The following is a 56,788-nucleotide window of genomic DNA, read 5'->3' on the forward strand; positions in this document are numbered from 1 at the left end:
GGCAGGGGCACACGCTGGCCACGCCCACTAGTGGGATAGCCGCTGTAGCCCGCTGCTAGGCAGCGCAGCATTAAAGGGAGAGGGATAGTCCCTCTCCCTTTATTCTTTGTGCACCCAGTCGGCTGCTAGGAGGCTACGCGGCGGTTGCGGTTGCGAGAAGTGGGGCGCAGGATAGCGTCGCGCTCGGACTCGCTGAGGCCGCCCCAGATGCCGTAGGGCTCGCCCACGCTGAGTGCGTGGTTGCGGCACTGCTCAATCACCGGGCACTCACGGCAGATGGCCTTGGCGCGGTGCTCGCGCATGGCACGGGCACGGCCACGCTCGCCATCCGGGTGGAAGAAGACAGAAGAATCAGCCCCGCGGCATGCGCCATGGAGTTGCCATTCCCAAGTCGAAGAAGCAGGTCCCGGAAGCTGGCTGGGCTGTGGCATTAGGTGGTTACTCCTCGTGAAAAGTCAGATGCTCACTTGTAGTGACGTCTGAGAGGTTCCAATCCTTAAATGAACTCTAAGTAAAGAACGAGTGCCTTTTGGGTATCCAAAACCTGTTCCGACATACCTATTTCACACAGCGGTAGCCGCCTACCTGCGGGAATGCGGCTAGTTGAACAATGGATTAACTTGTTTCTACGCCACGCCTAGATTCCCCCAAAGGGGGTTAAAAAATTCGCTGCTTGCTGCCATCTTCCCGTGATCTTGCTGGGGGATTGCCAAATAAGGCTGCCAGGAAGGTTGAGGTTAGCTGAAAAACCAGAGCAAAAATGGGAACATGTTTCAGGTTTGTTCCATTGCATCCGCGTGAGGAGTAATCGAACAGTCCCCTTTTTAGTCGATCTGGGGCTGTCGGCGCGGTGTGATAGTTTCAATCCACATTGATAAAGACGTTCGAGCATTTGACGGAGTAGAGGCGATGGCTGCAGACCAGGAAACCGACGAGGAGATTCGAGATCTCCTCCCGGCGGCCATTGATCAAGACCGTCGTGCAGTTAATCGTCTTATTCAGCTGATCCACCCAAAGGTGGTTCTCTTCTGTCGCGGCAAGCTGAGCATGAATGGCTACCCCACGCCCGATGACGTTGCACAGGATGTCTGCATTGCGGTTGCTAAGGCTCTACCCGGGTATGAGGATCGTGGGGCACCGTTTATGGCCTTCGTCTACCAGGTGGCGCGAAACAAGATTACTGACGCCTACCGTTTCCAACAGCGGGACGTATCCGATCCGACGGAGGAGCTGCCAGAGGAAGAGAGTTTCCAGGATTTACCTGAAGAGGTGTACTTAAGCCAAGATTCATGTAACGATTTGGCTAGGAAGCTCGATATTCTTAGTGAGAAATCACGAGAAATCCTTCTTCTTCGAGTTATTCACGGCTACTCCGCAGAGGAGACTGCGGAGATCGTGGGTTCGAAGCCAACGGCCGTTCGCGTAGCTCAGCACCGCGCGGTTATGAAGCTAAAGAAACACGGAATTATTCAACAGTAGGCAGCTACCTTCGGGTAGTTCAGGAAAGAAAAGAGCTCAACAGCCATGGCGCAGAATGACGGCTTCCGGGAGGGCGAGGAAAACTTCGCTTCCATCCTGGATGTAGATCGCATCCTTGATGCGATCGGCCGCGGCGAGGCGATTCCGGAAACGGAAAACTTTGACTCCAATGACCCTGTTTTTGCGGACCTGGTTGCGCACCGTGAGGAGTTCTACCGGGATATTCCGCCCGCGCCGGACGTAAGCTTCCTGTTTGCGGAAGACGGTGGCGAAGAATCCGAAGCTGAACCGGCGGAAGCGGCTGGGGGTGCCGGCAACAGTTCGCGCCTGCTGCGGACTAGCGCCAAGGCGGCTGCTGCCGGAGGTATTTCTCTGACCAGCATGCTGATCGCCGGCGGAGTGGCTGCCGCTATTGCTGTGGGAGGTCTGGGATACGCTGCCTACTCCAGCTCGCAGGGCGCGCACGTGAAGCGCGAGACAGTGGCTGAAGAGGACGCTGTCGAGGTGGAGGGCTCCAGCAGTCTTGCTGAGAGCTCCGCGGGCGGACAAAGTAGCGTCCTCAATGAAGAGAGCGTCGCAGACAAGCAGAGCCGCGGCGAACAGGGCGACCGTAAGCCCAAGGGCGAGCAGCGCCAGGAGGAAAAGGGTAAGCCGAGTAAGCCCGCTACGAAGAGCTCCAAGGCTCCTGAGGCGCCGGCTGGGGAGGCAATCCCAACGACCACCATCCTGCTCGGTGGAACGGAAACCCCTGGAGGGGCGGAAGCCCCCGGGCAGCTGGGACCGGCGATGCCGATGGGCGTCCCGGCGCCGGCTAACCCCACTGATACGACGTCGAAAACGACGACCTCGAAGACCCAGAAGCCACGCGAGCCTGCGTCGCCCCGTCAGGATCGACCGACCCCGACCACGGGCGGGGCGCGTAACCCAGAGCCGCTGCCGGTGCTTACCGACTACAACTCCCCGCGCGCGGAAGGTAGCTAACTACTTCCCCCAGAGGAACGGCGGACGCAGTCCGTGGAACGCGAAATCGATCGCGTCCGCATAGCCCAGGCAATAATCCCAAGTCACATAATCATTCGGGTTTGGCTGCGCTGACGGCTCGTGCACTGGCACCAGCTCGTTGTTCAGCATCGTGCGAATATTCGACTCGATGATGTCCCAGTCGTAGAAATGACTGTCCTCGCAATCCTCACACAGCATGGTGATCCCGCGAACCCCGCGCGGTTCCAACAGCTTGCGGAAATCCCGGACGTTCTGCAGATCCTCCCGCAGAGCCTGAACCTCATCGGGAGACAACGGCGGAACGGCCTCATCAAACTCGTCGGGATCCAGGAACGACGCAGGGTCGTTCGGATCATCGGCGAAAGGGTCCGGCGGCATCTGATCGTGGTTAAAGCTCACACCAACACCGTACCCTGTAGCCGGTAATGCAAGGCAAAAGCATCGCCTCACTCCAAACTGGGGAATGAAACGCGCCCAAACTGGGGAATAGATCGTCTACAAACTGGTGGATGAATCGCTGATAAAGTGGGGAATGAAACGGCAGTAAACTGATGGATCAAGTGAAAATGGCTGGTGAGGTTAGCTGTGGAATACCTTCCTAGAGTTGAAGATAGACGACTACAGAGCGCCTTAGAACGTGCCGGCGGAGTGCTCATCGAAGGGCCGAAAGGCTGCGGAAAGTCTGCGACGGCGCGCCAAATAGCGGGCAGCCTCGTGCAGGTGGATACGGATCTTAATCTAGAGACACAGCTCAACACCATGCCAGACCTGGCGCTGAGCGGCGCCACTCCCCGCGTATTCGACGAATGGCAGGAGGAGCCCCGACTGTGGAACCTAGTGCGGCATGAGATTGACCGGCGCCAAGCACCGGGGCAATTCATCCTTACAGGCTCAACTGCGCCGGGGGAGGAGCAGTCCCGCCACTCCGGGGCGGGAAGAATAGCCCGGTTGCGAATGCACACCTTCGGTTTCTACGAGTCTGGCCATTCCAACGGTGCTGTGTCCCTTTCGAAGCTGGTGGAAGAAGGCGAACTGACGCACAACAGTGAAACTGTGTTGGATATCCGAGGAGTCATCGACCGTATGGCCCACGGAGGTTGGCCTGGAAACCGACATTTTTCTACAGCTGCGGCTCAGGAAAACCTGCGTAGCTACGCAGAGACCGTGGCGCACGTAGACATTAATGTCACCGACGGCAGGCGTCGGGATCCCGTGAAGGTTCAGGCGCTCTTGCGCTCGTTGGCGCGAGGGGTGGCGACAGAGCAGTCCATTAGCGCGATCGCTGCCGATATTGATATTGATCGAGCGACTACTAGGGAGTACCTCACTGCGCTACAGCGGATCTTTATTGCCGAGGAGCAACGCGCCTGGTCTTCTCATCTGCGTTCGCGTGCCAGCCTCCGCAAGGTGCCGAAACGGCACCTTGCGGACCCTGCGCTGGCTGCAGCTGTGTTGGAGGCATCCCCGGAAAAGCTACTGCAGAACCTTGAATACTCAGGTCAGATGTTTGAATCCCAGGTGGTGCACGACCTGCGTGTGCTCACGGGGCGGCAGATCTTTCACGCCCGTGATGCATCCGGGCTAGAGGTAGATGCGGTCTTTGAATTGGCAGGCAGGACGGTGCTTGTGGAGGTTAAGTTGGGACAGAGCTCCCAGGTACTGGATAGGGCTGCTCAAAACCTCCAGGCTTTCGCAGATAGGTTTGGCTGGGACACGCCTCCGCTGTTGTTGATCGTTACGGGAGGTAACTTGAGTGTTCGGCTTCCCAGTGGCGTATTTGTCACCTCGTTGACCCACCTGGCGCCGTAGTGCGCACCCCGTCTTCCGCTACCTAACCCCGGCACACAAAAACGCGCTGCAAAGGGTTATTCTGTAGTACATCGGCGAAAAGACGGCGAGAACTCCCAGGCACCCAAGCCCTGGCAGGGGAGCGCCGCAGAATTTTCTAGAGGAAGGTCGGGCAACCCGTGACGAACCCAGAGATGAACGCGAAGATGTACCCAGTTTCCACCGGCGGCGACGACCCCAACAAGGTTGCACTGGTTGGACTGACTTTCGATGACGTCCTGCTGCTGCCCGCCGCCTCCGAGGTGATCCCCTCCGGCGTGGACACCTCCACGAAGTTCACTCGCAACATCGATCTGAACATCCCGGTGGCCTCCGCCGCCATGGATACCGTCACCGAGGCCCGCATGGCCGTCGCCATGGCCCGCCACGGCGGCATCGGCGTGCTGCACCGCAACCTGTCCATCGAGGACCAGGCGCAGCAAGTAGAGATCGTCAAGCGCTCCGAAGCCGGAATGATCACCGACCCGGTTACTGCTTCCCCGGATATGACCATCCAGGAAGTAGATGATCTATGCGCCCGCTACCGCATCTCCGGCCTGCCGGTTGTGGATGACGAGGGCGTGTTGGTCGGCATCCTCACTAACCGCGACATGCGCTTCGAAAGTGACTTCAGCCGCAAGGTTTCCGAGACCATGACCCCCATGCCGCTGGTCGTCGCCCAGGAAGGCGTGTCCGCCGAAGCTGCCCTGAGCCTGCTTTCCGAGAACAAGGTAGAGAAGCTGCCGATCGTCGACGGCGCTGGCAAGCTGACCGGCCTGATCACCGTCAAGGATTTCGCCAAGCGCGAGCAGTACCCGCTGGCTGCTAAGGATTCCTCCGGTCGCCTGCTGGCCGCCGCCGGCATCGGCACCGGTGAGGATGCCTGGACCCGCGCGGGCAGCCTGGTGGATGCCGGCGTGGACGTGCTGATCGTCGATACCGCCCACGCTCACAACCGCGGCGTGCTGGACATGGTCTCCCGTGTGAAGAAGGAGTTTGGCGACCGCGTGGACGTCGTCGGCGGCAACCTCGCCACCCGCGAGGCAGCGCAGGCCATGATCGAGGCCGGCGCGGATGCCATCAAGGTCGGCATCGGCCCGGGCTCCATCTGCACCACCCGCGTCGTCGCGGGTGTTGGTGCCCCGCAGATCACCGCCATCATGGAAGCAGCCGTCCCGGCTAAGAAGGCGGGCGTGCCGATCATCGCCGACGGAGGCATGCAGTTCTCCGGCGACATCGCCAAGGCGCTGGCGGCTGGGGCGTCCACAGTAATGCTGGGCTCCATGCTCGCCGGATCGGCCGAGACCCCCGGTGAGATCGTGACCATCAGCGGCAAGCAGTACAAGCGCTACCGCGGCATGGGCTCCATGGGTGCCATGCAGGGCCGTGGCCTGACCGGCGAGAAGCGCTCCTACTCCAAGGACCGCTACTTCCAGGCCGACGTGCAGTCCGAGGAGAAGCTGGTGCCGGAAGGTATCGAGGGCCGTGTGCCGTTCCGCGGCTCGATCGGCTCGATCCTGCACCAGCAGGTCGGTGGCCTGCGCGCTGCCATGGGCTACACCGGCGCGGCGACGATCCCCGAGCTGCACAACGCACGCTTCGTGCGCATCACTGGCGCGGGCCTGCGCGAATCGCACCCGCACGATGTGCAGGGCATCATGGAAGCGCCGAACTACAACCCGAACCGCTAGAGCACGCCTTTAAGGAGCAATCCAGCCATGCAGGAATACGTTGACATCGGACGTGGGCGCGCTGCCCGTCGGGTGTATGGCCTGAACCAAATCGACATCGTGCCGTCCCGGCGCACCCGCAGCTCGCACGATGTGGATACGTCGTGGAAGATCGACGCTTATTCCTTCGACATCCCGGTGATGACGCACCCGACCGATTCGATCGTCACGCCCGAGTTCGCTATCGAGTTTGGTCAGCTGGGCGGCCTTCCGGTGATCAATGCCGAAGGCCTCTGGGGTCGCGTGGATGACCTGGATGTCGCCCTGCGCGGGGTTGTTGAAGCTGCTCGCAAGGCAGAGTCCGCACTGTTCGAGGAGGATGACGCCACCTCGGACTCAGAGATCTTCGGCGCCAACGCGGAGCTGCAGCGCCTCCACTCCCTGGATCTGAACGTGGACCTGCTGCAGGAGCGGCTGAACCAGGTGCGGGAATCCGGCGTGCGCTTCGCCGTTCGTGTGTCTCCGCAGAACGCCCGCGAGCTTGCGCCGGCACTGATCAAGTCCGGCATGGACCTGCTGGTGGTCCAGGGCACCCTGGTCTCTGCGGAGCACGTGCACCGCGACGGCGAGCCGCTGAACTTGAAGGAGTTCATCGGCAGCCTGGACATCCCGGTGATTGCCGGTGGCGTGGTGGACTACACCACTGCCATGCACCTGATGCGCACAGGCGCGGCGGGTGTGATCATCGGCTCTGGCCACACCACCAACAACGACTCGCTGGGTATCGACGTGCCGATGGCCACCGCCATCGCCGATGCGGCCGCTGCGCGCCGCGACTACCTGGACGAGACGGGTGGCCGCTACGTTCACATCATCGCTGACTCCTCGCTGCGCAATTCCGGTGACGTAGCTAAGGCCATCGCCTGTGGCGCAGATGCCGTTTCGCTGGGGTTGCCCCTGGCCACTGCTGCCTCCGCGGGTGCTCCTAACTGGTACTGGCCGTCCACGGCGGGGCACCCGAAGCTGCCGCGCGGCCTGGTGGAAGAGGTAGGTCTGGGGAACGAGCCGCTGCCGCTGAAGGAGCTGCTGTTCGGCCCGACTGCCAATCCGGTTGGTGGAGAGAACATTATCGGCGCCCTGCGCCGGTCGATGGCCAAGTGTGGATACACGGACATCAAGAGCTTCCAGAAGGTCGACCTAGTCGTTCGTTAGTCGTCCGTTAATACAGAAAGACACAACTGATCTGAATGAAGATTTCCCAGTGGTGGCAGCGCACAACTGACCGGTTGCCGATGCAGCTAGCGGTGCTGTCGTGGGCGTCAATAATAATCGGCGTGATTGGCATCATCGCCACGACCGTGCTCTACCTGGGCTACCAGCCACAGCATGGCGACGAGACCGTGAAGATGAACGTCGGTGCCACCGGCGTGATGGTGGGGCTGTACTTCTTTGCCTTCGCGCTGTTCGGAGCGATGATTATCCAGGGACGTACGTGGGGTTTGTCGGGACTGGTGCTCACGCATGTCACGCTGGTGTTCATCACGATCACGGTGATTAAGGCGAGTGTGTTCTGGCTCGCGACGATCTTCGGCGTGATTGCGGCGGTATCTCTTGGGCTGATTTTCTCCCCACCGTCGATGGAGTGGTACAAGCAGCGCTTCGTGGACGGACGGAGCTAGTAAGCGACCGGTGTGCCCCGTAGCGCGCAGGTGCGTTAGAGTTAGGGACGTGACTCAACAAGACCCAGCTGCCGCCGCTCCACGGCCCGTACTTGTCGTGGATTTCGGCGCGCAATACGCACAGCTCATTGCCCGCCGGGTGCGCGAGGTGAACCTGTACTCCGAGGTCATCCCGCACACCATGCCCGCCGACGAGGTCGCCGCGAAGAACCCCGCGGCCCTGATCCTTTCCGGTGGCCCTTCTTCTGTTTATGCAGATGACGCCCCCTCGCTTCACCCCGAACTGCTGGAGCTAGGGGTGCCGGTATTCGGCATCTGCTACGGCTTCCAAGCAATGACCCAGGCCATGGGTGGAACCGTAGCGAAGACCGGCCTGCGCGAGTACGGCCGTACCGAGCTGCAGATCCAGTCGGAGGCTGGCGTGCTGCACGAGGGCATGGGGGAGAGCCAGCAGGTGTGGATGAGCCACGGCGACTCCGTCTCTGAGGCGCCGGAGGGCTTCACCGTGACGGCCCGCACCGAGGGTGCGCCGGTGGCTGCCTTTGAGTGCCCGGAAAAGCGCATGGCGGGCGTGCAGTACCACCCTGAGGTGCTGCACTCCCCGAAGGGGCAGGAGGTGCTACGCCGCTTCCTGCTGGAAACCGCCGGGTTGGAGCCGACCTGGACCGCGGGCAACATTGCCGAGCAGCTGATTGAGCAGGTGCGCGAGCAGATCGGCGACGAAGGGCGCGCTATCTGCGGCCTGTCCGGTGGCGTGGATTCCGCCGTGGCCGCCGCGCTGGTGCAGCGCGCGATCGGTGACCGTCTGACCTGTGTGTTCGTCGACCACGGTCTGCTGCGCGCCGGTGAGCGCGAGCAGGTGGAGAAGGACTTTGTGGCCGCCACCGGCGCGAAGCTGGTGACGGTGGACGAGCGCGAGGCGTTCCTGCAGAAGCTGGCCGGCGTGACTGAGCCGGAGGCTAAGCGCAAGGCTATCGGCGCGGAGTTCATCCGCTCCTTCGAACGTGCCGTTGCGGGCGTGCTGGCCGATGCCCCGGAGGGATCCAGCGTGGACTTCCTGGTGCAGGGCACCCTGTACCCGGACGTGGTGGAATCCGGCGGCGGCACCGGCACCGCGAATATCAAGAGCCACCACAACGTCGGCGGCCTGCCGGACGACGTGGAGTTCGAACTGGTGGAGCCCCTGCGCCTGCTGTTCAAGGACGAGGTTCGCGCGGTTGGTCGCGAGCTGGGCCTGCCGGAGGAAATCGTGGCACGCCAGCCGTTCCCGGGGCCGGGTCTGGGCATCCGCATCATCGGCGAAGTGACGGAGGATCGCCTGGAGACTCTGCGTGCCGCTGACGCGATTGCCCGTGCTGAGCTGACCGCCGCGGGCTTGGACGACGTGATCTGGCAGTGCCCGGTGGTTCTGCTGGCGGACGTGCGCTCCGTGGGCGTGCAGGGCGATGGCCGCACCTATGGTCACCCGATCGTGCTGCGCCCGGTATCCAGTGAGGACGCGATGACGGCCGACTGGACCCGCATTCCTTTCGACGTGTTGGAGAAGATCTCCACGCGCATCACCAATGAGGTGGAGGAAGTAAACCGCGTGGTGCTGGATGTCACCAGCAAGCCGCCGGGAACCATCGAGTGGGAGTAAGTGTTGCATCCGCCGCGCCGGCTGGTTCCCTGGGTGGCCTGACTGGCTCCCTGGGTGGCAAGAAGGACCTGGATACCCCGGAGGGGGACAAGGTCAAGCTGGGTAACGTCGGTGGTCCGGCCTGGAATGTTGACGTGTACAAGCAGGTTCACGGCGCAGCCACCGTTGCTCCGGGCGCTACCGTGAAGACCCGTGTTGAGATTCAGGGTGTGAAGGGCGATACCCGCATCGACGAGGTCCTTGAGTGGATGCCGAAGGGCTTCAAGCTGGTGAAGGTTGAGCGCATTAAGGGTGGTCTGCTGGGTGATAGTGTCCACGAGCTGGGGCAGTCCGAGTACGCAGTGAAGCAGACCGATGACCGGACCGAGGTTCGCGTTTCCTGGACGGAGGGACTGCTGATTAAGCAGAAGCCCAAGGTTAATACCGCCACTCCGCTGCTGCTGGACTTCACCTGGAAGGCTCCGGAGAAGGAGGGTACCTACAAGAATGGTGCCGGCGTAAAAGTCGGCGCTGTTGTGAACAACAACAAGACCTTCGACAATGGGGCGCCGATCGTTGTGAAGAAGGGTGCAGCTCCGGCCGGCTCCGGTGCTTCCGGCAGCCTGTCCGGAAGCCTCTCCGGCTCCTAATAAAAGCTGAAATAGCTTTTCGGCCCGCCCTCCCCGGTGTTTGGGGAGTGCGGGCCGTTTTGCTTTAGCGCAGTGCTCTTTGAGCGCTACTTCTTCTTGGTTTTGTCGATCGGCTTGATGTGCGCGGTGCCGTCGATGTGCGGGTAGATAAACCAGGTGTACGCGCTGGCGATGACCCACGCGATGGCCATGAGAACCCACGAGCGTGTATTCAGTAGCGGGAGCGCCATCAGTGCGATCCATAGCGGGAATAGGGGTGCGACCTGTGCTGCGCTGGTGCGGTAGCGCTCGCCACGCTTTTCCACCTCTGCGCGTACCTGTCGGCGGTAGGGGTGGCTAAACGTCAGAAGTAGCGCCGCGCCGACATTGAGGATCAGCACGATAGCTTGAAAGCCGGGCGCGAGCGGCGCAACCATAATGCCCACTGCCAGGCCGAAGAGTACCGAGGCGGCGGCACGCACGGGCGTAGGTGGGGCGATGACGGGCTCGTTGCGGTTTGTTGGGCTCATGGTTGCCCATTTTAGGTGACGCCACCTTTTCCGCCCCCTTCAACCTGCGCCTTTGTTTCTGCGCTTGACGCTGCTGCGCGGGGAGGGATATATTCGACCCCATCAAGTTAGAACAGGTGTTCTAATATGTGTTGTGTGCGGGGTAGCCCTGTACGAGGGCGCTGATAGAACATGCGGTGTCGGAAAAAGGGAAGGGAGGTGGCAACCATGGCGCAGTCTGCAGGGGAATCTGCGGCGCAGGCGACGATTGCCAGCTTGCGGCGCAAGATGCAGCAGATCGAATCCGGGGGAGCTCCGATGGCCAGCGTTTCGAGCGCGGCGGTGCTGGAATCGGCACCGGCGGGGAAGGTGGCGTCACAAAGAAAAGAACTGCACAGAGAAAACAGTGTGCGCGTCGCACCGGTCCCGGCGTGGCTGGCCGAGCACCTGCCGGGTGGCGGGGTGGCGCGTGGGCAGGCAACGCAGATTTCGGATTGCCCGGCGGTGCTGGTGGATGTGCTGGCGCACCTGACGGCGCAGGGGATGTGCGTGGCGGTGGTCGATTATCCGCGGCTGGCGATCGCGGCGGTGGCGGCCGCTGGCGGTGACGTGGAGCGACTGGTGCTGGTGCCGGATTCCACCCCGCACACGGCGGCAGTGCTGGGCACGCTGGTGGAAGGGATGGATGTGGTGCTGTTTGCGGCGGGTGGGCAGCTCGGCAAGCAGGGCGGTGGCGGGGCCGTGAGCTCGACCGTAGCGCCGACCTTCGCGCGACCCGTGGAGGCGCGGCTGCGGAAGAGCGAATGTGCCTTGCTGGTGTGTGGGAAGGCGTGGCCGCAGGCCAGGATGCACGTGGAGCTGCAGGTATGCGGTGTGCTGGGGCTGAGCCGCGGGAGTGGGCGCATCCGTGCCGTGGAGGTCGCGGGGCGCGTGTGGGGTAAGGCCCAGCCGCCGAGTGCGGTGCGGGCGACGATTGGTGCAGAGAGCACAGCGGGCATAGCGGGCACCGTGGACACAGCGGATACATGGGGTACAGAGGACACGGCACATGCGTACTCCGGATAGCGCGGTGCGGGAGGCGCCTGCAGCCCACAACAGGCGGGTGGCAGTGCTGTGGTTCCCGGATTGGCCGGTGTACGTCCAGGCGCAGTCGCGCGGGTGGGACGTGCTGGCGCCCGCTGCGGTGATCGCCGATTACCGGATGCTGGCCTGCAATGCGGCCGCGCGCGCCCAGGGAATCCGGATCGGAATGAAACAGCGGCATGCCCTGGCGGCGTACCCGCAGCTGAACATCGCGGCGGACGATCCCACCCGGCAGGCCTCCGTGCACGAGGACGTGCTGGCCGCGCTGCAGGACGTCAGCGCAGTCGTGGAGACCCTCCGCCCCGGACTGCTGGCCTTCCCGGTGGACTCGCTAGCCAGGTACTACGGCAACGAGGCCAGCGCGGTGGAGAAGCTGCTGGATGCCGCCGCGCGGATACACGCCGACTGCTTGGCCGGCGTGGCCGATGACTTGGTCTCGGCGGTATGGGCGGCCCGGCTGGGCAAGAGCATCCCCGTGGGCGGCAGTGCGGAGTTCATCGCGGGGTTGCCGATCAGCGTGCTGAGCATCGAGCCGGAGCTGCGCGCCCCCGCACACCTCAGCGCCACCTTGCAGCAGCTGGGGCTACGCACGATGCGCGACTTTGCCGGGTTGCCGCGCGCGGACGTGGCCGCGCGCTTCGGGCAGGAGGCCGTGGAGTGGCACCGCATCGCCAGCGGGCACGTCGACCGGGATGTGGCGCCCCGACGGCACCGGGAAGATCTAGAGCTGCGCTACGAGGCCGATGAACCCATCGCGCGGACCGAAACCGCCGCGTTTATTGCTCGACATGTAGCCACTGCGCTGCACAACAAGCTCTTCGCAGCTGGCGAGGCCTGCCTGCGTCTGGCCGTGCGAGCCTACCTGGAACCCCCGGTGGGATACACCGGGCCGACCGTCATCGAGAGACTGTGGCGCTGCCGTGAACCACTGTCGGAACAGGACACCGCCCAGCGGGTGCGCTGGCAGCTCGACGGCTGGCTCACCCGGCTGCGCGCCGGGGCGGGGAATGCTGGCGGAGCCGACGGAGGGGTCATCGAGGCCGACTGGGCGGACAACACCGTCGGGGTGACGTGCATCGAACTCGTTCCCGTGGAGACCGTCCCGGCGGGCAGCCTGGCAGCGCCACTGTGGGGCGGGCCAGATGAAGGCATCCGCGCCGCCCGTGCCGCCGCCGGGCGGGCGCAAGCACTGATCGGCATGAACCGCGTGCTCCGTCCCATCCACCACGGAGGCCGTGCCGTAGCCCGCCGTATCGCCACCGTGCCCTACGGGGAGGACGACCCGGAGGAGGTAACCGCCCTGCCGACCCGCCAATGGGAAGGGCAACTGTTGCCCCCTTTGCCAGGGCTGATCGGCTCGCCAACCAGTGATGATGGCACCCCCGGTGCCAGCGGTCGCAACTCCGGCGGCCGTGGCCCCAGTGAACGTAATCCCAGCGCCGCGCACCCCGCAGCGCGGCTGGCGCTGCTGGACCGCCAGGGTGATGCCGTGTACGTTACCGGCCGCGGGCTGATGAGCTCCCCGCCGGAAACTCTGCACTGGGGCGCCCGGCGGCTCCGCATCACCGGATGGGCCGGCCCCTGGCCGGTCGACGAGCACTGGTGGGCCGAGGGGAAGCGCTACGCCCGGCTGCAGGTCGCAGCCCGCGAGGAAACCCGCGAAGAAACCCATAGTGGGCCCCACAGCGGACACCGCAAGGATGCTCCGAAAGACCACGCATTTCTGCTGGTATGCAAAGGGAAGCAGTGGCGGATCGAAGCGACTTACTAGCCCGCCTGCAGCTTCCAACTTGGTACTGTTGTAGGCATGCCTACAACTAGAAACGCGCAGGCCGGACAGCCCGAAACCGGGAAGCCCGCCACTCAGACCTCCGGCGGAATCCACGCGGACATGTGCTCCCAGCGAACCGATGAGGCTCTCCCCGGCACCGCCAAGCCGGGCAAGATCATCCTCGCCCTCGAGTTCGTCACCAACTGGGGCCACGACATCCTCGACGGCACCGCGCTAGGGGAGGAGCTCACCGAAAAGGTCGAGAAGTTCCTCAAGGACAACGGCGCCCAACTGCAGTTCATTCGCCGCCCCGGCCGCGAAGGTCAGCAGCGCGCAGCCAGCGCCACCCGGCAGCTCTATATCAGCTGGGCCGAAGGTTACGGCGACGACCCCACGCCCATCCTCGAAAGCCTGCAGGTCTCCGGACCCGAGGCGCTGCTGGATCTCGACCTCAGCGCCCCCGGCGCCGCCGGCGGCCAGCGCATCGACGGCCCGCTGCTGCTGGTATGCACCCACGGCAAGCGCGACAAGTGCTGCGCGGTCTTCGGCCGCCCGGTAGCCGACGAGCTCACCGCCAAGTACGGCCAGATGGTCTGGGAATCCTCCCACACCAAGGGCCACCGCTTCGCCCCCTCCATGATCCTGCTGCCCCACAACTACTCCTACGGCCAGCTCGGTACCACGGGCGCCAGCAGCATGCTGGAGCGCGCCAAGCAAGGCGAGCTGTGGCTGGAGGGCTGCCGCGGCCGCGGAGTCTGGGACCCGGTCGGCCAGGCCGCGGAACTGGCCGTGGCGGAGAAGCTGGCCAGCGAAGGCCGCCACGTCAAGCTCGCCAGCATGCGCGTGACCAAGCCGGAAGCGGCCGGAGACGCAGACGGCGCCACCGAGGTGCGCGTCGTGACCGTTGCGGCGGATGCGACCCCAGAAGCGGGCACGGATGCGAACCCAGATGCGGGCCCAGAAACGGGCGCAGAACAGGCAATCACGGTCCGCCTGAGCGCGCACCCAGGCGGAACCTCCGTTCCCTCCTGCGGTAAGAAGCCCAAGCAGACCGTGACGTGGGTCGCGGAATTCTAAACGCACGACAAAACCCCGGGGCAGTTCACTTGTGTGTGAACTAGCACCCGGGTTTCGTGCTCTCTAGCAGCGCGTGCTCGCTAGCGGCGCATGATCTTTTTCGACAGCCAGTTTCCGCCCAGCTGCGCGATCTGCACGATCACGATGATCACTGCGACGGTCGTCCACGTAACGGCGTCATTAAACGAGCGGTAACCGTAGACAATCGCGAAGTCACCCAGACCACCTGCACCGATGTAACCGGCCATGGCGGACATATCCACGATGGCGATGAACATGAAGGTGAAGCCAAGGATCAGCGGGCCCAGCGCCTCGGGGATGATCACCGTGAAGATGATCTTCAGCGGCGAGGCACCCATCGCCTTGGCAGCCTCGATTACGCCCGGGTCGATCGCCACCAGGTTCTGCTCGAAAATACGCGCAGCGCCGAAGGTGGCGGCGACGACCATGCCGACGATGGCCGCTTCCGTACCGATACGGCTCTGCACCACCAGATCTGTCAGCGGGCCGATAGCCGTCAGCAAGATGATGAACGGAATCGGGCGGATGAAGTTCACCAGGAAGTTCGTGATCCAGTAGACCACCCGGTTCTGCAGAATGCCGCCCTTGCGGGTGGTGTACAGCAGCAGGCCGATGATCAGGCCTAGTACCGAGGAGATCAGCAGCGTGATCGAGACCATGTACAGCGTCTCGAAAATCGCCTTCTGGAACGTGTTGCCGTAGCGGTCCCAATCCATTTGCGCGAGGGTCATCGTGTTCATCGGATCTCCTCAATCTCGGTGGAATCCTGCATGTGGCTGTGGAACTCCTCGATCGCCTTCTCGCCGTCGGTATTGTGGGCCGTCAGGCGCAGAGTAAGGCGGCCGAAACTGTGGTTCTGGAGGGTGGTGACGCCACCGTGGACGATGTTTACCGTCACCCCTGCAGCGGACAGCTTCGAGATGGCATCGAAAAACCCGATTCCCTCGGCCATGGTCACAGTGAAGAGTCGACCGTTTTCGGACTGCAGCGCCTCCGCCTCGACCATGTCGGGAGTGTTGCGCAGCGAGGTGGCCACGAAGTTGGCGGCAGTCTTCGTCTGCGGGTTGGAAAATACCTCGTAGACGCTGCCCTGCTCCACGATGCGGCCGTTTTCCATCACGATCACGGAGTCGGCGATGGAACGCACAACCTCCATCTCGTGGGTGATCACCACGATGGTGATGCCGAGCTCGCGGTTCACCTTACGCAGCAGCTCCAGCACGTCGCGGGTGGTGGAGGGGTCCAGCGCGCTGGTGGCCTCGTCGGCCAGCAGCAGGCTGGGGTTGGTGGCCAGCGCGCGGGCGATGCCGACGCGCTGCTTCTGGCCACCGGACAGCTGCTCCGGGTAGGCATTGCCCTTGTCGGACAGGCCGACGAACTCCAGCAGCTCCTTGACGCGCTCTTCCCGCTGCTGCTTGGGCATACCCTGCAGGCGCAGTGGGTAGGCGACGTTGCCTGCCACGTTGCGGGAGGAGAACAGGTTGAACTGCTGGAAGATCATGCCGATGTCGCTGCGCAGCTTGCGCATTTGCGATTCCGGCAGGGGAACGATGTCCTGGCCATCCAGCAGGATCTGCCCGCTGGTGGGGCGGTCCAGGCCGTTGATCTGCCGGACAAGGGTGGACTTGCCGGCGCCGGAGTAGCCGATGATGCCGACGATGGAGCCCGCCGCGATCTGCGTGTTGATGTCCTGCAGGGCGTGAATTTCCTTCTTGCCCTGCTTGAAGACCTTCGTCACGTCGCGGAAGACGATCTCCGTGCCGGTACTGCCGGTATTGCCGGCGCTGGGCTGGTCGACGCCAGGTTGTGCGTCTGTAGCCATAGGGAACCTCTTTTAAGAGTTGGGGTTAGTAGTGCCGATTGGGCCTACTTCTTGATCTGGTCCTCAGTGTCCTTCAGAACCTTAGCCAGCTCCTCCGGGCCCATCTGAACCTGGACGGAGGTGCCCTTGGACTGCTCGTTCAGTGCATCCTGAACGTCCTTGGAGTGCCAGACCTCAACGAGCTTCTTCAGATCCTCGTCGTCCTTCTTCTCCTCGGTGGTGACGAAGGCGTTGATGAACGGCTTGGCGGCCTCTGCCTTCGGGTCGTCCTCGACGATGGCGGACTTCGGGTCGATGTTGCCGCGCTCCAGGAAGGAGTTGTTGATGACGGCCGGGGTGCCATCCTTGTAGGCGGTCACGGTCTGGGCAGCGTCCACCGGGGTGACCTTGACCTTGGACTTGCCCTCGTCGACGTCGGCCGGGGTCGGGGAGAGGATCTTGTCGTCCTTCAGCTTCACCAGGCCAGCGGATGCCAGCACGTGCAGGGCGCGGCCCTGGTTGGTCGGGTCGTTCGGGATGGCAACCTCACCGGCTTCCTCGATGTCCTTGACCTCGCTGTGGTCCTGGTAGTACACGCCCAGCGGGATGATCTCGGTAGCGCCGATCGGCACCAGGTTGGAGTCGTTGTTGACGTTGTAGTCAGCCAGGAACATCAGGTGCTGGAAGTTGTTGACGTCGATCTCGCCGTCGGCCAGCGCGCGGTTCGGCAGGCTGTAGTCGCCGAACGGAACCAGCTCAACGTTCAGGCCTTCTTCCTTGGCCTTTTCCTCAAACACCTGCCACTGCTTCTGGCCCTGGTCGGTGGTGCCGACCTTGATCGTGTCGTCGTCACCGCCGCAGGCGGTCAAGCTGAAGGCCATAACTGCTGCAGCTACACCGGCTGCTACTTTACGGCGAAGGGACATGGGATCCTCCTGGATAGTCATGGAGCCCGGTGCTCTATCGAATGTCCGGGCTGAACTGTGCGATTAAAGTAGCACTCTAAACCAGAATGAACAACTTAGTCTAGTCTTAGTTTCCACTAGTTTTAAAGGGATTTGCTCCCGCTGGTAGTTAATAGAATGTCTGTTCTATAATCGCTCTGTGTCTGTTGAACCCCGCGACCCCACCGATGAGCCAAACCTGGCATCTCGCCGCACGCTACGCAAGCCACAATCCAGGAGCTTTTCCCAGGGTCGGCCGCTGAGCTGGGCGCAGCTCGAAAGCGTGCTCTCCGGCAGAGGGCCGGGGCTGCGGAACCTCCGCGCGGTCGGAGTAGGGGAAGGCCAGCAGCGCACCACGTCTCTCGACCTTGCGGAGGCGGATGGCGCTGGGGCCGAGGGGGCGTCACAAAAAGAAGCAACAACCCCCTTCGCGGAGCTCCACGCCTGCAGCGCCTACAACTTCCTGCGTGGCGCGAGCCAGCCCGAGCAGATGGTTACGGCGGCCCGTGAACTGGGGCTAAGCGCGCTTGCGTGCGTGGACCGCGACGGCTTCTACGGTGCGGCGCGCTTCGCTACGGCGGTGGCGGAGAGTAAAGCGGACCTCGCCACGGTATTCGGCGCGGAGCTGAGCCTCGACGTGCCACTCACGGTGCTGTGCAAGGGGCGCGAAGGCTACACGCGGCTCAGCCGGGTTATTGCTGACGCCCGCATGGCCGACCCGGACAAAGATTCCGTCCGGTATCCCAGCTTGCCCCGGCTGGCGGAGGTGGCGGGCGGCCACTGGCTAATACTGCTGGATTGGCGCTGGGCGGACGCGCGGCTCGTGGACATCTTCGGTGCGGACAACGTCGTGGTGGAGCTGCAACACACGATGAACCCCGCCGACGCCGACCGCAACGAGCGTCTCCACGCCCTGGCGGTGCGCCACGGCCTACGCGAGATCGTCAGCAGCGCCCCGACGTGCGCCACCCCTAAGCACTCCCGGCTGGCTGGGGCGAAGGCCGCGCTGCGCGAGCGGAAAGACATAGCGGCCGCGGAGCCGACCACCCACCCGGTCGGCGGCTCGTGGCTGCGCTCGGGCGAGGAGATGCTGCAGCTCGCGGGCGATTGTGAGTGGCTGGCGCGCGCCGTGGAGACCTCCGTGCAGGTTGCCGAAGAATGCGCCTTCACACTGGACCTTGTCGCGCCAAACCTGCCGCACTTCTCCGTACCGGAGGGCTACACGGAAATGACCTGGCTGCGCGCCATCACCGAACGCGGCGGGGCACAGCGCTACGGCCCGCGCGGTTCCTCCGCCGCCGCCAACCAGGCCTGGGCCACCATCGACCGCGAGCTGGAAGCCATCGAGCAGCTGGGATTCCCCGGCTACTTCCTGATCGTCCACGACATCGTCTCCTTCTGCCACGAGAACAACATCTTCTGCCAGGGGCGAGGGTCCGCGGCGAACTCCGCGGTGTGCTTTGCACTGGGGATCACGACGGTGGACGCTGTGGCCTCCGGCCTGCTCTTCGAGCGCTTCCTTTCCCCGGAACGCGACGGGCCGCCCGACATCGACCTCGACATTGAATCCGGGCGGCGCGAGGAGGCTATCCAGTACGTGTACTCCCGCTATGGCCGCGAGAACGCCGCGCAGGTGGCGAACGTGATCACCTACCGCCGCCGCGGCGCCACCCGCGATGCCGGGCGTGCCCTCGGCTACGCGCCGGGCCAGATCGATGCCTGGACCCGCCACCCGGAACAGACTCCCGACGCAGTACAGCACTTAGCCGAGCAGATGCTGGACCACCCCCGCCACCTGGGCATTCACTCCGGCGGCATGGTGATCTGCGACCGCCCGATCGCGCAGGTCGTGCCGACGGAATGGGCGCGGATGGAAGGCCGCTCGGTGGTGCAGTGGGACAAGGACGACTGCGCGGCCGTGGGGCTGGTGAAGTTCGACCTGCTGGGGCTCGGCATGCTGGAGGCGCTGCACCACGCGGTGGATCAGGTGCGTGCCCACCGGGGCCGGGAGGTTGAGCTGTGGCGGCTGGACCCCACGGAGCCGGAGGTCTACGCGATGCTCTCCCGCGCGGACGCGGTGGGGGTGTTCCAGGTGGAATCCCGCGCGCAGATGTCCACCCTGCCGCGCCTAAAGCCTCGCACCTTCTATGACCTGGTGGTGGAGGTCGCTCTGATCCGCCCCGGCCCCATCCAGGGCGGCTCCGTGCACCCCTATATTCGCCGTCGCAATGGTCTGGAGCCCGTGACCTTCGACCACCCGTGCTTGGAGCTCGCGCTGACGAAGACCCTGGGTATTCCGCTGTTCCAGGAGCAGCTGATGCAGATGGCCGTGGATGCAGCGGGCTTTAGCGGCGCCGAGGCCGATACCCTGCGCCGGGCGATGGGGTCGAAGCGCTCGCCGCAGAAGATGGAGCGGCTGAAAAAGCGCTTCTACCAGGGGGTGGAGGCGAAGAACGGGATCCGCGGGGTAGTGGCTGACCGGTTGTGGGACAAGATCGTGGCCTTCGCTAGCTACGGCTTCCCGGAATCACACTCGCAGTCTTTCGCCTCCCTGGTCTACTACTCCGCGTGGTTCAAGTACCACTATCCGGCGGAGTTCTGCGTGGCCCTGCTGCGCGCCCAGCCGATGGGGTTCTACTCGCCGCAGTCCCTGCTGGCCGACGCGCGCCGCCACGGCGTAGAGGTCCTTCCCGTGGACGTGAACGCTTCGGACGTGCAGGTGGATGCGGTTGTTTCCTTAATGACGCCCCCACGCACCAACCGGCCCACGGGAGTTCACGGGTTAGGCCGGGGGACCGGCGAGCCGGTGGGGCAGATCCGGCTCGGGCTCAGTGGGGCGGGCGGGGTGAAGGGGATTTCCGCCGAGGTGGCGGAGCGTATCGTGGAGGCGCGCGAACGGATCGGCCGCTTCACCAGCGTGGAAGACCTATCCCGCGAAGCCGGGCTGACCGTGGCTCATGTGGAGAAGCTGGCGCGGGCGGGGGCTTTGGGGAGCCTCGGGCTAACCCGCCGCCAGGCCGTGTGGGCCGCCGGGGTGGCAGCGACCGAGCGGCCGGGAATGCTGCCGGGGACGTCCGGTGTGCAGGCGCCGGCGTTGCCTGGGATGAGTGCTTTTGAGATGGTGGCGTCCGAACTAGCGACAACGGGCGTGACGACGGCCGAGCATCCGGTGCAGCTCCTGCGCGAATACCTGGACGAGTGGCACCTGCGCCCTGCCCTGCGCGGTGTGCACTCCGGTGATGCCGCCCCGCGCGGCGGCGCGGCGGTGGTGACAGCCGATAGCCTGCTGCGCGTCCTCGATGGCACGCGGGTGCGCGTCGCCGGTGTGGTGACCCATCGGCAGCGCCCCGCAACCGCAGGTGGGGTGGTGTTTTTCGGCTTGGAAGACGAGACCGGGCTGGCGAATATTGTGGTCTCGCAGGGGCTGTGGGCACGGCAGCGGGCAGTCGCGCTAAATGCAAAGATCCTGGTCGTGCGGGGGATTGTCCACAACGCGGAGGGGGCGGCCACCGTGACGGCGGATTTGCTGGAACAGGTGGAGACACAACTGCGGCCGGCGGGTGAGATCGCGGGGGCGCACGCGGGCTCGCGGGACTTCCGCTGAGGTGACGCTCGAGTGGCACTGGGGCGGCTCTAGGGTGACACTGAACACGAGGGCCGGTGATTGACACAGGCGGATGAGCAAAGAACAATCGTCCCCGTGACTCGTAAGCCTTTCGACCCCGATGCCCCGCGCGCGCCACGCCACGCGCGGGAAAACTCGGCTCGGAAGGAGCGCCACCACCTAGCGGTACCTCCGCAGGTCAGCGACCAGGATTCCGCGAGCTTCGGGGAGGATTCCTGGCGGGGGAGCCGGCGGCGTCATCAACAAAGCTCCCAGGGGAAAAGCCCTCAGGGACAAAGCGCCGAAAACCGCGCGAAGGGCGGGCGGCACCGCGCGGACCGCCGCAACAATGGCTACGCGCCGGAGCGTCCCACCGGCAGCCGCCCCACGGAACAACAGTTCCGCCGCAGGCGCATCGCGGCAACCGTTTTCGCGGCGTTTCTGCTGCTCTGCGCAGCCGGAATGGGCGTGGCAATTCAGAAGATCACCCACGCCACCCGTGACGATCCGCAGGCGCATAACACAGTGAAGGAACCGGCGGATTTCGCCCCGACGGAAGCTGTGGCTATTCCGCCTGCGGGCCCCAACGTGCAGGTTTCTCCCGCGGTGGCGCGCATCCCGCAGCACTTCCACCCGATCCGTGACCTGCCGAAGGCGGGGCAGAACAAGACCCTTGAACTCAAATCCAGCAAGCGCGACCGCCGCTACATCATTAACGTCCCCCGCGGCGCGCAGCCCTACGACAAGAAGCAGCAGGAGGGTGCGAAGAATCAAAAGCCCCTCCCGCTGATCTTCGCGTTCCACGGCTACCGCGAGCAGGCCACCCAGATGGCGCGCTACACCGGTCTAGCAGGCAAAAAAGCGATTGTGGTGTACCCGCAGGGCATCGGCGATGCCTGGGAGGGCGCCCCGTACGCGCGGGTGAAGGCTGGCGAGGACGTCCGCTTCGTCCGCGATGTGATGGATGCGGTGTCTTCTACTTACCAGGTGGACGCGAACCGCATCTACGCGACGGGCATGTCCAACGGCGGGGGCTTCGTAGGCAAGCTGGCCTGCGAGATGCCAGACGAGTTCGCAGCCTTCGCGGCCGTTTCCGCGGCCTACTACTCGGACACGTGGCGCGCCTGTGCGGAGAAGGGCGCGGACCCGAAGAAGCCAGAAGACGTCCGCTTCAAGCGCGGTGAAACCACCCCGTACCTGGATATTCACGGCCGAAAGGATCAGACGATCCAATACGGTGGCGGCGAACGATACGAGGACGAGTACCTGGGGGCCTTCGAGTTCTCGCAGCTATATGCGAGCCGCGCACATTGTGTGGGCGCGCCGATTGCCACTCGCGTGACGGATGCCGTGCAGCGCGTCCAGTGGCCTAACTGCGGCCAACACATGGAGGTCATGCACCTGGCCATTGGCGATGCCGGCCACACGTGGATGGGCGAGCGCACGGGCGAGGCCGGTGCGGGAGCGGTGGATCGTTCGCGCGAGCGCCGCTCGAACGCGATGACCGCGTCGGGCGAAGTCGCCGCGTTCTTTGAAGCACATCACCGGTGACGCTAACCGCTGCGGTCGCGTACACGTAATGGGGGCAGCTTAGTGCGACCTTTAAGTGGAGAGATCTACGTCGTCGTACGCGATAACCGGATCGGTCAGCCAGGCGACGGCGCGGTGACGCTCGACCAGGGTGGAGTGATCCTGGGGCTGGAGGGTGCCGGGACCGGTCTGGCTGGGGGTATCGGACTGCAGTTCCACGGAAACCCAGCGCAAAGAGTAGATGTGCTCCGAAGCATCGCAGATTTCCGAAAGGCTGCGCAGCGGCAGGGCGGACGCATCGCGCCCTTCGCGATCCACGGCGCGCAGTGCATCCCGCAGGTCGGGAAGGTCCACGGGGGCGAACCCGAAGACGTCAATGTCGATCAGGCCGACGGCCCAGGCGAGGAATTCGGCGGCGGTGTAGGCCCAGGCCAGCTGGTACGCATCGTCCTGCAGCTCCTGGTTATAGGCCTGTGCTCCCTGTTCCTCCTGCGCTCTCTGTGCTCCTTGCGCAGCCTCTGCGGCGTCGAGGAAGGACCGCTCAATCGGGGTGAGGTGGTCGAAGGCCCGCCGCGATCCCGCGCGCAGCGAGTCGAAGTCCACGGGTTCGCCGTTCAGCACTGCCACCGCAACGGTCGCCACCACGGACAAGGTCACGGCCCGGTTGAAGACCTCCTCGGCGGGGCGCAGCAGCACCTCGGCTTCGCTACGCACCGGCGGCAGTGTCGTCGCCACCTGGAACCCCTTCCGCCACAGGTCCCCGCGCACGCGGCGCATCCGCTCCACGGAACCAGGGTGCTGAGGCACCGAGTTCGCCTGTGCTCCACTGGACTGGGAACTGCCAACTAGAGCGGGATCCAGCAGATCTGCGCCACCTGCATTGCGTACGGTTCCGTCGGTCAGGAAAAAGACCGCGTTGGCCTCACGCGCCCAGTCGGCGAACTCCCCTAGGTGGGAGAAGTCAAAGTCGTCGGCGCGTTCAAATACGTAGTGGCGCCGCACGCTGTGGACGTGCTGCATCACCGAGTGGATGTAGGAGTTAAAACTGCCGAAACGCTCCTCACCCTGCGTAGCAACGTAGCCCTCGAACCCTGCCAGGTGTTCCAGCAGGTCACGGGTTTGCTGCTCCTCGTCTTCGTTAGAGCCGTTGGCCGCCGTCTTGAGAAACGGCCGGTCCGGCGAGCCGAAGCACAACTCGCGGGATGCAATGGCGGGCTCGCCCGGTCCGCGGAAAGGCACGTCCGCGCGCACAGTGGAGTAAGCGTTTACGTAAATGCTCATGTCTTCACAGCATAGAGTTTCTTCGCTCCACCCGCACCAGTCTGTACCTAAAGGCGAAACTGTTAGGTCAGCCGGTAGGGCTTGGCTAGAATACTGGACTCATGCGCCATACGACCGCCCCCTCGCTAGCCCCCAACGGCACTGCCATCGCCTACATCGTCCGCGATGGCGGGTATCCCTACGCCGTCCAGGCAGCACTCACTGAGGATGGCGTGGGTAAGGAACGCCCCGTGCAGCTGCCCATCGAAGGCCCCGTCACGCGCGTGCTGCACTCCCCGGATGCACAATGGATCGCCTGTGAGGTTTCCCCTAAAGGCTCGGAAAAGCTCGAGACCTTCACAGTATCTACAGACCCTGAGGTCGAAGGGGCGTCACCGCTAAGAAACACCTTCGATGCCCGCACGCATCTGGTCGAATGGGACCGCGACAAGCTGGCGATGGACGCCGTGGCGGCCGACGGCATGACGGAAGCGCGTCTAGTCGACCCAAATACGTCGCGCTACCAGGTGATGGACCGCCGCCTCGACGCGCTGCTCGTCGCCTCGGAGGCCGGGTATAGCCTCATGCGCGTCGGCCCGCGCGGCAACCGCGAACTGCTGCTGGTCAACCCTCAAGGCCGCTGGATGCCATTGCTGCCGCCGGAGCCGGGAGCCACCACGGAGGACGGGCGGATCCTGCCGATCACTGACAGCCGACTGGTGATTCTCGTAGTCACCGATCACGGTGCGGATCGCCGTCGGCTCATGCGCCTGGTGGTGGACATCGAAGGCGAGCGTCCGGTGTGTATCGAGCGCGAGGAGCTGATCAGCAACCCCGAGGCGGACGTCGACGAGTTCGCCATCAGCGAGGACCTATCGACCGCCGCGGTGCTGTGGAACCAGGCGGGCATTTCCAACCTGGAGCTGCTGAGCCTCGGCGATGAGCAGCGCGTGCAAGTCCGCCGCACCGTCGAGCTGCCGGGCATGGTCGCAGCGGGCCTGTCCATCACGGACGATGGCCAGCTGCTGGCGCTGACTGTCGAAGGGCCGAACCTGCCGCCGACGGTGGAGGTACTGCGGCTGGAGGCCGGGCGTGTGGAGCCGCTGGATCCGGACCGCACCGACCGCCTGGACGAGCGCGCCCGGCAGGGCGACGTTCCGGAGCTGGTCTATTACACCGCCCGCGACGGCCTGGAGCTTTCCGGTTGGCTGTATCTGCCGGAGGACCCCGCGCCGGGGCACCCGGTGTACGTCCACCTGCACGGCGGCCCCGAGGGGCAGTCCCGGCCCGCCCACCACGACGTGCTTGCGGACATCGTCGCCGCTGGTTACACCGTGTTTACCCCCAATATTCGCGGCAGCAAGGGCAACGGCCGCGCCTTCATCCACGCCGACGACCGTTACGGTCGCTTCGCCGCGATCGACGACGTGGCGGATACTGTTTCTTTTCTTTGTGACGCCGACTTGTGCACCGCAGGGCGGGTATTCCTGGGAGGCCGCAGTTACGGCGGGTTCCTGGCTGTGCTGGCGGCCGCCCGCTACCCGGACATGTTCCTAGGCGTGGTGGATGCCTGCGGCATGACGAGCTTCGAGACCTACTACGAGTCGACCGAGCCGTGGCTGGCGAGCGCGGCCTCCCCGAAGTACGGGTACCCGATGCACGATGCCGAGCTGCTGTGGGAAATCTCCCCGCTGCACAAGTCGGAGCTGATCACCACCCCGGTGCTGTTTATCCACGGGGCTAACGACTCGAACGTGCCGTTGCAGGAATCCCAGCAGCTGCATGACGCGCTAGTGGAGCTGGGTCGCACCCCGCAGTTCCTGGAAGTGCCGGGGGAGGGCCACCAGTTTGTGAAGCCGAAGTCCCGACAACTGATCGGCGAGCGGATACTGGAGTTCTTCGCGGAGCTGAGCTAGCTGGTTAGCGGGAAAGGGGGTCGCAGCACACCCGCACGGCGAGATTCGGGGAAGCGTCCTATCGTGGAATTGTTGGCCCCCAAACGGCGACCTACAAAAACCACGCTAATTCGCGGAAAAGGAAGCCGCGAAGAAACTCTGTGAGGAGAGCGATTTTCCCATGGCACACCAGAAACGCCAGATCCCGAACCCCGTTGAGATTTTCGACCTGCTGAAGTTTAAAAAGCCCACCCTGGATTTCAAGGCCCGTCGTCTCAACGATGCGCAGACCATCTGGGACCTGCGGGCCATCGCTAAGCGCCGCACTCCGGCCGCTGCATTCGACTACACCGATGGCGCCGCCGACGAAGAAATCTCGATGAACCGCGCACGCCAGGCCTTCCGCGACGTGGAGTTCCACCCGTCGATCCTGAACGACGTATCCAATGTAGACACCACCGCAGAGATTTTCGGCGGGAAGTCCTCCCTGCCGTTCGGCATCGCGCCGACCGGCTTTACCCGCCTGATGCAGACCGAAGGCGAGCTCGCGGGCGCGAGCGCCGCGGGGGCTGCGGGCATTCCATTCTGCCTGTCCACCCTGGGCACCACCAGCATTGAGGATGTGCACAAGGCCAACCCGAACGGTCGCAACTGGTTCCAGCTATACGTGATGAAGGAGCGCGAGATCTCCTACGGCCTGGTGGAGCGCGCGGCCAAGGCCGGCTTCGATACCCTGCTGTTCACTGTGGATACGCCCGTCGCTGGCAACCGCTTGCGCGACGCCCGCAACGGCTTTTCCATCCCCCCGGAGATCTCCCTGGGAACCGTTGTCAACGCTATCCCGCGCCCCTGGTGGTGGTGGGACTTCCTGACCACCCCGCCGCTGGAGTTCGCTTCCCTGACCAGCACCGGCGGAACGGTTGGCGAGCTGTTGGACTCCGCTATGGATCCCTCCATCAAGTTTGAGGACCTGAAGACCATCCGCGAGATGTGGCCCGGCAAGCTGGTCGTCAAGGGCGTGCAGAATCTGCCGGATTCCAAGAAGCTGGCCGACCTGGGCGTCGATGGCATCATCCTCTCCAATCACGGCGGCCGCCAGCTGGATCGCGCACCGGTGCCTTTCCAGCTGCTGCCGGAGGTTGCCCGCGAGGTCGGCAACGACGTGGACGTGGCTATGGATACCGGCATCATGAATGGCGCGGACATCGTCGCTGCGATCGCCAAGGGCGCGAAGTTCACCTTGATCGGTCGCGCATACCTCTACGGCCTGATGGCCGGTGGCGAGGCCGGCGTGGCCCGCGCCATTGAGATCCTGGCCGGCGAGGTGCGCCGCACCATGCGCCTACTGCAGGTTTCCTCGCTGGACGAGCTCACCCCGGAGCACGTCACGCAGCTCAACACCCTGAACCTAAACCAGGTGAACGGCGTGCCCGAGGACGAGCAGAACCTGTTCAGCTAGTCATGTTCTGCTAGTCGCTGAACTTCATGCCCGCGTCGCTCAGGCGGCGCACGTAGGGCATCCCCAGGCCGGTGGCCGGAGTGAGCACTCCGCCGCCGGTTTTCCCTTGGTAGGTGGAGCCTGTCGGCAGTTCGGCGTCACAAAGAACAAGAGTGAGCGCAGCCTCGCTAAGCATCAGGGACGTGCCCTTATACCCCGGGTCGGCGTCCAGGCTGATGGTCTGCTGGTAGGTGGCTCCGCCTGTGCCCACACCGAAATGCGTGGTGTGGAAGAATCCGGCATCGCGTTCGGCCTCGGACGGCCCTTCGCCGGGCTCCGGCACCCAACGGGAGAGGAACGTGCGCAGCTTGTCCTGGTTCAGCGCCGCCACCGCAGTGCCCAGTACCGCGCCCATGGTCAAGGCGCGCATGCGACCCTTCAGCCCCTTGCCGGTGTACTGGTATTCGCTGTAACGCAGCTTATCGCCGTATTCGTAGCCGAGCAGCGCGTTCGAGCGGCGCACCACGCGCGTGTTGGAGCCCGCCATGATGAACGGCCCGGCCCAGACGTCCTCGTTGCTATTGCTGGCGCTTGCACCCCCGATGTCGCTTTCCTGCACCACGCCGAAGTCCGGCTGCTTGCCCAGATCCGGCTCTTTGGCGCGGTCGGGGGAGAGGGAGTACGGGTCGGCCAGCAGCCGCTTCTTCTCCTGGCTGCCTTTGGCAGCGGCGAATTGTTCGCGCATCGAGTCGACCGTGCCGCCGGAGAGCCCACCCTTCATCTTCACGATCATGGTGGCGGACTTGAGGGTGTCTTTATTTTTGGACGCCCTCTGTCCCAGCAGCAGCATTCCCAGGTCACTTGGAACGGAATCGAAGCCGCAGGCGTGGACGATGCGCGCCCCGCTGGCGGTGGCGCGGTCGTGGTAGGAATCAGCGGATTCGCGCATGAAGAGCGCCTCTCCGGCGAGGTCGACGTAGTGCGTTCCGTGGGTGGCGCATTCGCGGACCAGGGGGAAGCCGTGGCGGTAGTAGGGGCCGACGGTGGAGATGACCACGCGGGTGTTGCGGGCCAGCTTCTCCAGGGAGCGATTGTCGCTGGAATCGGCGATGACCAGCGGGAAATCCTTGGCCCGGGGGTGCTTGGCAGCCAGCTGCTCGCGCAGGGCCTCCAGCTTGGTCTGGTTCCGGCCAGCCAGGGCGATGCGCACGTCGGCGGGGGCGTTGGCGGCCAGGTAGCCGGCGGTTAGCGCGCCGACGAAACCGGTGGCACCCATCAGGGTGATGTCGAAGCTGCGGGAGGGGGAGTTGCTCATGGCTACATTTGTACCGGTTAGATTGGGGGAATGACGTCTGAAAACCAGTTTGCGGGTGTGAATCCTCCACTGCACGTAGTGTTCGACCGCCCGGAGATTCCCCCGAACACGGGCAATGCGATCCGCATGTGTGCGGGCACTGGGGCCTCACTGCACCTGGCGGGGCCGCTGGCCTTCAAGTTCGACGACAAGCATGTGCGCCGGGCGGGGCTGGATTATCACGAGCTGGCGGACGTGCATGTCCACGAGGGGATCGATGCGGCGCTGGCTCACGTGACTGATCCGGCACGCGGCTCGGGCCGGGTGTTCGCGTTTACCGCGCAGACGGGTACGTGGTTTACGGAGGTGGACTACCGGCCGGGCGACGTGCTGCTTTTCGGCCCGGAGCCGACTGGCCTGGCCGACGAGGTGTTGGCTGATCCGCGGGTGACGGCGAAGGTGCGCATCCCGATGCTGCCGGGGCGGCGGTCCATGAACCTATCGAATGCGGCGGCGGTGGCGGCCTACGAGGCGTGGCGCCAGTTGGGGTTCGCCGGCGGGGTTTAGGGTGCCAGCGGGGCATAGGCGGGAACATTTCTGCAGCCCAGCTCCTCCCATAACCATGTTCATCTTTTTGCTCAGCCAAAGCTCCCGTCTTCTGACAGGATCGGTGGAATGACGTACCCTCACTACGGCTCGCCTGCCCCCATGCCCGCCTACGGGTATGCCCCGCCGCCTCACACCGGCCAGGACTCTCGCTTCATGCCCCTGCTCATCGGCTGGCTCGCCGCATGCCTAATGCCGATCGTGTACTGCGTCTTGCGCTTCGTGTTCTATGGCAAGGACTGGGTGGGAATACTCCTTGTCGCCGGGGCGATCGGCCCGCTCTTCTTCGGCATCCAGTGCCTCCTCAACTTCGTTGCGCTCGCGATCCCGAAGTGGTGCAAAGATTCTCTCGCTATTTTCTGGGGCGGCATGCTCGTGTGGTGGGGCAGCGTGGCTGCGTTCGCTGTGGTTCCGGGGTGGGAGTTCCGTGAGGAGATCCGGGAGTACGGCGATAAAGCTTGGGTCTCTGGGGGACCTGACGGCCGGGATGTGATGACCACAGAAGATGGGCAGCGCTACCTCGAAATCCTCGATACCTGGCTGGATACCGAAACGACCCTGCAGCACACTCTCACTATCCCCACCCTGGTCGCGCTGGCCGGGATCGCCATCGTCGTCATCGGCGTGGTCGTGGCCGCCATGAACCCTGTTCGTCAGACTGTCGCATATGCGCCGCACTGGCCCGGCAGGCCCTACTAGTTTCTTGTACTGGTTGCTCTTTTAGCCATGACGCCACCTCGATCCCAGCGGGCCCGCGTGGAATAATGGGGCTCATGGCAGCTACTAAATTGGATGGAAAGCTCTACCGCGACGAGATCTTCGCCGACCTGGAACAGCGCGTCGCCGCGCTGAAGGAAAAGGGCGTGACTCCCGGCCTGGCCACCGTGCTGGTGGGCGACGACCCGGCCAGCCACTCCTATGTGCGCATGAAGCACAAGGATTGCGAGCAGATCGGCGTGAACTCCATCCGCAAGGACCTCCCGGCGGACGTCTCCCAGGAAGAGCTCAACGCGGTCATCGACGAGCTGAACGCCGACGACGCCTGCACCGGCTACATTGTGCAGCTGCCGCTGCCGAATCACCTGGATGAAAACGCTGTGCTGGAGCGCATCGACCCGGACAAGGACGCCGACGGCCTGCACCCGGTGAACCTGGGCAAGCTGGTGCTCAACGAGCCCGCCCCGCTGCCCTGCACCCCCAACGGTGCGATCCACCTGCTCCGCCGCTTCGACGTGGAGCTGAACGGTGCGAAGGTTGTAGTCATCGGCCGCGGAGTGACGGTCGGCCGCCCGATCGGCCTGATGCTCACCCGCCGCAGCGAGAACTCCACCGTCACCCTCTGCCACACCGGAACCAAGGACCTGGCGGCGGAGACGAAGGCCGCGGACGTGATCGTCGCCGCCGCCGGCGTGCCGCACATGATCACCGCGGACATGGTCAAGCCGGGCGCGGCGATCCTGGACGTGGGAGTCTCCCGCGGCGAGGACGGCAAGCTGAAGGGCGACGTTCACCCGGACGTGTGGGACGTCGCCGGCGCCGTCTCCCCGAACCCCGGGGGAGTAGGCCCGCTGACCCGCGCCTTCCTGGTGCGCAACGTCGTCGAGCGCGCGGAGAAGCTGCTGCGTGGCTAATCGCTCCCGCCCAGCTCGCATCGGCGACGCTCGCCAGCAGCTCCTCGATAACCCCCACGACCGGAACAACCCGCCCTCCCGGCTCTCCCGCTCCGTCCAATACGCACTGCTGGGGCTGTTCGGGCTGATGCTGCTGGCTGTGCTGGCGCTGTTGTTGGTGGACAGGTGGCGTCGAGCTAGCGTGATGCTGGGCAGCGCGATGATCTACCTGGCCGTGCTTCGCCTACTCCTGGATTCCCGGGTGCTGGGTGTGCTGGCGGTGCGTTCGCGCAAGTTCGATACCGCCTTTACCGCCGTCATCGGCGTGATCATTCTGTGGATCGCCGTGAGTGTTGACCCGCTGACCAGCTAATCCCGCGCAGTATCTTCGGCACCCTCGGTACCTTCGGCGATGATCTCCGCCTTCGCCAGGAACTTAGCCAACACCTGGCCCATCTGGCGCGATTCGATGAGGAACCCATCGTGGCCCGTGGGAGAGGTGATTTTCGACATGCCGATGAAGTCCCCCAAGTTGCGCGACAGGTGCTCCTGCTGGTGCAGCGGGTACAGAATGTCGGTATCCACACCCACTACCATCGTCGGCACCTCACACGAGCCCAGAGCGGCGTTCATGCCACCCCGGCCACGGCCGACGTCGTGCCTGTTTAGCGCGTCGGTGAGCACCACGTAGCTACCCGCGTCGAAGCGCGCAACCAGCTTCTCAGCCTGGCGATCCAGGTAACTCTCCACCGCGAAGCGCTGGTGCGGGTCGCGGTACGGCCCGTAGGGGTTTTCGCCGTTTTGCGGATCCACACCGAAACGCTCATCGACTTCCAGCTCGCCCCGGTACGTCAGGTGCGCGATGCGTCGGGCTTGGCCTAGCCCGTGCGAAGGAACCTCGCCTGTGCCGTAGTAGTCGCCACCGTGCCAGGCCGGATCCGCCTCGATGAAGCGGATCTGGCTGGACTGCAGGCCGATCTGCCACGCAGACGCACGCGCGCTCACCGCGATCGGCAGAGCCGCGTTGACCATCTCCGGGTACATGAGCGACCACTCCAGCACCCGCGCCCCGCCCATAGAGGCGCCAATCAAGGCATGGATCTTTGTGACGCCCACACGCTCCAACAACAACCGTTCCGCCGTAACCATGTCACGGATCGACAGGGCGGGGAATCGCGACCCCCATGCCTTGCCGTCGGGGTGCGGCGAACTCGGGCCGGTGGATCCCTGGCAGCCGCCCAGCACATTCGCGCAGAGCACCAGGTAGCGGGTGGTGTCGATCGGCTTGTTCGGACCCACCATGTCCGCCCACCAGTCGGCAGCATTGCCATCGCCGGTGAGGGCATGCTCGATCAGCACAATCGGCCGCTCCTCTGGGGACAGCCCCGGCTCGGGGCCAGCGGAGAACTCGGCATAGTCCGCGGCGCCATCCGGAGAGTCGTAGAACGCGAAGTAGCGGAGTTCGGCGTCAGAAATAGCTACACCCGCCTCCGTGACCACGTCGCCGATAGAGACCGTGCGCGACGCGCCAGAAGCGGGGAGGAACTCGGGGTTCATGGAATCAGCCTAAAGCCTAGAAACCAACCGGCCTTAAATGGCCGCGAAGCCGCGCTTCAGGTCGTCGATGATGTCGGTGATGTCCTCGATGCCCACAGACAGACGAACCGTAGCGTGGGAGACACCCGCGCGGGCCAGGCCATGCGCATCGGACTGCGAGTGGGTGGTGGTGGCTGGGTGCACCACCAGGGAACGCACATCGCCGACATTCGCCAGGTCAGAGTGCAGCTGTAGAGCATCGATGAAGGCCCAAGCCTTTTCCTTCGCCTCCTCCGAGGTTGGATCGTCGACCTTCAGATCGAAGCTCAAGACAGAGCCGGTGTATTCCAAGCCCAGCTCCTCCTTGACCTTGAACCACGGGGAGGTCGGCAGGCCCGCGTAGTTCACGGTGGCTACCTGCGGCTGCTCGGCCAGGAACTCCGCCACGGCCTTCGCGTTCTCGTTGTGCTTGGCGATGCGCAAGGTCAGGGTATCCAGGCCCTGGGCCACAACCCATGCGTTGAACGGGGAGAGGGTGGCGCCCGTGTCGCGGATAATGCCTGCGCGGAGCTTCATGCCGAAGGCAGCCGGGGCCAGGTCCACGTACTTCAGGCCGTGGTAGGCCGGGTCCGGGTTGACGAAGCCGGGGAAGACCGGCTGGCCGTCGCGCTCGACGGACCAGTCGAAGGAGCCGCCATCGACGATGATGCCGCCCAGTCCCGAGCCGTTGCCCGTGTAGAACTTCGTCAGGGATGCAACCACAATGTCCGCGCCCAACTCCAACGGGCGGACCAGGGCGGCGGTGGCCAGGGTATTGTCTACGATCAGCGGGACCTGGTTTGCGTGGGCGACCTCCGCGACGGCCGGGATGTTCAGTACGTCTGCTTGCGGGTTTGCGAAGGTCTCTGCAAAGAAGGCCTTGGTGTTCGGGCGGACGGCGGCCTGCCAGGACTCCGGGTCGTCGGGGTTTTCCACGAAGGTGGTCTCGATGCCCAGCTTCGGCAGGGTGTGCTGCAACAGGGTCTCGGTGCCGCCGTAGAGGCGCGGGGAGGCGACGATGTGGTCGCCGGTACCGGCCAGGTTGAGGATCGCGGCGGTCTCGGCAGCCATGCCGGAGGCGAAAGCGACTGCGTGTACGCCGCCTTCCAGGGAGTTCAGGCGGTTCTCCAGCGCCTCGACGGTGGGGTTGGTCAGGCGGGAGTAGATGGGGCCCAGGTCTTCCAGGTGGAAGCGCTGCTTGGCGTGCTCTGCGTCGTTGAAGACGTAGCTAGTGGTGAAGTGGATCGGCAGGTTGCGCGCGCCGGTGTCGCCGACGGGCTGGCCCGCGTGGATCTGGCGGGTGGCGAAGCCCCACTGCTCTGCGTTCTCGTTGTTGTACTTCGGCATTGGTGTGGTCCTTTGGGTTTGTTGTTGGTTGGCGCTTTGGTTTGCTGTTTAGCTTTGCTGTGTTACGACGATAGACCCACGTGCGCTAAAAGTAAACCGCTCTGTCTACTTTTTTCTTATTGACGCCATAAAGTCCCAGTTGGGAGAGTATTTGCTGCTTGCGAAAACGCTGTACCGCTTGGTCTAGAACTACTCTGCTTCCGTCTGCTATGTTGCCGCTGAGCTCCGCGGCTTTGCTGCTTTGCTGGTGCATGCGTCTCTCAGACTTGCCGCTCACTCTCCTCTGCAGCTCCGCCGTGCAGCTTTGGTGGCCCTGCTGAGGTGGGGTGCCTCTGCCGGGGTGAAATGTCGGAAAAGTTGCAAAACGTTATTGGTGGTAATATTCATTAGTGTAAATGTGCTGGTCACGGGGCTGCGCGACCGAGCCTCGTTTTTGACCACGAGACGTTTTGCAACTTTTCCGACATTTAAGGCGCTTCGTGCTACCGGTGGCGCCCCTGCCGCCTATGTTCTGCAAGATTTCCGACACCTAAGGCCTCGTTGGTAGGCCAAATGTCGCTAGAACGGGAATGTGTTATCGACGACCGTTTGCAAATATGTAAAACCGCTGGTCAGGAAGTTGGCGCTGAAGCGATGCATTTTTCAGCGGCGGCGTATTCCCGATCTAACGACATTTGGGGCTTCTGGGGTCCGGCTGAGTGGGGCTGGAGGGAGGCGGGTGTGAGGATAGTGGGGATGATGAGGCTAGTGGGCTGGTGAGAATGGCGGGGATGGGTGATGGGGCTGGTGAGCTGGTGGGCAGCTGGCGGGCGCGAGCATAAGAAAACCCCAGCGCCAGTAGTAAAGTGCCAGCGCCGGGGTTATTGCGGGCCGAGAGCCGAGCCGGGCCGAGAACCAGCGGGCTAAAGCCGAGATTCGGCGGGCTCGAGCCGAGAGCCAGCGGGATGGGGCCGCGGCCCAGGGCCCAGAGCCCACCCAGCCCGGCGGCTACTTGTTGGTGTTCAGGCCGTCGATGATCTCATTGAACGTCGAGGACGGGCGCATCACAGCGTTCGTCTTCTCGTCGTTCGGCCAGTAGTAACCGCCCAGGTCCACCTCGTGGCCCTGAATATCCAGCAGCTCCTGGGAGATCTTCTCCTCGTTGGCCTCGAGGGCGTCAGCAACGGGCTTAAAGATCTCCGCCAGCTCAGCATCGCGAGTCTGGTCAGCCAGCTCGCGAGCCCAGAACTTCGCCAAGTAGAAGTGGGAGCCGCGGTTGTCGATCTCGCCGACCTTGCGGGACGGAGACTTCGACTCGTTCAGCACGGACTCGGTGGCGGCATCCAGTGCGTCGCCCAGGATCGGGGTGCGCGGGTTGTCGTCGGTCTCCTGCAGCTTGCGCAGGGACTCCGCCAGCGCCAGGAACTCACCCAGGGAATCCCAACGCAGGTGGTTCTCCTCCACCAGCTGGGCCACGTGCTTCGGCGCGGAACCACCCGCACCGGTCTCGAATAGGCCACCGCCGGCGATCAGCGGAACCACGGAAAGCATCTTCGCGGAAGTGCCCAGCTCCATGATCGGGAACAGATCCGTCAGGTAGTCGCGCAGCACGTTGCCGGTGACGGAAATCGTGTCCTCGCCAGCTCGGATGCGGTCGATGGACAGCTGCATTGCCTCCTCCGGCGGAAGAATGCGGATATCCAGACCCTCGGTGTCGTGATCCTTCAGGTAGGTCTCCACCTGCTTCTGCACGTTCCGGTCGTGCGCGCGCTCCGGATCCAGCCAGAACACAGCCGGGGCGCCGGTAGCGCGGGCGCGCTTCACGGCCAGCTTCACCCAGTCCTGCAGCGGGATGTCCTTGGCCTGGCACGCACGCCAGATGTCGCCCTCGGCAACCTCGTGCTCCATCAGCACGTCGCCGGCGCCATTCAGCACCTGTACGCGGCCCTCGGACTCGATGCGGAAGGTCTTGTCGTGGGAACCGTACTCCTCGGCCTTCTGCGCCATCAGGCCCACGTTCGGCACAGTGCCCATCGTGGTCGGGTTGAAGGCGCCGTTCTTGCGGCAGTCGTCGATAACGACCTGGTAGATGCCCGCGTAGGAGGAATCCGGCAGAACCGCCAGCGCATCCTGGGTCTCGTCGTTCTTGTTCCACATCTGGCCGGAGGTGCGGATCATCGCCGGCATGGAAGCATCCACAATCACGTCGGAGGGCACGTGCAGGTTGGTGATGCCCTTGTCGGAGTTCACCATCGCCAGATCCGGGCCGTCGGTCAGAGCCTTGTCGAAGGCCTCGCGGATCTCGGTCGAGTTGTCCACCTGCTCCGCATCCAGTGCGTCCAGGATGGCGCCCAGGCCGTTCTCGCCGTTCAGGCCTGCCGGCAGCAGCTGGTCGCCGTACTGCTCGAACACGTCGTGGAAGTATGCGCGCACCGCGTGGCCGAACATGATCGGGTCGGAGACCTTCATCATCGTGGCCTTCAGGTGTACGGAGAACAGCACGCCCTCCGCCTTCGCGCGAGCCACCTGAGCCCGGAAGAAAGTGCTGAGAGCCTCGGCGCGCATCACCGTGGCGTCAACAATCTCCTTGTCCAGCACTGGTAGCTCTTCCTTCAGCACCTGCGTCTCACCGTTCGGCTTGACCAGCTGGATGCGCAGCGTGTCATCGCCGTCCATAATGACCGACTGCTCGTTGTGGCGGAAGTCGTCGGCCTCCATCGTGGCGACGTTCGTCTTGGAATCCGGCGACCACTTGCCCATGGAGTGCGGGTGTTTGCGAGCGAAGTTCTTCACGGCCTTCGGCGCACGGCGGTCGGAGTTTCCTTCGCGCAGCACCGGGTTAACGGCGGAGCCCTTCACGGAGTCGTAGCGGGCCTGCGCGTCGCGCTCCTCGTCGGTCTTCGGCTCGGAGGGGTAATCCGGCAGGTCGTAGCCTGCCTTCTGTAGCTCCGCGATGGCTGCCTGCAGCTGCGGGATAGACGCAGAGATGTTCGGCAGCTTGATGATGTTCGCATCCGGGGTCTTGGCCAGCTCGCCGAGCTCAGCCAGAGCGTCGTCAACCTTCTGCTCCTCGGGCAGCACGTCGGAGAACGCGGCCAGGATGCGGGCGGCCAGCGAAATATCGCGGGTCTCCACATCCACTCCAGAGGTCGAAGCAAAAGCCTCCACAATCGGCTTCAAAGAATACGTCGCCAAGAGTGGGGCTTCGTCGGTGCGGGTGTAGATGATCTTTGCCATGTGGCGTTCGTCTCCCAGCCTCTAGTTAGTCAGTTGGTCTTTTAGTGGTTTACGATCCAAGAATACGGCAAATAACAAACCTGTGAATAGTACGGGGTTATTGCCCACCGCGCGGCCTGTTCGGTTTTAAAGCTTGAAAATTTTTTTTTGACGCCTACCCGCCGCGCTTTTGCGACCCACTCGCCGCACTTCCCGCAGCCCCGTCAACCCGCCTATCAACCTGCCCTTTTACCCGTCCCTACAACTAATGAAAGCGAGCGATGCCCGTGAGCGAAACGAAACTTACAAAGTTGCCCTCCCGCCGCCCGGTTCCGCGCCAGACGGAGATCTCCACCCGCCACCGTTACATCGCCATGGTGGCGATGGCCCTGGGCGGCTTCGGCATCGGCACCACGGAGTTCGTGGCGATGGGTTTGCTGAACCTCATCGCGGAGGACTTCGCTATCTCGGAGGACCAGGCCGGCCACGTGATCTCCGCCTACGCGCTGGGCGTGGTCGTCGGCGCCCCGCTGATCACCACGCTCACGGGTTCGATCCCGCGCCGCCGCTTGGCGCTGCTGCTGATGGGCGCCTTCGTGATCGGCAACGGCCTGAGTGTCTTCGCGCACTCCTATGGGATCCTTATGCTCTCCCGCTTCATCGCGGGCTTCCCGCACGGCGCCTACTTCTCCGTCACGGCGCTGATCGCCGCCTCCATGGCTCCGAACGGCAAGCGCGGTAAAGCCGTGGCATTGACGGGCATGGGGCTTTCCATCGCCACCGTCATCGGCGTGCCGATCGCGCAGTGGCTGGGTTCCACCTTCGGCTGGAACGCGGCCTTCGCGATGGTCGCGGCCATCGGCGTGGTCACCTTCGTCGCCCTGTGGTTCACAGTGCCGCACATGACGTTGATGCCGCGCACGAAGCCACTGACGGAGCTCGGCGCGCTGGTGAACTCGCAGGTACTCATGACCCTCGCCATCGGCACCGTCGGCTTCGGCGGCATGTTCGCGGTCTACACCTATATCTCTTGGACGCTCACGGAGAACGCGGGCTTCAACGGAAACCTCATCTGGATTCCGCTGATGGTCTACGGCATCGGCATGGTCATCGGCACGTATATCGGCGGTGTGTTGGCCGACCGGAACTTGGAGTACGCGATCCTCAGCACCCTGCTGTCCCTGATCGTCGTCCTTTCCGCCTTTTACTTCCTGTCCCACAACGCGGTGGCGGGCATCATCAACTTCGGCGTGATCGGTTTGTTGGGCTCCACCCTGGTGCCGAACCTGCAGACCCGCCTGATGGATGTAGCGGGCGAGGCACAGACCCTCGCCGCGGCGCTGAACCACTCGGCGCTGAACATGGCTAATGCGGCGGGAGCGGCGGTCGGCGGTGCCGTCATCGCCGCTGGTTATGGTTATTCCACCCCGGCGCTCGCCGGTGCGGCTATGGCCGCCTGTGGCGCGCTGCTGTGGATTCCTGCCTACTATTTGCGACGCCGTCAGCTCGCGGCTGCCCGGGCGTAGATCCTAGAGCTTTAAGGAAAAGTAAGGGTTAGTGGTCAGGGTTAGTAGGGTAGGGACTCATGAAGTCACTGACTATTGCGACGGTTAACGTCAATGGAATTCGGGCGGCAGCGAAGGTGCGCCACGAGGACAACCAGGGGATCCTGCCGTGGCTTAAAGCCACGCCTGCGGACGTGGTGCTGATGCAGGAAGTGCGCGCGGACGAAAAGCAGACGCGCGTTGCCCTGGAGCCCGTTCTGGACGAGTGGCACCTGGCTCAGGCGCCGGCCGCCGCCAAGGGGCGCGCCGGGGTGGCCATCTTGTCGCGTTTGCCCCTGCGGGACGTGCAGATCGGCTTCGGTGACGGTCCAGGAAGCGAGGAGTTCGCCGACTCCGGCCGCTACATCGAGGCCACGGTGGATGCCGGGGACTTGCCGGTGCGCGTGGCCTCCCTATACTTGCCCAGCGGCTCGGCGGGGACGGAGAAGCAGGACGAGAAGTACCGCTTCCTGGATTCCTTCGGCGAGTACCTGCACAACCGGGCTGCACAGGCCGAGAAGGCCGGACACCCCGAGCTGGTGGTCGGCGGAGACTGGAACATCTGCCACCGCCGCGAGGACCTGAAGAATTGGAAAACCAACCGCAAGAAGTCCGGCTTCCTGCCCGACGAGCGGGCCTTCATGGATTCCCTGTTGGGCACCTTCCCGGACGATGCCACCCAGGTGGCGGATGCCGAGGATTCCGGCCGCAACGGCAACCCCGCAGGCGTGGCCGGGGACTTCTTCGGGGCAGTGGACTACGCGCCGGGGGATCTTGCCAGTGCCCGCCTGGCCGCCGGTGCGGTGGAGGAGCCGCACTACTTTGACGTGATGCGCCGGGTGCTGCCCGACCAGGCCGGGCCTTACTCCTGGTGGACCTATCGCGGCCAGGCTTTCGATACCGACGCGGGCTGGCGCATCGACCTACAGGTGGCCACTCGCGGCATGCTGGAACGCGCGCTGACCGCCAACAATGTGTGGGTGGATAAGGCCGCGGCCTACGACCAGCGCTGGTCCGACCACTCGCCGGTGCTGGTGGAGTACGCATGCTGACCGTCCTCTACGTCCTGGGGCTAACCGCCGAATCAATGACGGCGGCACTAGCCGCGGGACGTCAGCGGATGGACATGTTCGGCGTCATGCTCATCGCCTCCGTGACCGCCTTCGGCGGCGGCACGGTGCGTGACCTGCTGTTCGGCCACTACCCGCTGCGCTGGGTGGACGAGCCGATCTTCCTGGCCATCGTGCTGGGCGCCGCGCTGGTGACGGTGCTCGCCAGCTTCTTGATGGATTACTTCCGCACCATCTTCCTGGTGCTCGACGCAGTGGGCCTTTCCACCTTCGCCCTGCTGGGTGCCCAGGTGGCACTGGAGCTGGGCTACCACCCCCTGATCGTCGTCGTATCCTCCGTGGTGACCGGCGTGTTCGGCGGCGTGCTGCGCGATGTTTTGTGCGACCGGGTGCCACTGGTGTTCAGCGAGGAGCTCTACGCCTCCATCGCCATCCTCGTAGCGGTGATGTACATGGGCATGCTGCACTTCAACCTGGACGAGACCATCGGCACCCAGCTGGTCATCGTCATTTGCCTGATCTTCGCCTTCGGCCTGCGCCTACTGGCGATCTTCTACCGCATTTCCCTGCCTGTCTTCGAATACCAGGAGCGCGAATACCTCCGCGACCCCGCCGGGCGACTGACCATGTGGGCGCTCAACAAAGCCGGGGTGCAGCGCCGCGAGATGCGTCGGCGCAGCGTTGGCGCTCCGAAGGCGCCGAAGGACAAGTCCGGGCAGAAGAAGCGCAAGAGGAAAAACCGGTTCGAACTGGTCGATCGGGGAGAGTATGAATATGGGGACGAGCGGGCGTCACAAAACCCGCCCGAAGAACCCCGGAACAGCGACGAGTAGGGTTACATAATATGAACCAACCTGCGAAGAAACAGCGCGTCGTTTCCGGCTTGCAGCCGACCAGCGATTCCTACCACCTGGGCAACTACTTGGGAGCAGTCAAGCAGTTTATCCAGTTGCAGGAAGACTACGAGACCTTTTACTTCATCCCTGACCAGCACGCCATCACCGTGCCCGGCTACAGCCCCAAAGACCTGCGCAAGCGCACCCTCGCGGGCGTGGCACAGCTGCTGGCACTTGGCATCGACCCGGAGCGCTCCACCCTGTACGTGCAGTCCCACGTGCCGGAGCATGCGCAGCTGGCATGGGTGCTGATGTGCATCACCGGCGACGGCGAGGCGCGCCGCATGACGCAGTTTAAGGACAAGTCCGCCAAGCAGGGCGGCGACAACACCACCTCCGGCCTGTACGCCTACCCGATGCTCATGGCCGCGGACATTCTGCTGTACCGCCCACACCTGGTGCCGGTCGGCGAAGACCAGCGTCAGCACCTGGAGCTCACCCGCAACCTGGCGGAGCGTTTCAACTCCCGTTACAAGAAGACCTTCGTGGTGCCCGAGGGCTTCATCCCCGAGGGCGCGGCCAAGATCTACGACCTGCAGAACCCGACGGCCAAGATGTCGAAGTCCACGGACAACCCCAAGGGTCTGATTAACCTGCTGGACGACCCGAAGGTCTCGGCCAAGCGCATTCGTTCGGCAGTGACCGACAACGACGGCGAGATCCGCTACGACAAGGAAAACAAGCCGGGCGTATCGAACCTGCTGGTCATCCAGTCCGCGCTGGGGGATAAGAGCATCGACGAACTGGTGGAGAGCTACCAGCAGGCCGGCTCTGGCTACGGCGACCTGAAGAAGGACACGGCCGAGGTACTGGAGTCGTTCTGCACCCCACTGCGCCAGCGCTTCGACGAGTACATGGCCGACCCCGCCGAGCTGAACCGCATCCTCGCCGGTGGTGCGGAGCGCGCCCGCGAGATCGCTTCGAAGACCATCGAACAGGTCTACGAGCGCGTGGGCTTCCTGGCGGAAGTAAAGCAGTAGCGAAGCAATAACGCGGAACAACTATCGCGAAACAGTAAAGCACGGCAGCCCCCGCCGTGCTTTACTAATGTGAAGAACTTTCAAGACGAGACGACCGGAAGGAAGGGCCGTCCCCTTGGCGACCACCGATCCTGATAAGAGCAAGCTGGATAACTACGGCGTGGAGCGATCCCGCAAGGACGATCCAGGTCCGCTGGATAAGTACCGCGACAAGTGGCCGTGGCTGGACCACGTGCTGCGGATGCAGGATCGGTACTCCGAGCAGGGCGGTAACCAGTTCGCCGCCGGCATCACCTACTTCTCGGTGATGACGATCTTCCCGCTGATGATGCTGACCCTGGCCGTGCTGGCCATGGTCCTGGCGGGCAACGAGCGGCTGCTGAACGACGTCATGGACAGGGTCGCCAACATGGGCGACGGCAGCATGGGAGATGTGCTGCAGACCATCATCGAGCAGTCCATCGAACAGAGGAAGTCCGTGTTCTCCATCGGTCTGCTGCTGGCCCTGTGGACCGGACTGGGCTGGATCGCCCACCTGCGCCTGGGCGTTTCCGCGATGTGGAAGGTCGACGGCACGCCTTCTGGTTTCGTCTCCGGTAAGGTCAAGGACCTGATTGGCCTGGTTGGCCTGCTGGTCTCCCTGATCGCCGCCTTCGCCATTACCACCATCGGCAACTCCGGCCTGACCACCCAGTTGCTGGGTGCGGTTGGCCTGGACCACGTGCCGGGCATTCGCTACATCACCTTCGCGGTGGCTCTGCTGGTGGCGCTAATCGCCAACTTCTGCGTGTTCTTCTGGATGATCCTCTACCTGCCGCGCACCAAGGTGCCCCGTAGGTCCGCAGTGAAGGCCGCCGTCATCGGCGCGATCCTGTTCGAGATCTTCAAACAGTTCGCCACCATCTTCTTCTCCAACGCGCTATCCAACCCCGCCGGCGCGGCCTTCGGCCCGGTGATCGGTGTGATGGTGCTGATGTACTTCATCTGGCGCATCCTGCTGTACTGCTCCGCGTGGGCTGCGACCACGCCGGAATCCCTGGCTAGTCTGCGCCCGGATGCGCCGCCGGCCGCCGTTATTCGCGTGCGCCAGGAGGTGCGTGCGGGTAGCACCGACGCCAACCGCGCCGGCCTGCTCGGCATCGGCGCGGCCGCGGGCGTGGTCGTTGGCGGATTGGTCACCAAGATCTTCAAGCGCTAGCGACCAGCTGCGAGCGTGGGGCGCGGATGCAGCTAGGATCTTTAGACATGATTGACTCTGACATCATCGCGTCCCTTCCCAAAGTAGAGCTCCACGACCACCTGGACGGCGGCGTGCGCCCCGCCACGCTGGTCGAGCTCGCCGAGAAGATCGGCTACGAGCTGCCCACCACCGACCCGGCGGAGCTGGAGAAGTGGTTCTACGAGGCGGCGAACTCCGGCGACCTGCCGACCTACCTCACCACCTTCGACCACACCACCGCCGTCATGCAGACCGCCGAGGGGCTGGTGCGCATCACCCGCGAGGCCGTCGAGGACCTGGCCGCAGATAATGTTTGCTACGCCGAACTGCGCTACGCCCCCGAGCAGCACCAGGCCGATGGCCTTTCCCTGCAACAGGTCGTCGAGGCCACCGTGCAGGGCGTGAAGGAGGGCGAGCGCCTGGTCGCCGAGCGCGGCGGGCGCATCCACGTGCGCCTGATCCTCTGCGCCATGCGCCACGCGGACCGCTCCGAGGAGATCGCTCAGCTCACGGTGGACAACTACGGCGAGCACACCCCGGGCGAAGGTTACGTGGTGGGCTTCGACATTGCCGGCGCCGAGGATGGCTTCCCGCCGTCGAAGCATGCCGCTGCGTTCGACCTGCTGCGCAAGAACCTCGTTCCTTTCACCATTCACGCTGGTGAGGCCGCCGGTGTGGACTCTCTTCGTGACGCCCTAGCGCAGGGCGCCCGACGCATCGGCCACGGCGTGCGTGTGTACGAGGACTTTAATGCCACCATGAGCGGCATCGAGCTGGGTCCGGTCGCCCGCTTCATGCGCGACCAGCGCATCGCCCTGGAGATCTGCCCGACTTCCAATACGCAGACGGGTATCTGCGACGACGTGGCGGAACACCCGTTTGGGTTGCTGTACGAGATGGGCTTCTTCTGCACCGTGAACACGGATAACCGCCTGGTTTCCGGCACCACGATGTCCCGCGAGTTCGAGCTGCTGGCCGAGCACTGCGACCTGGAGCTGTGGCAGCTGCTGGAGCTTACGAGTAATGCGCTGCAGGTGGCCTACTGCGACGAGGGGCTGCGCGAGGACCTCGAGCGCAACGTGATCTATCCGGCCTACGCCGAGGTCGGCAACAGCCTGCCAGATGAGGCCCTGGACGCAGGCGACGCGGAGGGCACCGAGTTTTCCAACGGCATGCAGCGCCTGCACGGCCACGGCCAGCCGCACGGCGCGGGTGTTGCAGCGGGCACGGGCCAGCAGGATATTGAGCTTTCTATGGAGAACCTCAGGGCCGAGCTGGAGGAGCTGGGCCTCAGCCTGGATGATGACGAAAGCGACGGCGAAGCGGACGACCAAACCTCCAGCTAGACGCATCTGAATGCTTTAAGTTAGCCCGCTTGGGGTTGGGTTTTGCCCCTGTGAACTGGCAAAATGCTCTGCATGGCGAATTCTTGGGGAATTAAGTTCAACCTCCGCCGTGCGGTGGCGATGCTGGTGATTATGTGCACTGGCGCGGTACTTGCCGCGTGCTCGGAGACCGGTGGTCGGCCGCGTGGCGGTGCGTCCGGCGACGGCGGCGGGGGAGTGGATACCCCGCGATACACCGTGGCGATGGTGAGCCACGGCGCGCCGGGCGATACCTTCTGGGATCTCGTCCGCGCAGGCGCGGAGGATGCTGCCAAGAAGAACAACCTGGAGCTCCGCTACAGCTCCTCCCCGCAGGCACCTGACCAGGCGAACCTGGTGCAGAATGCCATCGATTCCAACGTCGACGGCCTGGCCCTGACCATGCCCACCCCGGAGGCTCTGGGCCCGGCGGCGAAGCGCGCGGCGAAGGCGGACATTCCCGTGGTCGGCCTGAACTCCGGCATGGAGCACTACAAGAAGTACGACGTCAGCGCCTTCTTCGGCCAGGACGAATCCGTCGCCGGCGAGCGCGCCGGCGAGCGCCTGTCGAAGGACGGCGCCAAGAAGGTGCTGTGCGTCATCCACGAGCAGGGCAACCCTAGCCAGGAGTCCCGCTGTGCGGGCATCAAGAAGGGCCTCGGCGGCGGTTCCGTGGAGAACCTCTACGTCAACGGCATGGATCTGACCAGCGTGCAGTCCACCGTGCAGGCCAAGCTGGCGCAGCAGAAGGACATCGACTGGGTCATGGGCCTGGTCGCCCCCGTCGCGCTGACGGCCGTGCAGGCCAAGGAGCAGGCCGGTTCCAAGGCGAAGATCTCCACCTTCGACACCAACGCGGAGCTCGTCGCCGCGATCAAGAAGGGCACCATCGAGTGGGCTGTGGACCAGCAGCCCTACCTGCAGGGCTACATGGCCATCGACGCGCTCTGGCTGGCCAAGCGCAACGGCTCCACCGTGGGTGGCGGCCAGCCGGTGCTGACCGGCCCGTCGTTCGTGGATAAGTCCAACGTGGACACTATCGCGGACGCGGCCAAGGAAGGATTGCGATGAAAGCGATGAGTATCCTTAAGCGTCCCGAGTTCACCTCGGTTCTCGGCGCGGTCCTGATCTTTACACTGTTCATGATCGTCGCGCCGTCGTTCCGCTCCCTCGATGCGTTCTCCACGGTGCTGTACGCCAGCTCCACGATGGGCATCATCTCCCTGGCCGTCGGCTTGCTGATGATCGGCGACGAGTTCGACCTCTCCTCCGGCGTGGCCGTCACCACCGCCGCCCTGGCCGCCACAATGCTGAACTACAACTTCTGGCTGAACTCCTGGGTGGGCGTATTCCTCTCCCTGCTGATCGCCCTGGCCATCGGCGCCTTCAACGGAATGATGGTGATGCGCACGGGCATTCCGTCGTTCCTCATCACCCTGGCCGCGTTCCTGATGCTGCAGGGCATCAACCTGGCTGTTACGAAGCTGGTCACCGGCCAGGTCGCCACCCCGTCGATCGCCGACATGGAGGGCTTCGAATCCGCCAAGGCCGTCTTCGCCTCCTCGATCAACGTCTTCGGTGTGGAGGTTAAGACCATCGTCTTCTGGTGGCTCCTCTTCGTGGCCCTGGCCAGCGTGCTGCTGTTCAAGACGCGCTTCGGCAACTGGATCTTCGCCGTCGGCGGCGATGCCGAGGCCGCCCGCGCCACCGGTGTGCCCGTCCGCCGAGTGAAGGTGATCCTGTTCATGTTCGTCGGCTTCGCCGCCTGGTTCGTGGGCATGCACAACCTCTTCGCCTTCGATTCCATCCAGGCCGGCCAGGGTGTGGGCAACGAGTTCCTCTACATCATCGCCGCGGTCATCGGCGGCTGTGCCCTCACTGGTGGGCGCGGCACCGCCATCGGCACGGCCATCGGCGCGCTGATCTTCGGCATGACGAACCAGGGCATCGTCTACGCGGGTTGGAACCCGGATTGGTTCAAGTTCTTCCTGGGGGCCATGCTGCTGTTTGCGGTGCTCACCAACAACTCTGTCTCCAAGTTCACTTCGGGAGGTCGCAGCTAAATGTCTTCGTCTATTGACGCCACCCCGATTATCAGCCTCCGCAATGTGGACAAGGACTATGGCGATGTCCACGTGCTGAAGGACATTGACCTGGATATCTATCCGGGCAAGGTGACCTGCATCTTGGGTGACAACGGTGCGGGCAAGTCCACCCTGATCAAGATCCTCGCCGGCCGGCACAAGCACACCAGTGGCGAAGTGCTGGTCGACGGCGAGGAGGTCCACTTCAACGGCCCGAAGGATGCCCTGGATAAGGGCATCGCCACCGTCTACCAGGATTTGGCCGTGGTCGGACAGATGTCCGTGTGGCGGAACTTCTTCTTGGGCCAAGAGCTCACCGGGCGTTTCGGCCTGCTGCGTGCCGACGAGATGCGCCGCATCGCGTCCGAGGAGCTGGAGAAGATGGGAGTGCACCTGGACGATGTCGAGGTGCCCATCGCCAACCTCTCCGGTGGCCAGAGGCAGGTCGTGGCCATCGCGCGGGCTGTGTACTTCGGCGCGCGAGTGATCATTCTGGACGAGCCAACCGCAGCGTTGGGCGTCAAACAATCCGGCATGGTGTTGCGCTTCATCAAGTCCGCCGCCGAAGGTGGGGTGGGTGTGGTGCTGATTACCCACAATCCCCACCATGCGTATCTGGTGGGCAGTCACTTTGTGCTGCTGAACATGGGCGAGCAGACTCTGGACGCGGATTATTCCGAGGTCACTCTGGAGCAGCTGACGCTGGAGATGGCCGGCGGGGGCGAATTGGATTCTCTCAACCACGAGCTGCGGGATTTAAGTTAAGCTAAATGCCTGTATAACGACGTTCTAAGGATGGGAGCTGACCCAAGCCGTGGCGCATTACAACCTGTACGAGTCGCTTGGGATTGACCGGGGCACAAGTACTCAGGACATCGCAGAGGATATCGATAAGCGCCTGAGCACGGGTAACACCTCCAACCCGGGAGGGGAGGACGAGCTGCAGGTGGCGCGTCAGGTGATTGCGGATCCGACGAAGCGCGGCATGTACGATGCCCGCCTGGACGATCCGAATGCCCCCGAGATCGACATTGCCGCGCTGCGTGACCTGGGTGAGATGCAGGTGCCGGAGCAGGGGCAGGCGCAGCCCCAACAGTTCCAGCAGCCCGGTCAGCCGCAACAACCACAGCGACCACAGCAACCTAAGCAGCCGTCCAAGCTGAAGCGCGAGTTCGCCCGTTCCTCGAAGCTGGCGCTGACCGTGGCGGCTATTGTCCCCCTCCTGGCAGTCCTGGTTCTGTTCGGTGCCTACAAGGGTGTGAGCTGGTTCTTCGGCGACGAGTGCGAGGTAAAGAACCTTTCCCAGGAGTTTCTGGATCTGCGCAAGAAAGGCGAGACCCAGATGTGGATGGACGATCACGTCGGCAAGGAATTCATGTCCGATGCCTCGGATTACTTCGACCTGGACGACGGCGGATACGAGGGCATGAATAAGGAGTTTGACGCCCTCGCTCTCCAGCCCAGAGAAGTCACCAAGAGCAACGATTTCGCCCGGTTTGTCCTGACCGAGGAGAGCGTTGACCGCTACAAGGACTTCTACCTTGTCTCCGTGGAGGACAACAACGGCAAGCTGAAGGGCCTACTGTTCTTCGGCGTGGGCAATAGCGGCCCGAAGCTGCTGAACATGAATATTCTCGACCGCTAGGGGTCGGAACACCGCATGAGTAATAACAACTGGAATAACTGGAACCCCAACTATCCTGCGCAGCAGGCCCCGCAGCCGCAGCAGAATAAGACCTCTCCCTGGGTGTATTCCATCGTCGCAATCTCCGTGGTGGCGCTGCTGGTCGCGGGCGTGCTGACGGCCACGGCAGTTATGGGGAAGGACGGCGGCAATGGCGAGGAATCGCCGGTAGCGGCGGAGACGGTGGCGTCCAAAAAGAGCAGCGAGAGCCCCGCCACGACCACCGAGCGTGAAAAGACTAGCGAAGCGGAGCCAACCCCGGAGGACGAGCCAACCTCGGAGGAGCCGCGAGGCAGTGGATCTTCCAGTCCAGAATATAGGTTGAGCAGCTATGGCTGGGAGGGCAGCCCCGCGCACTGCAATGCTGACGACCAGTGGCTGTACGCAGCCTATGGCGACGGCGATTATGTCGTGGTGTGCAAGGTCGGGGAGTACGGCGACTATTACTACCGAAGCTATGTCGGTGGCCACTCGATCGAGAAGGACGTGGACATGTCCTACGCAGACCCGAGCCGCGGCAGCTACAGTGTGCCGGTCGGGGGTGGAACGCGCATCGAGATCAATCAGAAGGACCTAAAGGTCTACGAACACGGCGAGGTGGCCAGCAACGTGACGTTCGACCAATTCTTCGTTGTTGATCGATAATGCCATTCCGGTCGCTTAATCAGTAGCAAGCTGTAATAATTAGGCGAATCCTAGATAGGAATTATTCGCAGAAAAGATTGAGAGCATTCGCCATGAGCAACCAGAATCCTTATGGTCAGCCGGGACCGAACCCAGGTGGCCAGAATCCGTACTCGCAGCAGCCGAACCAGCCGCAGCCGCAACAGCAGAACCAGTTTGGCCAGCCGGGTCAGCCTGGCCAGCCAAACCAGCCGGGTCAGCCGGGGCAGGCCGGTCAGGCAATGAAGCAGGGGCTGCAGTCGCTGGCGTGGAACCAGCTGGCTGCAGGCGTGGCTGGCATCGCAGCGCTGCTGGTGCTGTTCTTCAGCTTCTTCAAGTGGGTCGGTTTAACAACCACTCTCGGTGAGGATAAGTACACCGCTGGCGTGAATGGCTGGGGCGTGCTTTCGGTGAGCGACAATGCCGATAAGCAGGATTTCGCCGAGGATTTCGGTAACACCGGCCTGGGCGTGCTCTTCATGCTCTTGACCTTGGGCCTGCTGATCGCCGCGGCCGTGATGCTGTGGCTGAAGATCCAGCCGCGCGTGGCCGTCTACCTCGGCATCGCCGGTGGCGCGGTGCATCTGATTTGGGCGATCTGGACGATCGTTGATTTCAACGGCCCCTACAAGGAGGCAAAGGACGAGCTGGAGGCAGCTCAGTCCGCCAGCAGTAATTACGGGTTCGCATCTGGCATCACCTTGGACGGCGGCCCGAAGTTCGCGGTCTTCCTGGCAATCATCATCGCCCTGACGATCATCGCGCTCGGCGTGCTGGCGATCGTGAAGTTCGGCCCCCAGCTGAACGTTCCGGGGAACAACCAGCCGAACCAGTTCGGCCAGCCGGGTAACCCGCAGGGCCAGTTCGGCCAGCCACAGAACCAGCCGAATCAGCAGGGTCAGTTCGGCCAGCCAGGTAACCAGAACCCGTTTAACCAGCCGGGGCAGTAAGGACCTTTTTCTACATCGCAAGAGAGCTCGTCATGGTAAGCCCAGACGAGCTCTTTTGTTAGTAGCTGCCCGTGAATGACCGGAAGTGATTGATCCATGAACAATCCCAATCCCTACGGCGCGATGGGTGGAAACCCTCAGTTTGGATACGGATACCGTCCGCAACCAAACCCGTCGTATGGCTCCCGTCCCAGCACATGGATGCTGCTCGTCTCCGGCGGCGCCACAGCTTTAGCCTTGCTTATGTTCACTGCGAGCTTTCTCGAATGGACGGAGCTGACGTTTAATTACGATGAAGGGATTATGAGGCTAAATGTGAACGGCTGGGGCAGGGTGGTCGTCACAGGCGCTCCGGAGGGTGCTGACGTTGTTGATTCGAAGCTCAGCAGTGCCGGAGTCGGCGTACCAGCCAATGTCGCAGCCCTGTCGCTACTGATTGTGGGTGCCGTCATGTTGTGGCAGGCGGTGAAGCCGCGTGTGGCCTCTTCCATGTTTATCGGCGCGGGTCTGGTGGGTCTAGGCTGGGCGATCTGGTCGATCATGAAGATCCAGCGAGCATTGAAGGCCATGGAGAGGGAAGAGGGTGCTCGACTGCGGGAAGAAGGCCTGGTTTTCGAGGAGGTCTTCCAAGGGAGTGCAGAAATCGGCGTTTATTTTGCAATCGCCCTTTCGTTGGCGGCCGTCTCTCTTGGTGTATTTGCGCTTTTCAAATACAACAGCCAGGCGAAGATGCCCTGGGGCTGGCCAGGGCCAGCCATCTAATTTCTAGAAGCGCGTGAAGCGCTTAATCAGGCCCTCCTCCAGGGCCTTCCAGCCCTTCGCCTCCTCGTCGAAGGGGGCGGACGGCTGAGCGTCCGACGGGGAGCCCAGCATGTAAGCCAGGTAGTTCTGCAGCTTCGGGTAGCTCAGCAGGATCTTGTTCACGCCGTCGTCGCCCGCCCAGTCTGCGGCGTCCGCCAGCAGCTCGTAGGCGCGACCCAGCTGGTCGGAATCCACGGCATCGAGGGATTCCGAAATGTCATCGTGCAGGCCAGCGAAGGAGTACTGGTTCGAGTCGTGCACCGTGACCTCCAGCTCACCGGCGTTGGCGGCGCTGACCAGGTCGCCCCAAGTATCCAGCTCTTCGAGGTCGTGATCGTGGGCGTCAATAATCCAGCGCACGAGGGCACGAGAGTTCGGGAAGGTGTTGATCTCCCCGTGGCGGCCGAGGAAGCGCGGCTTGTCGCCGACGTAGCAGCGCAAGGTGTAGACGTACTGGCCGTTCAGGCTGATGCGGATCGGATCGATGCCGGCGTCAGCCCAGATGGTCTTGTCATAAGGATCGACGTCCTTGCCCTCGGTGGCTTTGGCCGCAGCCGCCGCCTCGGCCTCCTTTTCTTTTTGACGCTTCTCGCGGGCCTCCTGGGCTTCGTCGATGCGCTTCTGTGCGTCCTTCACCTTCTCTTCGTCGACCTCTGGCTCGGTCAGGTGCACCTCGACGTCATCGAGCATGCCCTTCCACCGATCCAGCACGGTGCGGCCAACGCCCGACCACTCTTCCAGACCGTTCTGCGACTGGTAGTGGTCTGGGCCGCGGCGCACGTTATCCAGGATGGAATAGGAGTGGAACCAATTGTTCACGCTCTTTAGCCCCAGCACGTTGCCCATGGAACGCAGCAGATCGAAACCGCGGGCGACCGCGGAGGTGGATTCATAGCCCGGGCGCTGAGCCAGCTTGCGGGGCACATCGATCAGGCTGATCTTGCCGGTGCGGGTGGGCACCACGTTGGTGACCAAGTCGGATTTGAACTGCGCCCACTTGGGGTGCTCGGCCAGCTCGTTGCGGCCGCCGTCCTCGAGGAAAGCCAGGAGCTTGGCGGGGGAGTCGAAGACGAAAAGATCGTCGTCATCGCCCAGGAAGCCCTGCCAGCGCTCACCCTTGACCAGCCAGTTCGGGGCCCACAGGGTGTACCAGGTGCCGCTGGTGATCTCTAACTCCACGGCGACGATGCCGTTGCCGAATGTCCTCAAGCCATTTTCTGCTGCCATGGCTGGCATTCTACTAGGTCGGTCTGGCTACGTCGGTGTTTAGTCCTGCATCTGGTCGGCCCGCCGGTTGCGCAGCTCCGCCGTGAGCACCGCGGGCACGGTTTCCGGCATTTCGCCCAGGAACTGAGCGGCCAGATACTCGCGCGGCGGAGGAGTGCTCACGATGCGCGCCAACCCGCTGCCGTGGGATCGTCCGTTGATGAGTGGCATGTTTTTCTCCTCTAAGTCCTTTGCCTATTTACCTACGCCGCCGTCGGCCGGTAGAAGCCCTTGAAGGGCATGCCGATGTTTTCCTGCCTGATGGGGCTGATCTGCACCGGATCGCCGGCCTCGATCATGTTCCCGCCGTCGACGATCATCGCCACGTGCCCGTCCCACACCGCCAGGTCGCCCGCCTGAACTTCCGCGCGCGGGATCTGCGGCCCGACCGCCTGCGCGCTCGCCGTGCGGGGCAGATCCACCCCGGCCTGCTGGTAGGCCCACTGCACCAGGCCGCTGCAATCCAGCCCCTTGCCCGGCACCGTCCCGCCCCACTGATACGGGGTGCCCAGGGCCGTCTTCGCCGCGGCTACCGCCTTGTGTGCCTGGTCCGTCGGTGCGCCCGGCGCGCTGTTGTTATCTGGTGACGCCGGCGCCGCGACCTCTGCCGTATCCGGATTCCTGGCGGGCAACCGCTCGGGAATCTGCTCCTTCTTCACCTGCTGCACGTCCAGGGTCAGCCCGCGCAGCTCCTCCTCCAGAGTGTGCACGCGACCTTCCGCCCGCCCGACGTGTCGCACGACCACCGGCATCGCCGCGCCGAGGCCATTCAACAGTCCCAGCGGGCCCGCCATGCCGCTGGTGGCCACCGCCTGGCCGACTTCCCGCACGCAGTCGTCGAAGATGACGCTCAAATCCCCGATTGCCTGTTCTACGGCCTGGGCTGCCTGTCCCGCCAGCTTGTCCAGTGCGCCGCCTGCACCTAAGGCCTGGGAAACGACCTTGGCAACCGAGTCCAGAGAACCGTGGACGTTATCGCCCGCCCGTCCCTGCAGGGCGGAGGCCGCCAGATCCCCCAGATCTTGCAGGCCCCTTACCCCAGAGACGCTGGCGCTGAGGCCCGGACTAAAGGGCGAGGGGATCGCCGCGGCCAGTGGGGCCACGAGGCTCGCTATGTCTAGCACCTCAGACCTCCCTCAACCCGCTGAAGGCGTGGGAGTATTCGCCCTCGTGTCCGTCTAGTCCGCGGTGAACGCTCCCCAGCGCAAACGTGGCGTCATTAAAGTAGCTTTCCGCATCCCGCAACAACCCATCGTGGGCGTCCCGCGCCGTCGACAGCGCCCGCAAAAAATCCTTAAGCGCCGGCGGCGCCACCATGCCCACGGCGCCGTGCAGTGGCGCGACCTTTCCCTGCAGCGCGGTACTCACATCCTGCGTGCGCCCCTTTAGCCGCTCCACCAGTTCCGAATCGGCCGTTAACGCATCCCCTGAAAGCATGAAACCCCTCCCCAAAAACACTCTGCAGCTTCTTTAGACTCCGCCTCGGCGCAAAAGGTTCACTTGCGGATCAACTAGAGTGGGGAACCATGGAAATTCAGGTGGTTAATCATCCGCTCGTCGCCTCCCGGCTCAGCATCATGCGCGACAAGAACAGCGACAACGCACAGTTCCGCGCCGCTTTGTCCGACCTGGGGGCCATGCTGATCTACGAGGCCTCGGCGGACCTGGCGGTCGAACACTTCGAGCTCGAAACCCCCGTCGCCACCACCACGGGCACGCGGCTGGAAAAGCCCCCGATCATCGTGCCCGTCATCCGCGCAGGCCTGGGCATGATCGATCCGGCGCTGTCCATGGTCCCCGACGCACAAGTCGGCTTCATCGGCATGGCCCGCGACGAAACCACCCACGAGCCCGTGCCCTACCTGGAGGCGCTGCCGGACGACCTCAGCGACCAGCCGGTGTTCCTGGTCGACCCGATGCTGGCCACCGGCGGCTCGCTGCTGCACGCCATCCGCCTGCTGGAGGATCGCGGCGCCAACGACATCACCTGCGTGTGCATGGTCTCCGCCCAGCCGGGTGTAGATGCGCTGGTGGAGGCCAACGTAAGCGTGCACCGGCTCTTCACGGCCACCATCGACCCCAGCCTGAACGAGGAGGCGTACATCGTCCCCGGCCTGGGCGATGCCGGCGACCGCCTATACGGCCCCCGAAACATCGACCTTTAGGCGCTCCAGCAGCGCCTCCACAGCCTGCGCATCCGCCCCTGGCTCCGCGCTGACCTCCAGGTAGAACTTCGCCTTCGGCTCGGTGCCGGACGCGCGGGCGACCACGCGCAGTCCCATGTCCCCGGAAGTGCCCACCAGTCGCACGCCGTCGGTGCGGTTGCCCGCGGAATCCTCGATCGGCCCGGCCTGCATGGCCGCACCCGCGATCTCGGCCGGTGGGTTCTCCGCCCAGCGCGCGATCAACTCTTGTGCTTGTTCCGCACTGTCGAAACGGGCGCTGACCTGCGCGGTCCGGAACACTCCATAGGTTGCCTCGATGTCGTCCAGCTCGGCGGCCAGATCCGTTTCGGCCGCCCACGCTGCCGCAATCAGTGCCGTCGCAATGCCGTCCTTATCCGCCACGATGTGCGGCGCGGGCGCGGTGCCGATCGCCTCCTCGTAGGCAAAGGCCAGCTCGCCGGGCCGCCCGTCGGCAGCGCGCGCCAGGTTCTTAAACCCAGTCAGCGTCTCCACGTAGTCCCAACCCTCGGCGCGCGCCATGCGCCCCAGCAGCTGCGAACTGACCACCGTTGTCGCCACTACAGGCTTGTTCTTTGTGGACGCCCCCACGCCCGCCAGCACCCGGCGCGCCAGTAAGGGCCCGGTCTCGTCCCCGCGCAGCATGTGGTACTCGCCATCCGCGCGCTTCAGCCCCAGCATGCAGCGATCCGCATCCGGATCCAGCGCGATCAGCAGGTCCGCGTCGATGGCGCGGGCTTCCTCCAGCAGCGCGTCGGTGGCGTCCGGTTCCTCTGGGTTGGGGAAGTCCACTGTCGGGAACGTCGGGTCCGGCCAGCGCTGCGAGGCCACCGCGTGCACGTTGCCGAAGCCGTTCTCGCGCAAGGCCCACTCCAGGGCGTTGCCGCCTACGCCGTGCATGGGGGTGTAGAGGATCTTCAGCTTCCGCCGCGGCGCCAGCTCCGCCTGGCGGCCGGTGGCCACCAGGGTGCCCAGCTCGGTGACGTAGCCGGAGACCACGGACAGGTCTACAGACTTCGCCTCGGAACGGGGGATCTTCGCCGCGTCGGTAAGCTGGGCGGCAATGTGTTCCTCGATCTGCCGGTCGGCGGGGGAGACGAGCTGTGCGCCGCCGTCCAGGTACAGCTTGTAGCCGTTGTCCTGCGCCGGGTTGTGCGAGGCGGTGATTTGCACGCCCACGTCCATGCGCCGGGAGCGCACCAGCCACGCCAACACTGGGGTGGGGGAGGGTTCCGCGATGAGGGTCACGTCGAAGCCTGCACCCGCGAAAGTTTCCGCCGTGGCGCGGGCTAGGGCGTGGGAGGCGTAGCGGGCGTCATAGCCCACAGCCGCACGAAAAACCCCGTCGGCGCGCAAGGGGCGTTTCCGTTCCTTGAGCCACGCAGCTACACCGGCCGTGGCGCGGGTGGCGGTGCTGACGTTCATCTCGTCTGGCCCGGGGCCGATTTTGGCGCGTAGGCCGGCGGTGCCGAACTTCAACTGGCTCATAGGTTGTTCACCAGCTCGCCGAGCAGCTTGCCCATGTCGTTGGCGGCTTCCTTGCCCGCCTGCAGAACCTCCTCGTGGTTCAGAGCCTCGCCGGTAACCCCCGCCGCCAGGTTTGTGACCAGCGAAATTCCCAGCACGTCCACGTTCGCCTCGCGCGCGGCGATCGTCTCGTAGACCGTGGACATGCCCACCAGGCCTGCGCCCAGGGTGCGCAGCATGTGGATCTCCGCCGGGGTTTCGTACTGCGGTCCGGGCATCATCGCGTACACGGCCTCGCGCATGCCGGGGCGCAGCTTCTGCACCTTGGCGCGCAGCTCGGGGCTGTAGGCATCCACCAGGTTCACGAAGTTCGCGCCCGTCAGGGGTGTCTTGGCGGTGAAGTTGATGTGATCGGCGATCAGCACCGGCTCTCCGACGCTCATGCCCTCGGTCAGGCCGCCTGCGGCGTTGGTCAGCACGATGGTCTGCACGCCCGCGGCCGCTGCGGTGCGGACCGCATGGGCGGTGCGCCACAGCTCGTGGCCCTCGTAGGCGTGGGTGCGGCCCAGCAGCACCAGCACGTTGCGGCCGCCGATGCGGGCGCTGCGCACAGTGCCACCGTGCCCTTGTGCGGTGGGAGCCAGGAAGCCCGGCAGCTCCGACATCGGGAACTCCTGCAGGTCTTCCGCGCCTTCGCACAGCACGTCGGCGGCGGGGCGCCACCCCGAGCCGAGCACCACGGCACAGTCGTAGGAATCGAGGCCCGTGCGCTCCTTCAGCGCCGCCGCGGCCTCTGCGGCCAATTCATAGGGATTTGGGGAAGCAGTCATGCCAACCAAGAATACCGCAGGCGCTAGACTAGACAGGTCAGTAAAAGTGAGAGGGACGTGAGTATTCAAGTGCAAGACGGCACACAGGAACGCGCGCAGGAAAGCAGCACCCATTCCGTCGCCCAGTTTGTGCAGAACTGGACGCGGGACAACGCACAGCGGGTCATCGACTGGCGCCGTCACCTGCACCGCAACCCCGAGCTGTCGCACATGGAGACGGAGACCACCCGCTTCCTCGCCGCCGAACTCGAGCGCGCCGGACTGCAGCCCGTGGCCCTGCCCTCCACGGGTCTGATCGCCGACATCGGCCCCGTCGGCGCGCCCCGCATCGCCTTCCGCGGTGACATCGACGCGCTGCCGTTGCAGGAGGTCACGGGCCTGGATTACGCCTCCGAGGCACCGGGGGTAATGCATGCCTGCGGTCACGACATCCACACCACGATCGTGCTGGGGCTGGCCGTCGCCCTTGCCGATTTTGTTGACGCCCACGGGGAGGATGCCCTGGGGGTTCAGGTTCGCTTTATCTTCCAGCCCGCCGAGGAAGTCATGGACGGCGGCGCGGTGGACGTTATCGAAGCCGGCGCACTTCATGGCGTGTCCCGCATCTTCGCCGTCCACTGCGAGCCGAAGCTGCGCACCGGCGAGATCGGCGTGCGCACCGGTGCGATCACCTCCGCCAGCGACGTGGTGGAGATCATCCTGCGCGGCCATGGCGGCCACACCTCCCGTCCGCACCTGGCGGCGGATCTGGTGTACACCGCAGGCCTTATCGCCTCGCAGCTGCCGGGCCTGCTGTCCCGCACCGTGGATCCGCGCACCGGCACGGTGCTGACCTTCGGCGCGATCAACGGCGGCTCCACGTTCAATGCAATTCCGCAGGAGGTCCGCCTGCTCGGTACCTTCCGCACCGCGGAGGTTGGAGTGTGGCGTCGTGGCGAAGAAACCTTGCGAGAACTCCTAGAGCACCTGGTGGCACCCACCGGGGCCGAGCTCGAGCTGCGCTACACCAAGGGCGTGCCGCCGGTGATGAATGACGACGTCTCCACCGCCGCGCTCGCGCAGGCCGTGAAGGACGTTGATCCGAACGCGCTGAAGGAGGCCCCGCAATCCACCGGCGGCGAGGACTTCAGCTGGTACCTGGAGCACGTCCCGGGCTCCATGGCGCGCCTGGGCGCGTGGACTGGCAAGGGGGAGCGCCCCGACCTGCACCAGCCGGACATCGTGTTCGATGAACGCGCCCTCGGTATCGGCATCCGCCTGTTCGCCGGGGTTATTGACCAGTTCCGTTAAGGCGCTTCTGCGCGAACTTCATCGCGCTGCTGG

The 56,788-nt window shown here is 64.1% G+C and carries 53 protein-coding genes (2 of these 53 only partly in view); 35 read left to right on the top strand and 18 right to left on the bottom strand.

Going from position 1 to position 56,788, the window contains the following annotated elements:
- Window positions 1–31: the 3' end of a chaperonin GroEL gene (gene groL / locus QKE30_RS04840; protein WP_049049767.1), read on the top strand. The gene continues 1,589 nt to the left of window position 1, outside the view; the window shows 31 of its 1,620 coding nt (coding positions 1,590–1,620); its start codon lies beyond the left edge, outside the window; its stop codon occupies window positions 29–31.
- A 94-nt stretch (window positions 32–125) separates the two neighbouring features.
- Here groL and QKE30_RS04845 read toward each other — a convergent pair whose 3' ends face one another.
- Window positions 126–431, bottom strand: coding sequence for a WhiB family transcriptional regulator (locus QKE30_RS04845; RefSeq protein ID WP_005291806.1), 306 nt, complete (start codon window positions 429–431; stop codon window positions 126–128).
- Window positions 432–909: 478 nt separating this feature from the next.
- Between QKE30_RS04845 and QKE30_RS04850 the strand changes: the two genes are divergently transcribed.
- A complete protein-coding gene (locus tag QKE30_RS04850) occupies window positions 910–1,479 on the top strand; it encodes a sigma-70 family RNA polymerase sigma factor (RefSeq protein ID WP_269944071.1) in 570 nt (189 codons plus the stop codon).
- Between the two features lie 45 nt (window positions 1,480–1,524).
- Entirely contained in the window at window positions 1,525–2,460 is a 936-nt protein-coding gene (locus QKE30_RS04855) for a hypothetical protein (RefSeq protein ID WP_239199156.1), read from the top strand.
- Here the strand turns inward: QKE30_RS04855 and QKE30_RS04860 are convergent, their stop codons facing one another.
- Window positions 2,461–2,859 (bottom strand): DUF5319 domain-containing protein, encoded by a 399-nt coding sequence (locus QKE30_RS04860; RefSeq protein ID WP_034985018.1) that lies wholly within the window; start codon window positions 2,857–2,859, stop codon window positions 2,461–2,463.
- A 207-nt stretch (window positions 2,860–3,066) separates the two neighbouring features.
- On the opposite strand from QKE30_RS04860, the gene QKE30_RS04865 reads away from it, so the two are divergent.
- The 6 genes from QKE30_RS04865 to QKE30_RS04890 all read left to right on the top strand — a co-directional run bounded on the left by QKE30_RS04865 (window position 3,067) and on the right by QKE30_RS04890 (window position 9,925).
- Window positions 3,067–4,290, top strand: a complete 1,224-nt coding sequence (locus tag QKE30_RS04865) for a DUF4143 domain-containing protein (RefSeq protein ID WP_347934237.1) — start codon at window positions 3,067–3,069, stop codon at window positions 4,288–4,290.
- 173 nt (window positions 4,291–4,463) lie between these two features.
- Window positions 4,464–5,999 carry an IMP dehydrogenase gene (guaB, locus tag QKE30_RS04870; RefSeq protein WP_239199458.1) on the top strand — a complete coding sequence of 512 codons (1,536 nt, stop codon included), beginning with the start codon at window positions 4,464–4,466 and terminating at the stop codon, window positions 5,997–5,999.
- A 27-nt stretch (window positions 6,000–6,026) separates the two neighbouring features.
- On the top strand, window positions 6,027–7,190 hold the full coding sequence (locus tag QKE30_RS04875) for a GuaB3 family IMP dehydrogenase-related protein (protein ID WP_239199162.1): 1,164 nt from the start codon (window positions 6,027–6,029) through the stop codon (window positions 7,188–7,190).
- A 35-nt stretch (window positions 7,191–7,225) separates the two neighbouring features.
- Window positions 7,226–7,657, top strand: a complete 432-nt coding sequence (locus QKE30_RS04880) for a hypothetical protein (protein WP_239199165.1) — start codon at window positions 7,226–7,228, stop codon at window positions 7,655–7,657.
- Between the two features lie 49 nt (window positions 7,658–7,706).
- Entirely contained in the window at window positions 7,707–9,296 is a 1,590-nt protein-coding gene (guaA, locus tag QKE30_RS04885) for a glutamine-hydrolyzing GMP synthase (RefSeq protein WP_011274088.1), read from the top strand.
- Entirely contained in the window at window positions 9,287–9,925 is a 639-nt protein-coding gene (locus QKE30_RS04890) for a hypothetical protein (RefSeq protein ID WP_239199168.1), read from the top strand. Before guaA ends, QKE30_RS04890 begins: the two co-directional genes overlap by 10 nt.
- An 86-nt stretch (window positions 9,926–10,011) precedes the next feature.
- Here the strand turns inward: QKE30_RS04890 and QKE30_RS04895 are convergent, their stop codons facing one another.
- Window positions 10,012–10,434 (bottom strand): hypothetical protein, encoded by a 423-nt coding sequence (locus QKE30_RS04895; RefSeq protein WP_239199171.1) that lies wholly within the window; start codon window positions 10,432–10,434, stop codon window positions 10,012–10,014.
- 207 nt (window positions 10,435–10,641) lie between these two features.
- On the opposite strand from QKE30_RS04895, the gene QKE30_RS04900 reads away from it, so the two are divergent.
- Genes QKE30_RS04900 through QKE30_RS04910 form a run of 3 tightly spaced genes read left to right on the top strand, consistent with a single transcriptional unit; the run spans window position 10,642 to window position 14,344 of the window.
- Window positions 10,642–11,478, top strand: a complete 837-nt coding sequence (locus tag QKE30_RS04900; RefSeq protein WP_239199174.1) for a hypothetical protein — start codon at window positions 10,642–10,644, stop codon at window positions 11,476–11,478.
- Window positions 11,462–13,267: a DNA polymerase Y family protein gene (locus tag QKE30_RS04905; protein WP_347934238.1), complete on the top strand. Its 1,806-nt coding sequence runs from the start codon at window positions 11,462–11,464 to the stop codon at window positions 13,265–13,267. Before QKE30_RS04900 ends, QKE30_RS04905 begins: the two co-directional genes overlap by 17 nt.
- A gap of 36 nt (window positions 13,268–13,303) precedes the next feature.
- Window positions 13,304–14,344, top strand: a complete 1,041-nt coding sequence (locus tag QKE30_RS04910; RefSeq protein ID WP_239199180.1) for a sucrase ferredoxin — start codon at window positions 13,304–13,306, stop codon at window positions 14,342–14,344.
- Between the two features lie 80 nt (window positions 14,345–14,424).
- Here QKE30_RS04910 and QKE30_RS04915 read toward each other — a convergent pair whose 3' ends face one another.
- Genes QKE30_RS04915 through QKE30_RS04925 form a run of 3 tightly spaced genes read right to left on the bottom strand, consistent with a single transcriptional unit; the run spans window position 14,425 to window position 17,092 of the window.
- On the bottom strand, window positions 14,425–15,105 hold the full coding sequence (locus tag QKE30_RS04915; protein ID WP_034984925.1) for a methionine ABC transporter permease: 681 nt from the start codon (window positions 15,103–15,105) through the stop codon (window positions 14,425–14,427).
- Window positions 15,102–16,187, bottom strand: coding sequence for a methionine ABC transporter ATP-binding protein (locus tag QKE30_RS04920; RefSeq protein ID WP_239199183.1), 1,086 nt, complete (start codon window positions 16,185–16,187; stop codon window positions 15,102–15,104). The genes QKE30_RS04915 and QKE30_RS04920 overlap by 4 nt, the downstream gene beginning before the upstream one ends.
- 44 nt (window positions 16,188–16,231) lie before the next feature.
- Entirely contained in the window at window positions 16,232–17,092 is an 861-nt protein-coding gene (locus tag QKE30_RS04925; RefSeq protein WP_239199461.1) for a MetQ/NlpA family ABC transporter substrate-binding protein, read from the bottom strand.
- A gap of 217 nt (window positions 17,093–17,309) precedes the next feature.
- Between QKE30_RS04925 and QKE30_RS04930 the strand changes: the two genes are divergently transcribed.
- Window positions 17,310–20,714 carry an error-prone DNA polymerase gene (locus QKE30_RS04930; RefSeq protein ID WP_239199464.1) on the top strand — a complete coding sequence of 1,135 codons (3,405 nt, stop codon included), beginning with the start codon at window positions 17,310–17,312 and terminating at the stop codon, window positions 20,712–20,714.
- A gap of 96 nt (window positions 20,715–20,810) precedes the next feature.
- Window positions 20,811–22,265, top strand: coding sequence for a PHB depolymerase family esterase (locus QKE30_RS04935; RefSeq protein ID WP_239199186.1), 1,455 nt, complete (start codon window positions 20,811–20,813; stop codon window positions 22,263–22,265).
- Between the two features lie 51 nt (window positions 22,266–22,316).
- Here the strand turns inward: QKE30_RS04935 and QKE30_RS04940 are convergent, their stop codons facing one another.
- Complete coding sequence (locus QKE30_RS04940) at window positions 22,317–23,525, bottom strand: DUF4272 domain-containing protein (protein WP_239199189.1); 1,209 nt, start codon at window positions 23,523–23,525, stop codon at window positions 22,317–22,319.
- A gap of 101 nt (window positions 23,526–23,626) precedes the next feature.
- Between QKE30_RS04940 and QKE30_RS04945 the strand changes: the two genes are divergently transcribed.
- Both QKE30_RS04945 and QKE30_RS04950 read left to right on the top strand, forming a co-directional pair.
- Window positions 23,627–25,420 carry an alpha/beta fold hydrolase gene (locus QKE30_RS04945; protein WP_239199192.1) on the top strand — a complete coding sequence of 598 codons (1,794 nt, stop codon included), beginning with the start codon at window positions 23,627–23,629 and terminating at the stop codon, window positions 25,418–25,420.
- Window positions 25,421–25,580: 160 nt separating this feature from the next.
- Window positions 25,581–26,858: an alpha-hydroxy acid oxidase gene (locus QKE30_RS04950; protein WP_239199195.1), complete on the top strand. Its 1,278-nt coding sequence runs from the start codon at window positions 25,581–25,583 to the stop codon at window positions 26,856–26,858.
- Between the two features lie 10 nt (window positions 26,859–26,868).
- Here QKE30_RS04950 and QKE30_RS04955 read toward each other — a convergent pair whose 3' ends face one another.
- Window positions 26,869–28,152 carry a saccharopine dehydrogenase NADP-binding domain-containing protein gene (locus tag QKE30_RS04955; protein WP_347934239.1) on the bottom strand — a complete coding sequence of 428 codons (1,284 nt, stop codon included), beginning with the start codon at window positions 28,150–28,152 and terminating at the stop codon, window positions 26,869–26,871.
- A gap of 30 nt (window positions 28,153–28,182) precedes the next feature.
- On the opposite strand from QKE30_RS04955, the gene QKE30_RS04960 reads away from it, so the two are divergent.
- From QKE30_RS04960 to QKE30_RS04975, 4 genes are all read left to right on the top strand, one after another.
- A complete protein-coding gene (locus tag QKE30_RS04960; RefSeq protein ID WP_239199201.1) occupies window positions 28,183–28,698 on the top strand; it encodes a tRNA (cytidine(34)-2'-O)-methyltransferase in 516 nt (171 codons plus the stop codon).
- Between the two features lie 108 nt (window positions 28,699–28,806).
- Window positions 28,807–29,436: a hypothetical protein gene (locus QKE30_RS04965; protein ID WP_239199204.1), complete on the top strand. Its 630-nt coding sequence runs from the start codon at window positions 28,807–28,809 to the stop codon at window positions 29,434–29,436.
- 74 nt (window positions 29,437–29,510) lie between these two features.
- Window positions 29,511–30,368 (top strand): bifunctional methylenetetrahydrofolate dehydrogenase/methenyltetrahydrofolate cyclohydrolase, encoded by an 858-nt coding sequence (locus QKE30_RS04970; RefSeq protein ID WP_239199207.1) that lies wholly within the window; start codon window positions 29,511–29,513, stop codon window positions 30,366–30,368.
- Window positions 30,361–30,720 (top strand): DUF3017 domain-containing protein, encoded by a 360-nt coding sequence (locus tag QKE30_RS04975; protein ID WP_239199210.1) that lies wholly within the window; start codon window positions 30,361–30,363, stop codon window positions 30,718–30,720. The genes QKE30_RS04970 and QKE30_RS04975 overlap by 8 nt, the downstream gene beginning before the upstream one ends.
- On the opposite strand, the gene QKE30_RS04980 is transcribed toward QKE30_RS04975, so the two are convergent.
- The 3 genes from QKE30_RS04980 to QKE30_RS04990 all read right to left on the bottom strand — a co-directional run bounded on the left by QKE30_RS04980 (window position 30,717) and on the right by QKE30_RS04990 (window position 36,485).
- Window positions 30,717–31,904 carry a homoserine O-acetyltransferase gene (locus QKE30_RS04980; protein WP_239199213.1) on the bottom strand — a complete coding sequence of 396 codons (1,188 nt, stop codon included), beginning with the start codon at window positions 31,902–31,904 and terminating at the stop codon, window positions 30,717–30,719. The two genes, QKE30_RS04975 and QKE30_RS04980, sit on opposite strands and share 4 nt — an antisense overlap.
- A 33-nt stretch (window positions 31,905–31,937) precedes the next feature.
- Window positions 31,938–33,269, bottom strand: a complete 1,332-nt coding sequence (locus QKE30_RS04985; RefSeq protein ID WP_239199216.1) for an O-acetylhomoserine/O-acetylserine sulfhydrylase — start codon at window positions 33,267–33,269, stop codon at window positions 31,938–31,940.
- Window positions 33,270–34,256: 987 nt separating this feature from the next.
- Complete coding sequence (locus tag QKE30_RS04990) at window positions 34,257–36,485, bottom strand: NADP-dependent isocitrate dehydrogenase (RefSeq protein ID WP_347934240.1); 2,229 nt, start codon at window positions 36,483–36,485, stop codon at window positions 34,257–34,259.
- Window positions 36,486–36,745: 260 nt separating this feature from the next.
- On the opposite strand from QKE30_RS04990, the gene QKE30_RS04995 reads away from it, so the two are divergent.
- From QKE30_RS04995 to QKE30_RS05055, 13 genes are all read left to right on the top strand, one after another.
- Entirely contained in the window at window positions 36,746–37,990 is a 1,245-nt protein-coding gene (locus QKE30_RS04995; RefSeq protein ID WP_347934241.1) for an MFS transporter, read from the top strand.
- Between the two features lie 59 nt (window positions 37,991–38,049).
- The gene (locus tag QKE30_RS05000) at window positions 38,050–39,060 is read left to right on the top strand and encodes an exodeoxyribonuclease III (RefSeq protein WP_347934242.1); all 1,011 of its coding nucleotides are present in this window, start codon (window positions 38,050–38,052) and stop codon (window positions 39,058–39,060) included.
- Window positions 39,054–39,911, top strand: coding sequence for a trimeric intracellular cation channel family protein (locus tag QKE30_RS05005; protein ID WP_347934243.1), 858 nt, complete (start codon window positions 39,054–39,056; stop codon window positions 39,909–39,911). The genes QKE30_RS05000 and QKE30_RS05005 overlap by 7 nt, the downstream gene beginning before the upstream one ends.
- A gap of 11 nt (window positions 39,912–39,922) precedes the next feature.
- On the top strand, window positions 39,923–40,954 hold the full coding sequence (trpS, locus tag QKE30_RS05010; RefSeq protein WP_347934244.1) for a tryptophan--tRNA ligase: 1,032 nt from the start codon (window positions 39,923–39,925) through the stop codon (window positions 40,952–40,954).
- Window positions 40,955–41,069: 115 nt separating this feature from the next.
- Complete coding sequence (locus QKE30_RS05015) at window positions 41,070–42,152, top strand: YhjD/YihY/BrkB family envelope integrity protein (protein ID WP_347934245.1); 1,083 nt, start codon at window positions 41,070–41,072, stop codon at window positions 42,150–42,152.
- A 47-nt stretch (window positions 42,153–42,199) separates the two neighbouring features.
- Window positions 42,200–43,519, top strand: coding sequence for an adenosine deaminase (locus QKE30_RS05020; RefSeq protein ID WP_347934246.1), 1,320 nt, complete (start codon window positions 42,200–42,202; stop codon window positions 43,517–43,519).
- Between the two features lie 120 nt (window positions 43,520–43,639).
- On the top strand, window positions 43,640–44,608 hold the full coding sequence (locus QKE30_RS05025) for a sugar ABC transporter substrate-binding protein (RefSeq protein ID WP_297666471.1): 969 nt from the start codon (window positions 43,640–43,642) through the stop codon (window positions 44,606–44,608).
- On the top strand, window positions 44,605–45,600 hold the full coding sequence (locus QKE30_RS05030) for an ABC transporter permease (protein WP_297666462.1): 996 nt from the start codon (window positions 44,605–44,607) through the stop codon (window positions 45,598–45,600). Before QKE30_RS05025 ends, QKE30_RS05030 begins: the two co-directional genes overlap by 4 nt.
- Window positions 45,601–46,386, top strand: coding sequence for an ATP-binding cassette domain-containing protein (locus tag QKE30_RS05035; RefSeq protein WP_297666461.1), 786 nt, complete (start codon window positions 45,601–45,603; stop codon window positions 46,384–46,386).
- Between the two features lie 49 nt (window positions 46,387–46,435).
- Window positions 46,436–47,266 carry a hypothetical protein gene (locus QKE30_RS05040; RefSeq protein WP_347934247.1) on the top strand — a complete coding sequence of 277 codons (831 nt, stop codon included), beginning with the start codon at window positions 46,436–46,438 and terminating at the stop codon, window positions 47,264–47,266.
- 15 nt (window positions 47,267–47,281) lie between these two features.
- Entirely contained in the window at window positions 47,282–47,950 is a 669-nt protein-coding gene (locus QKE30_RS05045; protein WP_347934248.1) for a hypothetical protein, read from the top strand.
- Between the two features lie 92 nt (window positions 47,951–48,042).
- Window positions 48,043–48,918, top strand: coding sequence for a hypothetical protein (locus QKE30_RS05050; protein WP_239199248.1), 876 nt, complete (start codon window positions 48,043–48,045; stop codon window positions 48,916–48,918).
- A 96-nt stretch (window positions 48,919–49,014) separates the two neighbouring features.
- Window positions 49,015–49,680 (top strand): hypothetical protein, encoded by a 666-nt coding sequence (locus QKE30_RS05055; RefSeq protein ID WP_347934249.1) that lies wholly within the window; start codon window positions 49,015–49,017, stop codon window positions 49,678–49,680.
- A gap of 3 nt (window positions 49,681–49,683) precedes the next feature.
- Here QKE30_RS05055 and QKE30_RS05060 read toward each other — a convergent pair whose 3' ends face one another.
- From QKE30_RS05060 to QKE30_RS05075, 4 genes are read right to left on the bottom strand one after another with little or no spacing between them, the layout of a single operon-like run.
- Complete coding sequence (locus QKE30_RS05060; RefSeq protein ID WP_347934250.1) at window positions 49,684–50,946, bottom strand: hypothetical protein; 1,263 nt, start codon at window positions 50,944–50,946, stop codon at window positions 49,684–49,686.
- A gap of 39 nt (window positions 50,947–50,985) precedes the next feature.
- Entirely contained in the window at window positions 50,986–51,156 is a 171-nt protein-coding gene (locus QKE30_RS05065; RefSeq protein WP_297666455.1) for a hypothetical protein, read from the bottom strand.
- 32 nt (window positions 51,157–51,188) lie between these two features.
- Complete coding sequence (locus tag QKE30_RS05070) at window positions 51,189–52,109, bottom strand: C40 family peptidase (RefSeq protein WP_297666454.1); 921 nt, start codon at window positions 52,107–52,109, stop codon at window positions 51,189–51,191.
- 1 nt (window position 52,110) lies between these two features.
- Window positions 52,111–52,422 carry a hypothetical protein gene (locus tag QKE30_RS05075; RefSeq protein WP_239199260.1) on the bottom strand — a complete coding sequence of 104 codons (312 nt, stop codon included), beginning with the start codon at window positions 52,420–52,422 and terminating at the stop codon, window positions 52,111–52,113.
- Between the two features lie 89 nt (window positions 52,423–52,511).
- Between QKE30_RS05075 and upp the strand changes: the two genes are divergently transcribed.
- Window positions 52,512–53,150, top strand: coding sequence for a uracil phosphoribosyltransferase (upp, locus tag QKE30_RS05080; protein ID WP_239199263.1), 639 nt, complete (start codon window positions 52,512–52,514; stop codon window positions 53,148–53,150).
- Here the strand turns inward: upp and QKE30_RS05085 are convergent.
- Both QKE30_RS05085 and QKE30_RS05090 read right to left on the bottom strand, forming a co-directional pair.
- Entirely contained in the window at window positions 53,121–54,656 is a 1,536-nt protein-coding gene (locus QKE30_RS05085; protein ID WP_347934251.1) for a phospho-sugar mutase, read from the bottom strand. The genes upp and QKE30_RS05085 overlap by 30 nt on opposite strands.
- Entirely contained in the window at window positions 54,653–55,465 is an 813-nt protein-coding gene (locus QKE30_RS05090) for a purine-nucleoside phosphorylase (protein WP_347934252.1), read from the bottom strand. Before QKE30_RS05090 ends, QKE30_RS05085 begins: the two co-directional genes overlap by 4 nt.
- 57 nt (window positions 55,466–55,522) lie before the next feature.
- On the opposite strand from QKE30_RS05090, the gene QKE30_RS05095 reads away from it, so the two are divergent.
- A complete protein-coding gene (locus QKE30_RS05095) occupies window positions 55,523–56,755 on the top strand; it encodes an amidohydrolase (protein WP_347934253.1) in 1,233 nt (410 codons plus the stop codon).
- Here QKE30_RS05095 and QKE30_RS05100 read toward each other — a convergent pair.
- Window positions 56,736–56,788: the final stretch of a DUF1707 domain-containing protein gene (locus QKE30_RS05100; RefSeq protein ID WP_347934254.1), read on the bottom strand. The gene runs 529 nt beyond the window's last position; 53 of the gene's 582 nt are visible here — the last part of the coding sequence; the start codon falls outside the window, past its right edge; the stop codon is at window positions 56,736–56,738. The two genes, QKE30_RS05095 and QKE30_RS05100, sit on opposite strands and share 20 nt — an antisense overlap.

The organism is Corynebacterium sp. c24Ua_83 (assembly GCF_039907245.1).
Classification (GTDB): Bacteria; Actinomycetota; Actinomycetes; order Mycobacteriales; family Mycobacteriaceae; genus Corynebacterium.

Bases quoted from the DNA above. Each gene is read 5' to 3' on its own strand.
- QKE30_RS05090 (WP_347934252.1), bottom strand. From the start codon at position 55,465: ATGACTGCTTCCCCAAATCCCTATGAATTGGCCGCAGAGGCCGCGGCG.
- QKE30_RS04925 (WP_239199461.1), bottom strand. From the start codon at position 17,092: ATGTCCCTTCGCCGTAAAGTAGCAGCCGGTGTAGCTGCAGCAGTTATG.
- QKE30_RS04965 (WP_239199204.1), top strand. From the start codon at position 28,807: ATGACGTACCCTCACTACGGCTCGCCTGCCCCCATGCCCGCCTACGGG.
- QKE30_RS05065 (WP_297666455.1), bottom strand. From the start codon at position 51,156: ATGCCACTCATCAACGGACGATCCCACGGCAGCGGGTTGGCGCGCATC.
- QKE30_RS04940 (WP_239199189.1), bottom strand. From the start codon at position 23,525: ATGAGCATTTACGTAAACGCTTACTCCACTGTGCGCGCGGACGTGCCT.
- QKE30_RS04970 (WP_239199207.1), top strand. From the start codon at position 29,511: ATGGCAGCTACTAAATTGGATGGAAAGCTCTACCGCGACGAGATCTTC.
- QKE30_RS05035 (WP_297666461.1), top strand. From the start codon at position 45,601: ATGTCTTCGTCTATTGACGCCACCCCGATTATCAGCCTCCGCAATGTG.
- QKE30_RS04995 (WP_347934241.1), top strand. From the start codon at position 36,746: ATGCCCGTGAGCGAAACGAAACTTACAAAGTTGCCCTCCCGCCGCCCG.
- QKE30_RS04945 (WP_239199192.1), top strand. From the start codon at position 23,627: ATGCGCCATACGACCGCCCCCTCGCTAGCCCCCAACGGCACTGCCATC.
- QKE30_RS04920 (WP_239199183.1), bottom strand. From the start codon at position 16,187: ATGGCTACAGACGCACAACCTGGCGTCGACCAGCCCAGCGCCGGCAAT.
- QKE30_RS04960 (WP_239199201.1), top strand. From the start codon at position 28,183: ATGACGTCTGAAAACCAGTTTGCGGGTGTGAATCCTCCACTGCACGTA.
- QKE30_RS04915 (WP_034984925.1), bottom strand. From the start codon at position 15,105: ATGAACACGATGACCCTCGCGCAAATGGATTGGGACCGCTACGGCAAC.
- QKE30_RS04860 (WP_034985018.1), bottom strand. From the start codon at position 2,859: ATGCCGCCGGACCCTTTCGCCGATGATCCGAACGACCCTGCGTCGTTC.
- QKE30_RS05045 (WP_347934248.1), top strand. From the start codon at position 47,282: ATGAGTAATAACAACTGGAATAACTGGAACCCCAACTATCCTGCGCAG.
- guaB (WP_239199458.1), top strand. From the start codon at position 4,464: ATGAACGCGAAGATGTACCCAGTTTCCACCGGCGGCGACGACCCCAAC.
- QKE30_RS04855 (WP_239199156.1), top strand. From the start codon at position 1,525: ATGGCGCAGAATGACGGCTTCCGGGAGGGCGAGGAAAACTTCGCTTCC.
- QKE30_RS04850 (WP_269944071.1), top strand. From the start codon at position 910: ATGGCTGCAGACCAGGAAACCGACGAGGAGATTCGAGATCTCCTCCCG.
- QKE30_RS04955 (WP_347934239.1), bottom strand. From the start codon at position 28,152: ATGAGCAACTCCCCCTCCCGCAGCTTCGACATCACCCTGATGGGTGCC.
- QKE30_RS04905 (WP_347934238.1), top strand. From the start codon at position 11,462: ATGCGTACTCCGGATAGCGCGGTGCGGGAGGCGCCTGCAGCCCACAAC.
- QKE30_RS04985 (WP_239199216.1), bottom strand. From the start codon at position 33,269: ATGCCGAAGTACAACAACGAGAACGCAGAGCAGTGGGGCTTCGCCACC.
- QKE30_RS04990 (WP_347934240.1), bottom strand. From the start codon at position 36,485: ATGGCAAAGATCATCTACACCCGCACCGACGAAGCCCCACTCTTGGCG.
- QKE30_RS04895 (WP_239199171.1), bottom strand. From the start codon at position 10,434: ATGAGCCCAACAAACCGCAACGAGCCCGTCATCGCCCCACCTACGCCC.
- QKE30_RS05025 (WP_297666471.1), top strand. From the start codon at position 43,640: ATGCTGGTGATTATGTGCACTGGCGCGGTACTTGCCGCGTGCTCGGAG.
- QKE30_RS04845 (WP_005291806.1), bottom strand. From the start codon at position 431: ATGCCACAGCCCAGCCAGCTTCCGGGACCTGCTTCTTCGACTTGGGAA.
- QKE30_RS05005 (WP_347934243.1), top strand. From the start codon at position 39,054: ATGCTGACCGTCCTCTACGTCCTGGGGCTAACCGCCGAATCAATGACG.
- QKE30_RS04880 (WP_239199165.1), top strand. From the start codon at position 7,226: ATGAAGATTTCCCAGTGGTGGCAGCGCACAACTGACCGGTTGCCGATG.
- QKE30_RS04950 (WP_239199195.1), top strand. From the start codon at position 25,581: ATGGCACACCAGAAACGCCAGATCCCGAACCCCGTTGAGATTTTCGAC.
- QKE30_RS05030 (WP_297666462.1), top strand. From the start codon at position 44,605: ATGAAAGCGATGAGTATCCTTAAGCGTCCCGAGTTCACCTCGGTTCTC.
- QKE30_RS05055 (WP_347934249.1), top strand. From the start codon at position 49,015: ATGAACAATCCCAATCCCTACGGCGCGATGGGTGGAAACCCTCAGTTT.
- QKE30_RS05020 (WP_347934246.1), top strand. From the start codon at position 42,200: ATGATTGACTCTGACATCATCGCGTCCCTTCCCAAAGTAGAGCTCCAC.
- upp (WP_239199263.1), top strand. From the start codon at position 52,512: ATGGAAATTCAGGTGGTTAATCATCCGCTCGTCGCCTCCCGGCTCAGC.
- QKE30_RS05060 (WP_347934250.1), bottom strand. From the start codon at position 50,946: ATGGCAGCAGAAAATGGCTTGAGGACATTCGGCAACGGCATCGTCGCC.
- QKE30_RS04910 (WP_239199180.1), top strand. From the start codon at position 13,304: ATGCCTACAACTAGAAACGCGCAGGCCGGACAGCCCGAAACCGGGAAG.
- QKE30_RS05085 (WP_347934251.1), bottom strand. From the start codon at position 54,656: ATGAGCCAGTTGAAGTTCGGCACCGCCGGCCTACGCGCCAAAATCGGC.
- QKE30_RS04875 (WP_239199162.1), top strand. From the start codon at position 6,027: ATGCAGGAATACGTTGACATCGGACGTGGGCGCGCTGCCCGTCGGGTG.
- QKE30_RS04980 (WP_239199213.1), bottom strand. From the start codon at position 31,904: ATGAACCCCGAGTTCCTCCCCGCTTCTGGCGCGTCGCGCACGGTCTCT.
- QKE30_RS05000 (WP_347934242.1), top strand. From the start codon at position 38,050: ATGAAGTCACTGACTATTGCGACGGTTAACGTCAATGGAATTCGGGCG.
- QKE30_RS05050 (WP_239199248.1), top strand. From the start codon at position 48,043: ATGAGCAACCAGAATCCTTATGGTCAGCCGGGACCGAACCCAGGTGGC.
- QKE30_RS04900 (WP_239199174.1), top strand. From the start codon at position 10,642: ATGGCGCAGTCTGCAGGGGAATCTGCGGCGCAGGCGACGATTGCCAGC.
- QKE30_RS05075 (WP_239199260.1), bottom strand. From the start codon at position 52,422: ATGCTTTCAGGGGATGCGTTAACGGCCGATTCGGAACTGGTGGAGCGG.
- trpS (WP_347934244.1), top strand. From the start codon at position 39,923: ATGAACCAACCTGCGAAGAAACAGCGCGTCGTTTCCGGCTTGCAGCCG.